Here is a 48,417-nt window from a genome sequence, read left to right as displayed (position 1 = left end):
AGTTAGTTTGTCTAGCATCTAAAATAAAAATTGACGTTTCACGTTGTTTGTTTCGTTCAGTTTTCAAAGAACTACTTCGTCGCTCAGAAGCGACTTTATTAATATAACATTTCGTTATATTTTCGTCAACAACTTTTTTCAAAAAGTTGTTTTTCGTTTGTTTTGCTTGTTACCTTTCGTGGCAACGAATATAAATATACCAGTTTGATTATTAAAATGCAATAGTTTTTCTAATAAAATTTTTAACTTAGTAAAAAAGTATAAAAACAGCACTTTTCTTCTATATAAATATAATTTCTCCTACCATCGACATCTAACGCCCCACGCTCATACTCAAATAAAAAAAGCTTTGGAGAAATCTCCAAAGCTTAGTCTTGTTTATGACGCATAGCAGGGAATAATAGTACATCACGAATAGATGGTGCATTCGTTAATAACATAACAAGACGATCAATACCAATTCCTAGTCCGCCTGTAGGAGGCATACCATACTCAAGAGCTTCGATATAATCATCATCCATCATGTGAGCTTCATCATTACCTTGTTCGCGTTCTTTTAATTGCGCTTCAAAACGTTCTTTCTGATCAATTGGATCATTTAACTCAGTGAATGCATTTGCATGTTCACGTGCAACGATAAATAATTCGAAACGATCTGTGAATCGTGGATCTTCGTCATTCTTTTTCGCAAGTGGCGAAATTTCTACCGGATGACCGTAAATAAATGTTGGTTGGATTAATTTATCTTCTACTTTTTGCTCGAAGAATTCATTAATAATATGACCAACTTCCATTGTATCCTTAATTTCTACATTATGTTCTTTTGCAAGTTCACGCGCTTCTTCTACACTCATCGGATTCCAGAAATCTGCTCCAGAATGTTCTTTAATTGCATCTACCATATGAAGACGTGTCCATTCTGGTTCTAGATTAATTTCATAATCACCATATTGGATTGTTGTTGTACCTAGTACTTGCTTCGCGATATGAGCAACCATATTTTCTGTTAGTTTCATAATATCTTTATAATCAGCATACGCTTCATATAATTCAATCATCGTAAACTCGGGATTATGACGAGTTGATACACCCTCGTTACGGAATACACGGCCGATTTCATAAACTTTTTCTAATCCACCCACAATAAGGCGTTTTAAATGAAGTTCAATTGCGATACGCATATATAATTCCATATCTAATGCATTATGGTGCGTGATGAAAGGACGCGCAGAAGCTCCACCTGCAATTGCATGCATCATAGGTGTTTCCACTTCAAGATAACCATTGTCATCTAAGTATCTTCTCATTTCACGAATGATCTTACTGCGAGTAACGAATGTTTCACGGCTTTCCATACTTGTAATTAAGTCTAAGTAACGTTGACGGTAGCGTTGTTCAACATCTTTTAATCCATGATATTTATCCGGTAATGGACGAAGAGATTTCGTTAATAGCGTAAATCCCGTTGCTTTCACTGAAAGTTCTCCAACGTTCGTTTTGAAAATTTTACCTTCAATACCTACCAAGTCCCCTAAATCTGCTGTTTTAAATAATTCGTACTCTTCATCTCCAACAGCATCTTTACGAACGTAAATTTGAACTTGTCCATGTAAATCTTGAATATGTGCAAATCCAGCTTTTCCTTTACCGCGTTTTGTCATAATACGACCGGCGATAGAAACAGAGATTTCTTTCTCCTCTAATTCTTCTTTAGAGAACTCTCCATATAGGCTTAATAATTCATTTGTTGCATTTGTACGTTCAAATCGTTTACCGAACGGATCGATTCCTTGCTCACGTAAGTTATGTAGCTTTTCACGACGAACAAGCAATTGGTCGTTTAATTCTTCGTGGTTCATGTTATCCATGGTATTGATATCACTCCAGCTCTATTAATTTTTACAATATATACAGTATAGCATTTTCTACTCAACTAGAAAAACTGCCAGCAACTAACTGGCAGTTCTTCTTTCTTTCACGTAATTATAGGAAGTGTATAGAAGAATGTCAATCTTCCCTTCCTATTATTAACCAACGTGAATTGTTTGTTGTTTCGCTTCTACTTCTTCTACAAATGTACCTAATACATTTGCAAGGTCTTCACGCGTATTACAAGCATTGATACCATTACGTACAGTTGCATTACCACGAATGCCCTTTAAATACCAAGCTGCGTGCTTTCTCATCTCTCTTACAGCGACATTTTCATTCTTTAAATCGATCAGACGATCTAGATGCAACATACATACGTCAATTTTCTCACGTACTGTCGGTTCCGGCATTAATTCACCTGTCTCTAAATACTTTACGGTACGATAAATCATCCATGGATCTCCAAGGGCAGCGCGACCAATCATAACACCATCTACACCTATTTCATCAAGCATACGCTTTGCATCTTGTGGCGTTGCGACATCACCATTTCCGATAACCGGGATATTTACAGCTTGCTTTACTTGTTTAATAATATCCCAATCCGCTTTTCCTTCATACATTTGTACTCGTGTGCGCCCATGAACTGCTACCGCTTGTCCACCAGCACGCTCAACAGCTTTCGCATTCTCGATTGCGAAAATATGATCCTCATCCCAACCAATACGCATTTTAACTGTAACTGGTTTTTTTACAGCATCTACAACTGCCGCTACCATTTCATATATTTTATTTGGGTCTAAAAGCCACTTTGCTCCTGCATCACACTTAACGATTTTCGGTACTGGGCACCCCATATTAATATCAATGATGTCCGCTGTCGTATATTGATCTACGTATTTCGCAGCATCTACAAGAGTTTCTTTCTCGCCACCAAAAATTTGTAAACTTAATGGCTTTTCTCTCTCATCGATATATAACATATCTAATGTTCTTTTATTGTTCAGTAGTATTGCCTTATCACTTACCATTTCGGCACAAACTAAGCCCGCACCGAATTCTTTTACTGTCAAACGGAATGCAGAGTTACACACTCCCGCCATCGGTGCTAATACAACCGGATTTTTCATCTCAATATTTGCGATTTTTAACACTCGATTTACTCCTTCCTTCATGGTCACTTTGGCATTAGCTCATCTATCGAGATCTTTAATGCTTTAGCAACTTCCACTACAAAATCTTGGGAAGGCGATCGATTCCCTCTCTCAACTTCACCTAAAACAGATACAGATACCCCTAGTTCTTTTGCAAAACCTTCTTGCGTATAACCTTTTAGTTTTCGAAAAGCACGAATGCGTCTTCCCCATTTTTCTGCTTCCATACCGTTACTCCCTCTCGCCTTTTCATTTCTTCTACTTGTGAACGTGAAATGTTTTGTTTTATATCTTGATTAATCTCTAACAACGGAACGATAACAAAAGCTCTTTCGAACATCCGCGGATGCGGAACAATAAGATTCTCTGCTTCAATATTTTCTTGATTATATAGTAAAATGTCAAGGTCGATAGTCCTAGGTCCCCACCTAATTTCCCTTTTTCTTCCTAGGTCATTTTCTACTTTTTGCGTTACTTTCAATAATTCTTGCGGTGATAAATTGGTAGAAATTTTTATAACTAAATTTAAAAAGCAACTTTGGTCAGTATAGCCAACTGGTTCCGTTTCATATACAGACGAAACATCCTCAACTTTGATATAAGGATTTTTATTTAGAAACTGAATCGCTTCAGTTAAATACGTATAACGCTTTCCAATATTTGAACCTAATGCAATGTAAGCTATATTATTCATGGACGTTCTCTCGTAATTTCTACCGCTACAGCACGATAATGTCCCGGTATTGGCGGATCTGGTTTAATTACCTTTATCGTACATCTTGAAATACTCTCATATTGTTTCAATATATCTGTAGCGATATTTTCAGCAATACTCTCTACAAGCTTATATGTTCTATCTTCAACAACTTTCCTACATAACTCGAAAAGCTCTCCATAATTAACAGAATGCTCTAAGTCATCACTTTCTCCCGCTCGTTTCAAATCCAATTCCACCGTTAAATCCACTTTAAATCTCTGGCCCAATTTATTTTCCTCTGGGAATACACCATGATAACCGTAAAACTCCATATCATGAATATAAATTTTATCCAATTACTTTACCCCCTTACCAATCATTGCATCCATCATCTTAGCCATACGTGCCATTTCCTTCACATCATGAACACGAACAAACTCACAACCCTTTTCGATGCCAAGACAAACGGTAGCCCCCGTTCCCTCAAGACGTTCTTCTACCGGTAAATCTAGCACATGCCCAATAAAGGACTTTCTTGAAGTACCTAAGAGAACTGGATAACCTAGTACGTTTAACTGTTCTAAATTACGCATCGCTTCTAAATTTTGTTCAGGCGTTTTAGCAAAACCGATACCTGGGTCTAAAATGATATTCTCATCTCGCACACCAGCATCTTTAGCAATTTTAATACTGTCATATAAGTCAGCAATCATATCAGCCATTAAATTACGATAATTCATGTTATCGCGATTATGCATTAAGATAATAGGTACATCGTAATGAGCTGCAACTTCAGCGATTTTCGGTTCCGCCTTCGCTCCCCAAACATCATTAATAATATGAGCACCAGCTTCGATTGCTTGTTTTGCAACTTCCGCTTTATATGTGTCGATAGAAATAGGCAATTTCACCTCTTTTGAAACAGCATGAATCATTGGAACAACTCGTTTTATTTCTTCTTCCACTGACACTTTAGCAAAGCCCGGACGAGTAGATTCGCCACCAATATCAATAATATGAGCACCTTCATCTCGCATTTCTTTCGCATGATGCACTGCAGCATCTACCTCGTTGTAACTCCCACCATCAGAAAACGAATCTGGTGTTACATTTAAAATCCCCATAATTAACGTTCTTTCATTTAAGTTCAATGTATATTCGCCGCAGCGTAAATCATAATCCCACTTCAAACTACACATCTCCTCTTCGTAATTCATTTCTGCTCCACAATTTCTCTCTCTGTATTTCATAAAGGTTCATAAATCTTTTTGTAACCATACCTACTTTACCCGGGAAATCTCGTTCCTCTATACGATTAAGCGGAACAATTTCTTGAATCGAGTTTGTTACGAAGACCTCATCGGCTGAAAGTAATTCATCTTTTGTAAAGAAACCTTCCTTTACTTCTATACCCAGCTCTTCAGCAACCTTTATAATAAACGCACGGGTGATACCATTTAAAATCCCTGTTTCGAGCGAAGGTGTATATAAAACATCACCTTTCACAAAAAAGAGATTCGAAACAATACCCTCCGCAACATAACCTGCTTCAGTAAGGAAAATACCTTCCTTATTCACACCATTTCCAATTTCACGTTTTCCCAAAATGTTATTTAAATAATGATGAGACTTCAAGCGAGATGCACCCTCTGGTGTATTTCGAACTTGCTTTAAAACAACCCCTTCTTTTTCTGCTACATCTCCCGGGGCTGCTAAAGGTTTTATAAAAACAATAACAGACGGCTCTTCATACATTTCCGTTTGCAATCCAATTTCATCTATACCCGCTGATACATTAAAACGTACATATGCATGCTCTAATTCATTCATAACGAGTAAATTCTTCAAAATAAGCAGTACTTCATCTTTCGTCATTTTCCATTTTATTTGCAATGTATCCAGCGCATCTATTAAACGATCATAATGATCATCCAATAAGAAAGGATGACCATTATAAATACGAAAAGTCTCAAAAACTCCAAGACCATATAAATAACCATGATCATAAGGAGAAATTCTCGCTTCACTCGATTCTACATACTGGCCATTTACGTAAATTAACATGATGTCACACTTGGACTATATTTACGAATGAAATTCTGCAACAACTCTTTCCCATGAGAAGTCATAATAGATTCCGGATGGAACTGTACACCTTCAATCGGTAATGTTGTATGGCGGAGCGCCATAATTTCCCCTTCTTCTGTCCAAGATGTTACCTCTAAGCAATCAGGTAACGTCTCTTTTTTAACAATAAGGGAATGATAGCGCGTCGCGGTAAACGGATTAGGGATATCCGAAAAAATCGTCTTTTCATCATGATGCATAAGCGATGTTTTCCCATGCATTAACCGCTCTGCGCGGACAACCTCTCCACCAAACACTTGCGCAATGGATTGATGCCCAAGACAAACCCCAAAAATCGGAATCTTTCCGGCATAGTATCGAATAACCTCCATACTAATTCCCGCTTCATTCGGACTACATGGACCTGGCGAAATCATTAAAAAATCTGGTTTCATATTCTCAATATCTGAAATAGTCACTTCATCGTTACGTTTAACAACAAGATCTTGTCCAAGTTCTCCAAGAAACTGTACTAAATTAAATGTAAAAGAATCATAATTATCAATCATTAATATCATTTCTCTCACCTAACCGTTTCTTCGCTACGTTCTTTTGCACGCCATAAAGCAATCGCCTTTTTTAACGACTCTTTATATTCATTTTCCGGATTTGAATCAATTACAATTCCCGCTCCTGCTTGTACATGCGCTTTTCCATCTTTAGCAAGAAGTGTCCTAATCACAATATTCAATTCTGTATCTCCAGAATAACCGATCCAACCGATTGAACCTGTATAAATCCCTCGGCGAACAGGTTCTAATTCTTCAATAATTTCCATCGTACGTATTTTCGGGGCTCCAGTAATTGTCCCCCCAGGGAACACAGCCTTCACTAAATCAAAAGCATCTTTATCTTTTTCCACCTCACCACGCACATTAGAAACAATATGCATAACGTGTGAGTATTTCTCAATTACCATAAATTCATCTACTTCTACAGTGCCATATTTACAAACACGCCCTAAATCATTTCGTTCTAAATCCACAAGCATGACGTGCTCTGCTCTTTCTTTTTCATTCTCAATTAATTCTCTTGCCAACTCTTCATCCTCTTGCTCATTCGCCCCTCTAGATCTCGTTCCAGCAATTGGTCTTGTACTTACTTCAGTTCCTTGTTTCTTAATTAATAACTCCGGCGATCCACTAACAATTTGAAAATCCCCAAGCTCCAAGTAACCCATATATGGAGATGGATTAATTTCGCGAAGACTTGTATAAATTTCTAGTGGATGTGTTTGTAACGTTCTTTCCTGTCTTGTCGACAAGTTTACTTGGAACACATCACCAGCCCCAATATATTCTTGAATACATTCAACAGCCTTCATAAAACTTTCTTCAGTAAAAGCAACTGCTTCACTTTTCTTTTCAGGGCACGCAAACGGTATAGTCACTTCCGGCGCTTCTGTCGCCCAAAGGATCTTACATTCATTTAATCGCTCTTTTGCCTCTTCGTGCTTATCTACATAATGTGTAATAATCCATAATACTTTTTCTTCTTGATCATACACAAACACATCATCAAATAATAAAAAGAATATATCAGGTATATTAATATCATCCTCCGCAAGAGAAGGAAGTTTTTCAATATAACGGATGCAATCATAACTAAAATAACCAATTGCACCACCTTGAAAAGGCGGGTATTCCGGATTATAATCCGTTTTCCATCGCTCCATATATTCCTGCATTAAATCTAATGGGTTTCCTTGCTTTATTGTTTCCTTACCACTTTCACTTATATGTAACGTTTCACCCTTCCCTCGGATTACCGCTACTGGGTTTAACCCCACAATGTTATAACGACCGCCACGCCCACTCTCTAACAAAATATGTTGCGGTTTATCCTTAGAAAGAAATTTATATTGCTTAAAGAAATCTAACTGATATGGAATAGAAAGCGCTAAAGATTTTCTTCGTTGCATATCAACACCCCGTCTTCTTTTATCCCACCCTCTTATATTAACCACTTCAAACTACATTCTTTATGTATATAGAAGAGTTATACTCGAAGGCTAGTGAAAATAAATTAATTATACTACCTCTTATTTTACATGAAGTTTTCTAGTCATTCACTCTTTTCCTATTTCCAATCCAAAAAGAAAAAGCATCCTTTTTCAAGGATGCTTTTTCAATCACATATAATTAAGACTCAAATTGATAAAGTGGTGTACTTAAATAACGTTCACCGTTACTTGGGATAATAACAAGTACCTTTTTCCCTTTACCTAACTTTTTCGCAATTTCTGTTGCTGCATAAATAACTGCTCCAGAAGAGATACCAACTAGAATACCTTCCTCTTTAGCCACTCTTCTTGCATATTCAAATGCTTGCTCCGTTTTCACTTGAACAATTTCATCATATACTTCTACATCCAATGTCTCTGGGATAAATCCCGCCCCAATTCCTTGGATTTTATGTGGACCTGGTTTCCCACCAGATAATACTGGTGAATCCGCAGGTTCTACTGCATAAATTTTAATATCTTTATACGCTTCCTTCAACACTTCACCAGCACCAGTAATTGTTCCACCCGTACCAATACCTGCAATAAACGCATCTAATTGGTCGCCCATTTGTTCAACAATTTCTGGACCCGTTGTTAAACGGTGAATTTCTGGATTCGATTGGTTTTTGAACTGTTGTGGTATAAAGTAACCATTCTCTTTTGCTAATTCAGTCGCTTTACGGATTGCTCCACCCATTCCTTCAGGCCCTGGAGTCAATACTAATTCCGCACCGTAAGCACGTAATAAATTACGACGCTCAATACTCATTGTTTCTGGCATTACTAAAATTGCCTTATATCCTTTAGCAGCCGCTACCATCGCTAAACCAATTCCTGTGTTACCACTTGTCGGCTCAATGATTGTATCGCCTTCTTTTAATAATCCTTTTTTCTCAGCATCTTCAATCATAGCTAATGCGATACGATCTTTAACACTGCTCCCCGGATTCATAAATTCTAATTTTAAGTATATATCTGCGCTGTCTGATTCTACGATGCGGTTCAACTTAACGATCGGCGTTTTCCCGATTAATTCTGAAACTGATTGTGCCACTCGCATTCCTGTCACTCCTAACACCGAGTATTTTTATTGGTTTTATCTATATTTAGATTTTGTCAGAAAATTCCCTGTTTGTCAATGTATTTAGAGGGTGAATTCCCTTATTACAAATTCTCAATTAAATTTGTAATATCTTCTTTAGAGAACTTATATCGCTCATTACAGAAATGACAATGAACTTCTGTTTCTTCTTCTTCTTCACGAACTTGCTCTAACTCCGTTTTACCTAAACTAATTAACACACTCTCGATACGTTCGCGTGAGCATGTGCAATTAAATTGAACATCCATCGTTTCTAATACTTTTACCTTATCTTCTCCAAGGACTGCATACAGTAACTCTTCTGGAGAGAGCCCTTGCTCAATCAATGTTGATACAGGAGGAATCTTCTGTAAACGCTCTTCAATGAATGAAATTGTTTCTTCCTGTGCACCCGGCATAATTTGAAGGATAAATCCACCCGCTGCTAATATGCTATCATCTCCATTTACAAGGACGCCAACACCAACAGAAGAAGGCGTCTGCTCAGAAACTGCAAAATAATACGTGAAGTCTTCTCCTAATTCTCCTGAAACAATTGGAGATTGACCAATAAACGGCTCACGCATACCAATATCTTTAATTACCGTTACAAATCCTTCAGTACCTACCGCTTGATATACACGTAATTTCCCTTGTTCTGTTCCTTCAAAGTCAACATGTGGGTTCGTTACATAACCACGTACATCCCCATTTGCATGAGCATCTACTAAGATAGGACCAATCGGACCATTACCTTCTACCTTAATCGTTAGCTTTTGGTCACCTTTTAACATTGCACCCATCATTGTACCTGCAGTTAAAGAACGACCAAGTGCCGCTGAAGCTGTTCTCCATGTATCATGACGTCTTTGCGCCTCACTTACCGTGTTTGTAGTACGTACACTATACGCACGCACTTCCCCATCAAATGCTAACGCTTTTACTAAATAATCTTTCATACTTATTTATTCACCTTTCTCATGCTGTAAATTTGCATTGCGCTCGTATAACATATACAAACCTTTTAATGTTAAGAATGGATCTACAACATCAATTACATTCGATTCTTCTGAAATTAATTTCGCTAATCCACCTGTTGCAATAACTTTTGGTTCTTGTTTAGCTTCCTCTTTCATGCGCTTAACAATACCTTCCACTTGTCCAACATAACCATAAAGAATACCAGATTGCATCGCACTTACCGTATTCTTCCCAACTACACTGCTTGGTTTTGTAATTTCAATACGAGGAAGTTTTGCCGCTCTACTATATAAAGCCTCTGCCGAAATCATAATTCCCGGTGTAATAACTCCACCCATATAATGCTTTTCTTCGTTAATATAACAATATGTAGTAGCCGTACCAAAATCGACAATAATAAGCGGACTTCCATATAAGTGGATTCCTGCTACTGCATTTACGATTCGATCCGCACCTACTTCACGTGGATTTTCATATTTAATATTTAGCCCCGTTTTTATTCCAGGACCTACTACAAGCGGCTTAATTTTAAAATATTTTTCACACATGCGCTCTAAAGCAAACATAATTGGTGGTACGACTGAAGACACGATAATACCTTTTACATCTTCAAACGAAAGACCCTCATGCTCAAGCAACTGTTTTACAAGCATTCCATATTCATCTTCTGTCTTATGACGATCTGTTTCCATGCGCCAATGTTGACGAAGTTCCCCCTCTTCAAACACGCCCAGTACAGCATTTGTGTTCCCTACATCCAATACAAAAATCATATTCTCACCACTTATCTTATTTAATCTATATTTGTGCAGTATGTATAAAACTTATAAAAACATCATATCACACATACTTATATAATCAGCTTTTCTATCCTCATCATTTTACAAAAAGATTACTCCCTATTTCAATTTTTAATACCAGATTTATTTAAATTCTTTTTCTACTTAGTTCCCCTCTACAAATAAAAAAGGAGTGACTATCGTCACTCCTTCATCTCTTACTTATCTTCTGATTCTTCATCGTCCTTCTTCATGTTGATGTTTACTTTCACATCAGCTGAAGATGTTGGACGTTCTGGCAATCTGCCATAATCACATAAATGATTGATTTGCTCTGCATCTAACGTTTCTACTTCAAGTAACGTTTTCGCAATAAGATCTAGTTTATCACGATTTTCAGTAAGAATTTGTTTTGCACGAGCATAACATTCTTTCATAATCGTTTGCATTTCCACATCGATATCGTGCGCAATTGCATCACTGTAGTTTTGTTCTGAATGGAAGTCTCTTCCTAAGAACACTTGACCACCTTGCGAACTACCAAATTGCATTGGTCCAAGCTTATCACTCATACCAAATTCCGTTACCATACGTCTTGCAATACCAGTCGCACGTTGGAAGTCATTATGAGCACCTGTACTTACCTCACCAAATACAATCTCTTCAGCTACTCGACCACCAAGTAAACCAGTGATTTTATCAAGTAACTCTGGTTTTGTCATGAAGTAACGATCTTCTTTTGGAAGCATTACTGCATATCCACCAGCTTGACCACGAGGGACAATTGTTACTTTATGAACGACATCAGCTTCATCAAGAACAACACCAATTACAGTGTGGCCCGCTTCATGGAAAGCAACAATATTACGTTCTTTTTCAGAGATAACACGACTTTTCTTAGCTGGACCTGCAATAACACGATCCGTCGCTTCATCAATGTCACTCATATCAATTTTCTTCTTATCTTGACGCGCAGCTACTAAAGCAGCTTCGTTTAATAAGTTTTCAAGATCGGCACCAGAGAATCCTGGCGTACGAGTTGCAATTGCTCTTAAGTTGATATTCTCATCAAGCGGTTTATTACGAGCATGTACTTTCAGTACAGCTTCACGGCCATTTACATCTGGGCGATCTACTGTAATTTGACGGTCAAAACGACCTGGACGTAATAATGCTGGGTCAAGAATATCAGGACGGTTTGTCGCAGCGATGATAATAATACCTTCGTTTGCACCGAATCCATCCATTTCAACAAGCAATTGGTTTAACGTTTGCTCACGCTCATCATGGCCACCACCAAGACCTGCGCCACGTTGACGTCCTACTGCATCAATTTCATCAATGAAAATGATACAAGGAGCATTTTTCTTTGCGTTTTCGAATAAATCACGTACACGTGATGCACCGACACCGACGAACATCTCTACGAAATCAGAACCACTGATAGAGAAGAATGGAACGCCTGCCTCACCTGCAACGGCACGTGCTAGTAAAGTTTTACCTGTACCTGGAGGTCCCACTAATAGAACACCCTTCGGAATACGAGCACCAACTTCAGCAAACTTACGAGGATCTTTCAAGAATTCAACTACCTCAACAAGCTCTTGTTTCTCTTCATCCGCTCCAGCAACATCTCTGAAACGAACTTTTTTCTTTTCGTCATTATATAACTTCGCCTTACTTTTCCCGAAGTTCATAACACGGCTACCGCCGCCCTGAGCTTGGTTTAATAAGAAGAAGAATAAAATGAAGATAATGACAAACGGGATGATAGAAGTAAAGAAGGTTACCCAAGCACTTGTTTCTTCTGCTGGTTGATACTTAACTTCAGCACCTTGCGCTTTATCATTAATTTTCTTTTGTAATTCCTCAGTATTTGGTGCATAAGTAACAAATTGTTCTCCCTGGCTAGAGTTATTAAATTGTCCTTTTACTTCAAATACACCATTTTTCGGTTGAAGCTGCACATTACGCACTTCACCTTTTTCTAGTTTAGTAATGAATTTATCGTAGCTAACTGATGTCGTTTTTTGTGTCGAACCATTAAAATAGCTCACGATTCCAATTACTACTAGGAATATCAGTAAATAAAAGATGGTATTACGGAAGATACGATTCATTCCTAACCTCCTCTCACGGCATAAACACTATAGTAAATCGTAACATAGAAAAACTTTCCTATACAATTGTGACGCCTGTATTTAATTAATTTGAGTAAACGCTTGGTTTTAATACTCCTACATAAGGAAGATTACGGTACTGCTCTTTATAATCTAATCCATATCCTACAACAAATTCATGCGGTACAGTAAATCCAACATAATCCGCTTTCAAATCTACCTTACGGCCTGTTGGTTTATCTAATAACGTAACGATTTTTACAGACTTCGCTTTACGATATTTAAATAGGTCTACTAAGTAACTTAGTGTAAGACCGCTATCAATAATATCTTCAACGATTAAAATATCGCGACCTTCTACAGAAGTATCAAGGTCTTTTAAAATTTTCACTTCGCCTGTTGAAACAGTTGAGTGACCGTAACTAGATACAGCCATAAAATCCATTTCAAGATATGTATCTGTTCTCTTTAATAAATCTGCCATAAATGGCATTGCACCCTTTAGTACACCAATGGCAAGAGGTACTGTGTTTTTATAATCCTCTGCAATAATTGCGCCTAATTCGAGCACCTTTTCTTGTATTTGCTCTTCAGAAATTAATACTTTTTCGATATCTTGATTCATCATTTCATTATCCTCCCGGAAGACTCCTTGCTTTTGTAGTGAATAATCATATATTTATCCTTCTTTGCTGCCTCTTTCGAGATAGCAAATGCAGATCGCTTCAACAAGGGTAACCAAATAACATTCCCACTTGCATCACAAACGACCGGCCATTCTTCTCTTTTTTCTCTTGGTACTTTTGCTTCGATAAAAATAGCTTTTATCTTTTTGGTGCCATTCATACCTTGTATTGACATGCGATCTCCATTTTCTCTAGACCGAATACGAAGTGGATATGATATATCATTATACTTAGCAACAAATACTGTTTCATTCATGTCACTTGGTATATCTTCGCTCACCTCTGTTACAAGTTTATCCCCGTTCGATAGCGTAATTGTCCCGGGCACTGATAAATCTTGTAAGAAAGGAGAAACAATTTCTTGTTTAAATCCAAAGCTACACTCCTCGTATGCGCGAACAATTTTCAAATCACCTGGGAAATCAAGTGAACCCGAAGGCTGTGTCCGCTTAAAAAACTCAATCACTTTGTCAATATGTATAGAGGAAAGAGAAGATGGAATCTTATATTCATAAAGATAGTTTAATATTAGTTGAATCCCTCTTCTTTGTAAAGGCATAGACATGGATTCAAAGGCAGGAATTGATAAGCTAATTTGTTTATCACTTTTTTTTGTAATTACTTTATTCATTTTCTCAAAAGCTAATTCCTGCAAATACGCCTCATCCTCTTGCATCTGCATGCTAAATTTTTGGAATTTCTCATGCACTTGTGGGTTTTCTTCTTTCAAATGAGGAAGAACATATTTACGTAATCGATTCCTTGTATATACTTCCTTTTTATTACTTGGATCTATACGAGGAATTATTTTCAGCTTATTACAGTAATCAACAATTTCTTCCTTTGTTACTCCAAGTAACGGCCTAATTAAATATCCATTATGAAAAGGACGCTTCACTGCAATTCCTGCATATCCTTTCGGAGTACTCCCTCGTACAAGACGCATTAAAATCGTCTCTACTTGGTCATCACCATGATGTCCAAGGGCTACATATCTCGCATCATATTTCTTCATTATTCTTTCCAAAAATGCATATCTGCATTCTCTAGCAGCAACCTGTGCATTCATCCCGTATTGCTGTTGATATTGCGACACATTAATCCTTATCGTTTCGCAAATAACTCCCAGTCCTTTACAAAGGTCCTGCACAAACTGTAGGTCCTCATGAGATTCATCACCTCTAAACATGTGATCCACATGCGCCACTACAATTTCAAACTGTTTTGCTGCTCTTTTTTCTAACAAATAATATAGAAGAGCCAAAGAGTCAGGACCACCAGAAACCCCTACAACAATTGTTGAACGTTCCTTTAATACATCATGCTGCTTTACAAAGTCATCTACCTTTTCAACAAATGTATCTTTCAACTTCGTAATCACCTTTCATTAAACAAGAACAGCAACGTTAGTTACCTTGTTTATAATGGTACAACTTTTACAAACATTGTGCAAAAAAAAGATATACAAAAATTACATTTTTATCTTACATCATCCGTATATATTCACAAAAATAATAACATTATCTTTTAAAGCAAAAAAACCTAGGTATTCACCTAGGTTTTTAGAAAGAAAAAGCGATAAAGAAACATCACACTTCAACTTTATTGTGCCTGCATTCCCACAATTGGAATGGTAGCCCACTTCGGCATATTTTTCTTCACCTTCGCCACCACAATAGTCATATCATCATTTATATAACCATCACCAGAGCGAATCACCTCTTCCATGATGATATCAGCAATTTCTTGTGGATCTTCAGTTTGTAACTCTTTAATTTTCCGCTTCATCCATAATTCATGATTCTCCACATGTTGCGCTCCCTCAAAAATTCCATCGCTCATCATAATAAGGATATCACCTGTTTTTAATTGCTCACCCACTACATCAACTTCAACATCCTCAATAATTCCCATTGGCAAATTACTTGCTTCAATTTTCAAAATATTATTTGCGCGTTTAACAAAACTCGGCGTCGATCCAATCTTTAAAAACTTCGCACTCGCATCCCGTAAATCTACCATAGCTAAATCTAACGTCGTAAACATCTCTTCTGTTGTTCTTAAAGAAAGAATAGAGTTAATAGACTTAATTGCTATTTCTTCATCAATGCCTGATTGAAGTATTTTTTGTAATAATTTCACCGTTTCTTTACTCTCCATATGAGCTCTTTGCCCATTTCCCATACCATCACTAATTGCAAGAGCATATTTACCAACACTTAAATCCATCATTGCATAAGAATCACCTGAAACAAAACCACCACCTTTTGCAGCTGTGGCTAAGCCCGTATCAAGAGAATACGTTTTTGCTGAACCAAATGATATTAAGCTATGGCCGTTCGGATAAGAAGATTTTTCTTCATGCTTAACAACAATATTTTCCTTTAGAATATCAGAAAGCATCGGTGCAACTAATTTTTCACACTCTCCGTGTTCATTAGATGCAACTGGAATCAACATTTCAATATCAATGCTTCCTCTATCTAAACAATAAATATCAACATGCTCCACTTCTACACCAAAATCACGAAACGCTTGCAGAATCTGCTCTTCCTGTACTTGATGATTTTCTCGTTCTCTTTGTATCTCCTTAGCAAAATCCTCCATAACTTTTGATACACCTAATAGTTGCTCCGCTACTATTCTACGATTTTCTTTCATTTGTTTTCTTAATTTTTGCCCCTCATAGAAGTGATCTAATTCACCTGCTACTAAATCCGTCACTTTCTTTCCTCTCACACAATGCTTGTCCCATTCACGAACTAACTTCCGATTATGCTGCAACGTCCCCTCTTCCGTTTCACTCATTATTTGTTTCATATAATCGTACGTTTTATCGAAATTAACTACCCAGCATTGGTCCTTTTTAAAGCATGTTTGACATGTTTTTGCAGTAATTGTACTTAAGAACAAATCTGCCTCCGTCTCTTTATCTTCCTCCTCCACATATCCATATACAGAAAAGCTATTAGATAAAGCAGCAAACACATTGGCAAATTGATTGATTTTATTCGCCGTAACATCACGCATCCTTCTTAAATACTGTTGTTGATCTTGCGAATGCTCTTGTGTACCTGGCATGAATTTAGCAATACGATCCATAACAAGTTTCGGTGTTAATAAGAAGAAAGCAATTGCCACACCAGATTCGATTAAAGTTGTCACAATGTTTGTTTGCTTGTCTACATATAGCGTAATCAAGCTTGTCCCAATTAACAAACCTAAACTAACACCTAAGCGTTTCCCTTCTTTTAACAAACCACCAAGTAATCCAGAAAAAGCAAGCAGACTAAGTTGGGACAAACTAGAGACATTTGCTAAGCTTAATATTAACCCAGTGACGACCCCTACTGTAGATCCTGTAGCCGCTCCTGCAATAAACGCAAACACAAGCACTAAATACCTAGTAAAAATATGTTGAATAGAAGCGTCATATACGAACCAATCTGTTGTACCTGTTAAAACGGATGCTAGTAATATAATTAAACAAACAATTTCTTCTGTCTCTAACGCTTGTTGTTTCCCTTTTCTTTCTACTAAAAGCGGGACACTTTGTAAAAATATCATAGTTAATACGAAGCTAAGCCCGGCCTCAATTGTACTAACAAGTAAATCGTACATGGTGACAGTTTGTTGCGCAAAATATACGACAACTAAATGTGCGGTTAATGCGGAGATAAATACTTGGAATGGAACAAGTCCAACAGTTTTACGTGTAAATCGACTAAAGAAGATATTATAAATGAAGAAAGTAAAAATAGATGCAAAGGTAAAGAATAAATTATCTATCGAAACTGAAAGTGCGCCCCCCATTAGAGCCAAGAACGCGAGCGGCATTTTATCCCGCTTCATAACATAAACAGCAGCAAAAAACGGCAGTGCAAACGGTAAAATGTTTGTTAATATATATGCTCGCCCCAAAAGAAAACCAATAACAACAATAATAAATCCCCATCTAAAGAAAACTTGCTCAAACTTCATTCGCAACTTACTCGTCCACTTTACTCCTCCAAGCTGACCCTCATTCATTGCCAATGCACTTGTATTCATAGTATTCCTTCCTGCTTTAGGCATATTTTTAACACCACCTGCATAGTTTAATTACTGTCATTATAAAAGATGATTATTGGGATTTTTGTCAAAACAACAGTTTTCACTTTTATAATCGTTCGACTTTTTATTCGAAATAACTCTACATATATACACAGTATGTATTTTATTTTTAATATTTTAATCGAACATTCAGAAAATATAGGGTGATTTTGTAGAAGTGTTGTATGTCTTAATTCATTTAACAAAAAAAGATCATGCGCATTTGCATGATCTTTTTAGATGACCCGTACGGGATTCGAACCCGTGTTACCGCCGTGAAAGGGCGGTGTCTTAACCACTTGACCAACGGGCCGTTAAATTAAATATAGCGGCGGAGGGGATCGAACCCCCGACCTCACGGGTATGAACCGTACGCTCTAGCCAGCTGAGCTACACCGCCATGTCGTCTTATTTAACGGACAATTAGTATCTTACCTCAGATATAATTTAAAGTCAACACATCTTGAAAACTTTTTTAAAAATATATTTTCACATATAAAAAAGCACCCTGAGCAATCGCCCTGGGCACCTCTCTATATTCTAAGAATTAAACGTTCTTATTATCCGCGACGTGCGCCACGGCCACCACGTTTAGATTCAGTGTTACGCTTTAAAGAAGTTAAACGATCTTCGCTATCCTTTAAGAAACGTGCCATCTTTTGCTCGAATGTTTCTTTTGGAGCGCGGTCGTTACCGCCACCACGGTTATCTCTGTTGAAAGAACGATTACGTTGTGGACGTCCAGAACGTTGTTGATCACCACCGCGTTGGTATTCACCACGTGGACGATCTCCTTCTGTTTTTTCACGCTCTTTCGCTTTTTTAATAGATAGACCGATCTTACCATCTTTTTCAACGTTAATAACTTTTACTTCTACTTGGTCGCCCACTTTTAAGTGATCGTTAATATCTTTCACATAATTATCAGCAACTTCACTAATATGAACAAGACCCGTTAAGCCTTCTGGCAGCTCCACAAAAGCCCCAAAATTTGTAATACCTGTTACTTTACCCTGTAACTTGCTGCCTACCTCGATTGACATAAAAAAAATGCTCCTCCTTAGTGGTTAAAAAGTCAAATTTTACTTTATTATATATAATCCTAAAATATAGTGTCAATAAGACATACTCTACTTAGAAACAGGAAAAATTATCTCCCCTTTTCCAGAGAAGAAATAATCCCTTCTAGCAATCTTTAATACGTACTCTTCATCATTTAACTTTTGAACTTCGTCTTTTAGACTCTTTTCTTTATTCGTTAATGAATCCAGTTCTTTTTTCATGTCCTTAACTTTTGCTTCTTTTGCTTTAATGGAACTGTTTTGTTGATAAAACGTTACACTAATACTCGCAATAATTGTAAAAGCAAAGACAAGAAAAACCGCTAAACGGCGATAAAGTCGCTTCCTGTTCTCATCCGTTTGTATTATATGCTCTTTAACAGGATTTGGACTCTGTTTTTCGATTGTTCTTTGTCTCAGTTCCCTCATTTCCGAGGTCCCCCTAACTTCTTTTTTATACGCTCACATAATTGGAAGATATGTCCCTTCAATTTTGCTATATATTGCAGGAACCCTACATGCTTCATTATAAAAAGTTTAACACGATTAGGGAGAAGTTTCCATATGAGCGAAGCAATAAATCGAACAGGCCAGAAAAAAACTTTCCATATGAAAAGTAATATCCAAACCACCATTTTCCATAACACATGTCCAATTGAAAGCAGTATACGAAATAAGAATAATATAAATGCAATAAATAGCTGCGCTATAATAATAACAGGTTTTATCATGAGTAGCTGTATAATTTGAACAAAAAAGTGTGTTGTTTGCACAAAAATATAGATGAGAAAATTTAACAGTCTCATGTATATTGCTTTCAACATGCTTTGATATGCCGCAAAACCACATAATAATGCTAAAAATACATATATACGTAGTTCAGCTTCATTTACAAGAAGCAATACGTAAAAAACGAATAATGCTTGGACAATCCAAAACAGTATATCATGTATAAATACAAGCCAACGCTTACGTTCTTGACGTTTTAAAAATCGTTGGTATGTATCTAAAGACGCTCCAATCCAAGCACCCATTCCGATCATTGAGAGCATCGTATACAACTGAATTGTTAGACTCATTTAAACAACTTACTAAAGAAGCCTTTAGTTTTCTCCCCTTGATTCTCATCAATATACAACATCTCATGAACTTTCCCTTTAATCGATACAACACCTTTTTCTACATCTAAATTTTTCATTTGCAAATTTTGACCACGAATTGTTAAAAAGCCCATTACGGTCTCAAGTAAAAACTCTTCGCTATCAAAACTCTCTACCTGCTTTACACCGGTAATATCAATTACACGCCTGCCACGCATAATAATATCATGCTCTACAGAAACATTTTGTTGATTAGAAGACATAGGTGAGTAACCATTATTCACGTAAATCCCCCCATACATTTATACTAGCTAATAGTAATGTATGAAGGGATAATCGATTTTAGAACAAGCCTTCTTCAGCCTTTACTTTTTCTTCACGAACTAAGCTATACATATTTGCTGCATCTTCTTTCTTAGTCGTTTCTTTTAATTCATTTATTTTTACAGTTACTATTTTTTGACCAAAACGAATTGTTAATTCATCAGCTACTTTCACATCCGAACTCGCTTTTGCCACTTGACCATTAATGGATATTCTTCCTTGATCAGCTACTTCTTTCGCCAATGTTCTTCTTTTAATTAAACGTGATACTTTTAAAAACTTATCTAGACGCATATTAAATCCCCCTATTAACGCTCTGTTTGTTTTGCCTCTTCCCAGAAAACATCTAACTGCTCTAATGATAAATCTTGCATCTCTTTATTCATTTCAGCTACCTTTGCTTCCATGTATAAAAAACGACTGACGAATTTCTCATTTGTTGAACGTAACGCTTCTTCTGGATCTATTTTATAATGACGAGCTATATTAACAAACGCAAATAGTAAATCGCCAAATTCACTTAACATCTTCGCCTCATCCATGTTTGTAACTTCTTGTTGGAACTCTTGCCATTCTTCTAAGGCTTTCTCTATCATCGGCTGTACATCAACCCAATCGAAGCCAACCTTACCAGCCTTTTTCTGGATTTCATAAGCGCGTAGTAACTGTGGCAAACTTTTTGGAACTCCATTTAAAACAGATTCTTTTACAAATCCTTTTTCTTCTTTTTTAATTTCTTCCCAATTGGCAATTACTTCATCAGCATTATTTACATCCACATTCCCAAATACATGTGGATGACGACGAACCATTTTCTCAGATAAAGTTCGAATAATATCATCTATAGAGAACCAACCTTCGTCCTCTCCGATTTGGGCATGAAGCATAACTTGTAATAATATATCACCCAGTTCTTCTACTAAGTGATCATCATCCTCTTCATCAATTGCTTCTAACACTTCATAAGCTTCCTCAATTAAATACTTCTTTAAAGATTGATGTGTTTGCTTTTTATCCCATGGGCAACCATTCGGTCCACGAAGATCTGCAATAATTTCTCTAAGCACATCAAACTGTTGATACAAGGACGCACGTTCCTGAACTGGTGGTACGTACACACTCGTTAAATTATTCAACTCCGTTTCATGATCTAACATGTACAACGGTACCTTTTTAACTTGTTCAAATGAAGTCCCTGCAGCTGTTACGATATACACTTCATAATCATCTGGCAGCATCTCCATTAATGTTAATTTCACATCAGATGCAACGAATGCATCATATACTTGGCAAAAGATTAAATGTTGACGTAATTCTAATTGCCCTCTTTCAAATGATGTGGCGTCAATTAATTGGAATCCTTCAATCGGATCAATCTTTAGACTTGCAAACATAGGGTCAAGGAAACTTTGTCCACCTTCAATTCGCACTTCAACATTCGCTACTTCGCCTTTTTCCAACAGTAGCTGAACCGTTCTTTCCGCTACAAGCGGGTGCCCTGGGACAGCATAGATAATTTCTGCGCCTTCAGCTTGTTCTAGCAATGTATTCGCAATTGTTTCATATACAATCTCAAATGTATCATGTGCTTCATATACATTGTCAAAAGCAGTATATTGTATACCTTCTTTCTCTAACTCTTCTATAACGGGATGTTCCTTCGTTCTAACAAACATGTGATCTGCTTCTTTTATTTTTCGATATACACCCATCGTTAACTGATCTAATTCACCAGCACCTAATCCTAAAATAGTAATGATTCCACTCACAACCTGCCACCTCTATCCACTCTTCTTCAATGAACCTTCTTTTTTCTCTTTTTTCATAACGGTTCCTATTTCCGCTTTTGTAAATACACGTAATTTTAAAATGAAAAACATATATGCCAATCCACCGATGGCTACACCTAACAATGCCTCAAGTGTTGCAACACCTCTATGACTTGTATCAATTACTAATCCAGACATTTGCAATACACGCATAAACATTATTAATACAAATCCCATTCCAATACCACTAATAACTACACCTAACATATTCCTTTTGTCGATAAGCGATTCGGATACAGCTCGCATAAGTAATACACTATTTAGTATAGAAATTACAATTAATGCAACTAGCGTTGCAATTGCAGCTCCCTTCACACTAAAATACGGCATTAATATATAATTTAAAGCTAACTTTAAACAACCGCCACATATAACGAATATTGCTGGTTTTAATGTTTGTCCTAACCCTTGCAAAATAGAAGCAGTTGTAATCGACAATGAACTAAATAAAATAGATAAAGATAAAATGGATAAAACATCTGACCCATCACTATTTTCAAACAACATAATATTCGTAGGCTGGATAATACAAGTTAATCCAATGGCCGCTGCAAATCCGATAACAAATGTTATTTTCATCGCTAACCTTACCTTTTCTCGAATAAAGGTAAGATCTCCTCTTTCCTTCGCTGCTGTAATAATTGGAATAAGCGACAACGAGAAGGAAGTTGTCACGACAGTACCTAATTGCATAAGCGGGATACTTCTGTCATAAACACCTTTTAACACCTTTGCGCTTTCAGCCGGCTCTCCAGCTCCAATAAGTAAAGAATAGAAAGAAACAGAATCAGCCATTTGTATAAAAATAAGCACTAAGTTACTAACACAAATCGCTAACCCCTGCCAAAACAGGATTTTAATAATCTTCTTTTTCCCCTTAATCCTCTTTACACTTTTGAAGAATATAGAACGAAAGTCATGACGCATATAAAGTACAAGTACGATAATCCCAATCAGTCCACCCGCGATTGAACCTAGCATAGCACCTGCACCAACTGTATATAAATCAAATTCGTGAGCAATTAGGAATAGAGATAAAAATACAATAATAGAAACACGAATCGTTTGTTCTATCACTTGCGAAACAGCTGTTGGCATCATATTATTGAACCCCTGGAAATATCCTCTTGCTACAGATAAAAATGGCATCAATATGAATGAAAAGGAAATAACACGTAATAACTTATCTAAGTGTATATCGCCTATAGCTGTCGCAATTGCTTCGGCACCAAAGAACAATGTAAAAAATCCTATGAAACCAATCCCTAATAAAAACCAAAAAGATACACAAATAATTTCTTCTGCTTCTTGTTTTTTCCCTCGTTCTAATCGTTCCGCAACCATTTTTGAAATTATAATGGGGAACCCATAAGTAGCTAAAATTAAACAAAATCCATAAAACGGATAAATTTGTTGGTAAATATAAAAACCAATATCACCCGCTATATTTTGATATGGAATACGGTAAAAAGCGCTTAATACCTTTGTAACAAAACTTGCGATTGTTAATATAATAGCCCCACGCCAAAAGGCTTGATACTTCTTCGATTCCATACAAAAAACTCCTTTTTCTATTCTCACCCCTCGTATTATATCATAAAGAAAAGGACAAGCTTCCTTACCTACACGAGTAAGAATACGTTCGTGCAACGCCAGAAATATTCAATGAAAAAAGGTAGCAAAGCGCTACCTTCATTCAATATACATATATCTCCAAATATTTAATTTCTCAAGAAGAAATATCATAATTAGGAAAGATTGCTACTTCTAAAATTATACACCTTTACTGTTCCATTTGTTTCGCTAAGAAACTGGCAGCAGTATTGACCGCTTTGTGCTCTATTTCGCTTATAATCGCTTCTTTTGAAAAAATAATGACAGCCCCAATTGGGTCTCCATTTGCAACAATCGGTCCAACTGTATAAGAATGAACCTTTTCTGTTACACCATCAATAATGGAAATATCACTTTCGTCCGTCATAATAACAGACTTTCTTTCTTCCATCGTTTTTTCAATTAGATCGCCAACGCTTTTATTTAAGTATTCTTTTTTTGATACGCCTGATACCGCGATAATAGAATCTCTATCGCATACAAGCACATTATGTCCTAAGCTATCATATAAAGCTTCTGCATATTCTTTTGCAAAATCACCTAGTTCACTAATTGGAGAATATTTCTTCAAAATTACTTCTCCATCGCGATCAACAAATATTTCTAATGGGTCCCCTTCTCGAATACGTAAAGTTCTACGAATTTCCTTTGGGATTACTACCCTACCTAAATCATCAATTCGACGTACGATTCCAGTTGCTTTCATTCTAATGCTGCCTCACTTTCTACTGATGATGAAAGTGGTGAATTTACCTGTTCATGTAAAAATCACCAACTGTTAGACATAGTATTTTACACATTAGTTCTTCTATGCACGCCGAATTGCATTTTTTTATCTTATATTAGGCATTTATGACTTCTTTTTTCACATCTGGTAGACCTTTTAATAAATTTTCAGCAATTGTTAACCACTTCGATGTCTCTAAGCCATTTGTTTTCATGACGATTTTCAATTGTGATCCTTCCATTCCTAGACCGATCATTCGTCCAAAACTATTTCCGAGCATGAATAATTTTCCGCCATCAATATTTTGACTCGCTTGTTCTGAGAACAGAATTGTTACTTCAAATTTATTTTGCTTAATTAATTCAATTTGTTCTTTCATTGCCAATACTTTAATATTTGCAATTTGCAATAAGTAACCAACTTCTTGCGGGTAATCACCAAATCTATCTATCATCTCTTCCTGCAACTCTTCAATATCTTCAATCGCAGAAACGCCTCTAAATTGTTTATACATCATAATTTTTTGTTTACTATCCGAAATATAAGCATCTGGTAAATATGCATCTACTTCTAAATCAATTTCAACATTAACTGTATTTTCGACTCCGTCTGTTCCTCTACGCTGTTCAATTGCATCTTTTAACATTTGAGAATATAAATCAAATCCGACAGAATCAATAAATCCATGTTGTTCGGCTCCTAACAAGTTACCTGCACCACGAATTGATAAATCTCGCATCGCAATTTTGAAACCGGAACCAAGCTCTGTGAACTCCTTAATGGCTTGCAGACGCTTCTCCGCAACTTCTGATAACACTTTATCCCGTTTGTATGCAAAGTAAGCATATGCAACGCGATTAGAACGTCCAACACGCCCACGTAGCTGATACAACTGCGATAATCCCATACGATCTGCATCAAATACAATTAATGTATTTACATTTGGAATATCTACACCCGTCTCAATAATCGTTGTACTTACAAGAACATCATGCTGTCCTTCTAAAAACGATAGCATAACAGACTCTAATTCACTCTCGTTCATTTTCCCGTGTGCATAAGTTACACGCGCATCTGGAACTAACATCGAAATTTCATCTGCTTTTCGTTCAATATCCTCCACACGATTATATAGGAAGTAAACTTGCCCACCTCTTGCAAGCTCGCGTTCTATCGCTTCTCGCATTAACGCTGGATTATACTCTACTACATATGTTTGAACTGGGAAACGATTTTCCGGCGGCGTCTCAATAACAGATAAATCACGCACACCAAGCATAGACATATGAAGCGTACGTGGAATCGGAGTTGCTGTTAATGTTAATACGTCAACATTTGCTTTTAATTGTTTAATTTTTTCTTTATGCGTTACGCCAAATCTTTGTTCTTCATCAATAATGAGAAGACCTAAATCTTTATAAGTAACATCTTTAGATAAAATACGATGCGTTCCGATTACAATATCTACCGTGCCATCTTTTAAACCTTTAATTGTTTCATTTTGCTGCTTTCTCGTACGGAATCTACTTAATAATCCTATATTGATTGGATAATCTTGAAAACGCTCTCGAATTGTTTCATAGTGTTGTTGTGCAAGGATTGTTGTCGGTACTAAAATTGCAACTTGTTTTTCATCCATAATTGCTTTAAACGCCGCACGAATAGCTACTTCCGTCTTTCCATATCCTACATCACCACAAAGAAGCCTATCCATTGGACGTCCGCGTTCCATATCCTTTTTAATCTCTTCAATAGAACGTAATTGATCCTCTGTCTCTTGATACGGGAAAGACGACTCAAATTCTTGTTGTTCTGCCGTATCTGGTGTATATGCATAACCCTTTGAAGCTTCGCGCTCAGCATATAGTTTAATTAGGTCATCCGCAATGTCTTGTACAGATTTTTCAACTTTCGTTTTGACCTTCTTCCAATCATTTCCGCCCAGTTTATAAACTTTCGGATCCTTACCTTCAGATCCTACATATTTTTGCACTTGGTCAATCTGTTCAATTGGAACGTATAACTTATCATTACCTTGATATTTAATGTTTAGATAATCTTTATGAACACCGTTAATCTCTAATGTCTCAATACCTAAGAATTTACCTATACCATGATTTACATGAACTACATAATCCCCAACTTTTAATTCCGAATAACTTTTAATACGTTCAGCATTCGATAACTTTTGCTTACGTTGTGATTTTTTAACTTTCTTATGAAAAAGCTCTTTTTCAGTAATGACAACAAGCTTTTGCATCGGCATTTCAAATCCTGCATGTAAATCACCTACAGCAATTTGTAACCTTCCAGGCAACAATATATCTGTGCCCTCTACAATATCTGCCTCAATATCATAATCACTTAAAATATGTTGTAGTTTTTTCACACGTTCATCATCTGTACCTAGTACAACAGTCGTAAAATGCCCTTCGTTCCATCTATCAATTTCAGTTTTCAACAACTGCATCTGCCCATGGAAATCTTGCATTGTTTTACATGTCACATTCACAATGTTTTGCGGATGTGTATGTGCTATATGACGTAAGAATAACGTTAAATATACAAAACTTCTTTTTTTATGATGAAGAAATTCTTCAAACGAATGAGAGAAAGTTAAATCTTGAATAATTGTTCCCTCACCAAGAAGGGATATATACCATTCCGCCTCTTCTGTTTCAAGATGTGATGCTGTTTCTTGAATACGTGAAATCTCATCTAAAATCACAACACCATCTTCTGGTAAATAATCTATCAGACTAGCAGGTTCGTTATAGAAAATAGATAAATATTTAAACATCTGTTCTATACTTTGCCCGTTTTTTAACATCTCAATTTCATGACTTACCGTCTCAAGCACTGTAGTCTTCAACTTATCATCGGAAAGTTTTTGCATCGTCTTAGTCAGACCTTCTTCAAGATGCTTAATTCCCGATTTCAATTCTTCCTGCGAAAATAAAAACTCTGTTGCTGGACCAAATCTAACACTTTCTTTTTTATCTTGAGAGCGCTGTTCATCCACATCAAATAATCGAATAGAATCAACCTCTGTATCGAAAAATTCAATACGAAATGGTAGCTCTTCAGTTAGTGGATAAATATCTAATATTCCCCCGCGTAAACTAAATTCTCCAGGAGCTTCTACCATAGACTTACGCTCATAACCGATATGATGTAAAGTATGCAAGAATGTATCTAAATCAATCTCTTGCCCTAGATTGATTTCGATTTGCCTTTGCTTCCACAACTCTTTCATTGGTAAAAATCTGCGTAGTCCTGCAACTGGTGCTACAATAATCCCATGTTCTCCTGCAGCTAAGCGATTTAACACTTCAATACGTTGCGCCTTCAATTCTGGGCTTGCAACACCAAGTTCTGATGCTATCAATTCATTTACTGGATATAGCCATACATCCTTTTCACCAAGTAACGCCACTAAATCTTCATGTACTTTTTGCGCTTGATATAAATTATGCGTCACAATAAGTTGTGATTTTTTTGTTTTTTTATATAAGGCCGCCATTAATAACGAACGAGAAGAGGTTGCCATACCTGATACAAGTTGCTCTTTTAAACCATCTTCTAATCCATTAATGACCGATTGGATCTCTTCATTTTTATAAAATTGCTCTAATAAACCTATCATTTTCAAAACCCCTCTCAACATAAAGAGCAAGCCACTATATTTTATGCAAATATTTTGGAAAAAGAAAACAGAAAAATGCTTTGGACATGCCAAAGCGACAACATTTTATTGCAGAAATTTTTCATATTCATAATACTCAGGATAAGATGCGAGCGTTTCTTGACACAATTCACAAATCGTTTTTATATATATATTTCCATTCTCATGAAAATGAATCATCTCTACTACTTCTTGCTCTGTTAGTTGAAATAAAACGTCGCTATATACTTTTTCTGCGGTAACGGAGCCTACATTACTCCCGCAATGTCTGCAATAATAATACCCTTCCATACTAGCCTCCTAAAAATCCAATTACTGCTAGTATGGGTAAAAACAAAATAAAATATTCCCAATCGTACCCTTAACTATTGAAAGTATTCATGATTTGAAGAAAAGGCTTATTTAACCATTCTTCACATGCATCTGCTGCTTTTTCAATAGAATGATTTACATCAGGAATCTCTTCCGATGTAAAACGTCCTAATACGTAATCTACTACCTTCATTCCATTTTTCGGACGATCGATTCCCATGCGGATACGTTGAAACTCTTGTGTTCCTAAATGTAAAATTGTTGATTTCACACCATTATGTCCACCAGCACTGCCTTTCATACGAAGACGTAATTTACCTACAGGAATGTCTAAATCATCGTACAGAACAACGAAGTCCTCTACATCAATTTTATAGTAATCCATTAGCGGACGAATACTTTCCCCAGATAAATTCATATATGTAAGTGGCTTTAATAAGATTACTTTTTCTCCATTAACAAACCCTGCACCAAATACTCCTTTAAACTTTTGTTCATTCAAAGAAATATTCCAACGCTTTGCAAGTTCATCAATCGCCATAAATCCAATATTATGCCTTGTTAATTCATATTCTCTACCCGGGTTCCCAAGTCCTACTATCAATTTCATTCTTGTACCACTACTTTCTTTTTTCGATACGAAAAGACGTAACCAATCTTGGTTACGTCTCATTCTATCCAATTAATTGAATAATACACTTACAGATTCTTCTTCGTATACACGAATGATTGCTTCTCCGATTAGTGGAGCAACTGAAAGTTCGTGTACTTTGTCGATTTTCTTCTCTTCTGGTAATACGATAGAGTTCGTTACAACTAACTCTTTAATATTTGAGTTTTGGATACGCTCAATTGCTGGACCAGATAATACTGGGTGTGTACAGCAAGCATATACTTCAGAAGCACCGTTCTCAACAAGAGCGTTTGCTGCTAATGTAATTGTACCAGCTGTATCAATGATGTCATCAATTAAAATTGCCGTTTTACCTTCAATATTACCGATAATGTTCATTACCTCAGATACGTTCGGACGAGGACGACGCTTATCAATAATAGCGATTGGTGCTTTTAGGCGATCTGCCATTTTTCTAGCACGAGTTACTCCACCGTGGTCAGGTGACACGATTACGATATCTTTAAGACCTTTTGTTTCAAAGTAATCTGAAAGAATCGGTACACCCATTAGGTGGTCGATTGGGATATCAAAGAACCCTTGAATTTGTGGAGCATGTAAATCTAGAGTGATTACACGAGTTGCACCTGCTGTTTCAAGCAAGTTTGCTACAAGTTTCGATGTAATTGGTTCACGAGAACGCGCTTTACGGTCTTGACGCGCATAACCATAGTAAGGAATAACAATATTAATTGTTTTTGCAGATGCACGCTTTAATGCATCGATCATAATAAGTAATTCCATGATATGTTCGTTTACTGGGAAGCTTGTAGATTGAATAATGAATACATCGCAACCACGGATACTTTCTTCAATGTTAATTTGAACTTCTCCATCACTAAAACGATCAACAGAACATTTTCCTAGTCCTACTCCAATGTGCTTTGCAATTTGCTCAGCAAGTTCCTTATTAGAGTTTAAAGAGAATACTTTCAAATTAGAATTTAGATATTGAGTCGACATCTAGATTAACCCTCCACATTATGATTTTTTCTTATTCAGCAATTGATCAACATAGTCTTCTTTGTTAACTTGACGTGCACGTGCTACAGATAATGCTTTTGATGGAACATTCTCTGTAATTGTAGAGCCTGCTGCCACATAAGCACCATCTTCAACTGTTACAGGAGCAACAAGGTTTGAATTACATCCAATAAATACCCCGTTACCAATTACAGTTTTGAATTTATTCTTACCGTCATAGTTCACCGTAATTGAACCACAACCAAGATTCACGTCTTCTCCAACTTGTGCATCCCCGATATAACTTAAGTGTGAAGCTTTACTTCTATTACCAAAAACAGTTTTTTTGATTTCCACGAAGTTTCCAACGCGTACTTCATCTCCAATAACTGAATCTGGGCGAATATGTGCAAATGGGCCAACCGATACTTCTGTACCAAGCTTACTATCATGTACAGTAGATTGACGAATTGTCGTACGATCTCCAATTTCACTATCGCGAATTACTGTATGCGGTCCAATTTCACAATCAGAACCAATTACAGTGTTACCCTCAATAATTGTTCCTGGATGAAGAACTGTATCACTACCGATAATTGCATCAGCAGAAATATACGTGTTACTTGGATCAATAATAGTAACACCATTTACCATGTTCTTTCGGTTGATACGGTTTTTCATAATAATTTCCGCTTGCGATAGAGCGACTCTGTCGTTAACACCTAACGTTTCATCGAAGTGCTCTGTTTGATAAGCTGATACAATATGACCTTCATTTTTTAAAATCTCAATAACATCTGGCAGGTAATATTCACCTTGTACGTTATCGTTTGAAACTTTAGAAAGTGAAGCAAATAAAGCTTTATTATCAAAACAATACGTACCTGTATTGATTTCTTTAATAGCTAATTCTTTCTCATTTGCATCCTTATGCTCAACAATCTTTTCAACATGACCATTCTCATTACGAACGATACGACCATATCCAGCAGGTTCTTCTATGTAAGCTGTTAACACCGTTGCCATTGCCCCTGCTTCTTTATGTTGCTGAAGTAATGCTTCCATCGTTTCAGCAGTTATTAGCGGCGTATCACCACAAATAACTAAAGTTGTTCCTTCTTCGTTTGCAAGTACACTTGCAGCTTGATCTACAGCATGCGCTGTACCAAGTTGTTCTGCTTGTAATGCAAACTCACTTACGTTTCCTAGCTGTTCTTGTACCATTTCAGCACCATGTCCTACAACAGTTACAAGTTTCTGCAATCCTAATTGAGATACTTGATCGACAACATGTTGTACCATCGGTTTTCCACATACAGGATGAAGCACCTTGTATAGCTTAGACTTCATACGTGTGCCTTTACCCGCAGCTAGAATCACTGCAAATCTGTTTGACATATAGACCCTCCATCGCAACCTATTTATCCATTAACGATATTATCCTAAATCATCATATATTTCAAGAAACACATTTTAACTATTAAATTTTACCATAATTCTTATAAGATGTTTTACTCTTTAGTATCTTTTTTAAGAAATAAGCTATACTATTTAAAATGATTTTGAAAAAATTAGAAGTTTTATCTCTTCGCTTCATTGAACTTAGAATTTTCAGAACAAATGATATATATAATCACAAAAAAACAAACCCCTGTAAATGCTTACAGGAGTTTGTTGCAAAATTATAGGGCTTTCTTTAAAAAGTCCTTTTCATTCGAATTTTACGAAGCACCCGCTTCTTCAAACTCAACCTCTTCTAACTCGCCTAAACGATGATACTCTGTTAAAACCGCATCTTGAATTTTAGAGCGTGTACCAGAATTAATTGGATGTGCAATGTCACGGAACTCTCCATCTGGAGTACGTTTACTTGGCATTGCTACAAATAATCCATTATTACCATCAATTACACGAATATCATGAACAACAAATTCATGGTCTAGAGTAATAGAGGCAATTGCTCTCATGCGGCCTTCTGTGTTTACGCGGCGTAATCTTACGTCAGTCACTTCCATCTTGTGTTCACCACCCTTTTCTAAATAAGCGATATATTTGTATAAATTCCACAAAATTTCTATTTTCCCTTTAATTTTTTAAAAATTTTTAAGATAAAAATTTTTATTGTAATTGAATATAGAGATTATTGGAGGTTATCGCTTACAAAGAATTACTTAACTAGGGCAATTACTTCGATTTCAACTGAAACATCTTTCGGTAATTTTGCTACTTGTACACAAGAACGAGCTGGCTTATGAGCAGAGAAATACGATCCATATACTTCATTAACAGCATTAAAATCATCCATATCTTTTAAGAATACTGTTGTTTTTACTACCGTATCAAATGAAGCACCTGCTTCTTCTAATACTGCTTGTAAATTTTGAAATACTTGCTCTGTTTGTACTGTTACGTCTCCTGCTACAAGCTCTCCACTTGCAGTTAACGGAATTTGTCCTGAACTGTAAAACATATTATTTACAATAATCCCTTGTGAATACGGTCCAATTGCTTGTGGTGCATTGTTTGTTTGAATAACTTTCATACTTTTCACCCTTTTATTATTTATTTTTACTCTTTAAAAATAGTGCACGAAAAGCAGTTTGTCCATCTATTTTATAATTTATAAATAGAATAAAAAAAGATAAAGCTATTTGCTTTATCTTTTTACTCAGCCTCTACGAGCCCTTCATCAAATGGTGCCAGTGAATAATTTCCCTTTTCCACTTGAATCGCTTTTTCTTTCACATCAACTTCTGATAGACGAATCAATGATACAAAGTTATTAATTAGTCTTTCTTCAATATCCGTAGACTCTACTAATACACCAATACCAACAAGATTAGCCTTAAACTCTTCTAACATACTCATCATACCTTGAATTGTTCCGCCAGCTTTCATGAAGTCATCAATAATTAAAACATTTGATCCTTCTGGAAGGCTACGCTTTGCTAACGTCATTGTTTGAATTCGCTTAGAAGAACCTGATACATAGTTAATACTAACAGTGGGTCCTTCTGTTACCTTATTATCTTTTCTTGCAATCACTACCGGTACATCTAAATAGTTCGCCACTGCATATGCAAGTGGAATCCCCTTCGTTGCCACCGTCATAACTGCATCAATTGGTTGCCTAGCAAAAACAGAAGCAAACAAACGACCTGCGCCATTAATATGACGAGGATTACTTAAAAGATCTGTCATATATAAGTAACCACCAGGCAAAATACGATCTGGATTTTCAAATAAGCTACACAGCTCACCAATAATTAGATCTGCCTCTTCTTCACTTATATATGGTATATATTTCACTCCTCCTGCTGCTCCTGGTATCGTTTGCAATGTGCCGACCCCTTGTTGTTCAAACGTTTGCTTAATAATAACTAAATCTTCACTAATAGAAGACTTAGCTGATTGATACCTTTCAGCAAAAAAAGTGAGAGAAACTAGCTGACGAGGGTTTTGTAACAAATAATAAGTCATATCGACTAATCTTGTACTTCGTCTAATTTTCATACTCTCACCTCAAATCACGAATATTCTAAACAAATCATAACGTATTATACGTCTTTATTCAAGCGTTTCTCGCTCTCCTAATAAACGTACTGCGTATACTTGTTCACAAAATCCTTTTAATCCGTTATATATACGATGCATTCGCGAATCATGGTGCACCAGACCAAATACGGTTGGACCACTTCCACTCATTAATACAGCATCTGCCCCAAATCGCTTCATCTGTGCCTTAATACGTGCAACTTCAGGATGCATCGCAAACGTTACATCTTCTAAAACGTTACCAACAGTATCACAAATCCCTTTGTAGTCTCCAGCATTTATGACATCCACCATTTTATCTACATTTGGATGTGTAACGCGATTTAACTTTAAATTTCCATATACATCAGCAGTAGATACACCAATATGGGGTTTTGCTAAAATAACCCAACAAGAAGGTGGAGTTTTTATGTGCTCAATCTGTTCTCCTCTTCCAGTGGCAATTGCTGTCCCACCATATACGCAAAACGATACATCTGACCCAATTTCTGCGCCAAGCTCTGCTAACTGATCAATTGTAAGCCCTAAATTCCATAATTTATTAAGACCACGTAATGTCGCTGCTGCATCACTACTTCCACCCGCTAATCCAGCTGCTACTGGAATCGTTTTTTCAATAGTAATAGATACACCTTTTTTCACATTAAACTTCTCTTTTAATAATTTCGCTGCTTGATAAGCCAGATTTCTTTGGTCGTCTGGGACATACCGATTATGGGATAAAATTTCAATACGGTCTTCTGCTAATTCCATTAGTTCTAAACGATCCGCTAAATCAATTGTTGTCATAATCATTTTCACTTCATGATATCCGTCTTGTCTTTTTCCCAGTACATCTAACGACAGATTAATCTTTGCTGGTGCTTTCACTAGTAGCTTCAATCTATTCACCCACTCTATGTACTCAATCTTTTATCGTTTATTTTACCATAAATTTATAGTAAGACGATGACACTTCCCTAATTATAACGAAAAGCATTCAGAATGAAACTACTTATGTAAAATGATGGCACCTTTTATAGTACAAAAAGCCGAGGAATCACTCCTCGGCTACCGTAGCATAGAAAGTATCTTACAACTACTGGTTTTGTTTCATTAATTGCTGTTCTGCAATTTCTATAGCACGTTTCACCATGTTACCAGCATCTTTCGCACGAATTCCGCCCCATCCTTCTTTCTGAACAACATCATAAAAGCCTAGCTCTTTTGCAAGCTCTTCTTTAAATTGATTTGACATGACACCTCTTCGTCTACTCAATGCAGAGTCCCTCCTTATTTTGCTACGGTATAATTAGTATGCAAAATAATATAGCTTTTCATTTGTGGGAATATATGTAACGATACATGAATTATAAAATCACTTCATTATGAGGTTCACCATAAAATGTTAACTCTACTGTCTCTGTTAAAACATCCGCATAGCTATACGATACACGTTGCAACGCATCTTCTTGTTGATCCAGTTGTACAACAAAAACAGAACGGTACGTTTCTGCAAGTACACCTGATTGTTCTACAGTTTTTCTTCTCCCACTGTTCGCCTTTAACATCAGTCTCTGTCCAAGATGGTGATCTAATTCGCTTTTAATTTCATCTAAACGTTTTGACATATACTTCGTTACACCTCGCTGTAATTTAGATTGAACACTTAAAACACGATATATCTATCCCAATTATTAACCGCAACTCACAGACAATATCATTATAAAAGCATCATGCGTTCGAATAGATAGAAGAAATACTATATTGTAAAAGTATCATTATGTAGTCTGTGCGTTCTTGTCTCTTTTTATCCAAACTGATTTAAATCCTCTCCATACAAAAAAGCAAGATACATATGTACCTTGCTTATTCTTCATAATGTTGAAAAGGTAATCCAGTTCGTAAAATCCCCCTTGTCTCAATCCCGCCAAGTCCCTTTTCACCAGTAATTGTATTACGTACAACATCCCATACATTAACCCTTTCCATAAATGACGTAAAACTAATTTTACCAACCACATATACAGGGTCTAGTGCGTGAATATTAATTCTAGATGGGGAACTAGCAAAATTAGCGCCTGCTCGAATTAATGCTTCAAAGTGTGATTGACATGCCCCAGCAAAAATAACGAGTTGATCCAATGATGGATATTTTTTTCTCACTTCTCGAACAGCCTGTACAAAATGCCTTGAATGCCTGTATGCTGCTAAATCTCCCTTTACACCTTTTGATTTTGTATACGCATCGTGCCCTGTAATAACTAAAATGTCCGGGCGAAAATGGTCTATTAAATCTACTACCTTTTCATGCATCTCCGTCTCTTTACAATGAATACCTTGTACAGGAACACCAATTTTATTATATAAATCTAGACACTTGCGCAAATATAACGGGTCTCCATCTATGTGCAATACACGCCCTGGCATTTGAAAATAATTCACTTCACTTGTATATCCACCAGTTGAAGTGTGTTCATGCCTTTGTTTCATTAATACGTAATCTTGTTGAAACAAACGATACGTGCGCTCCATTGTTTCTTGCTCACGCTTCGCTCTCTTTTTATGTTCTCGTTGATCTATACTAATTAAATCTTCAAGTGGCGCATCTGCCACTAATCTAATTTCCTCTCCAAACAATATAGCTATCTCGCCTTTTATTTCTATAATACGAAAAAGGATATCCCTATTATGAGAATATCGTTCCACTAATTCTCCAACATGTAAAACCATTCTCCTACCTCCAAACTCGTTAGGCCATCTTACCTGTTTTTAAAGTATGAATTTAGGAGGAGAATGGTGACAAAAGGGACAGTTCAAATTGAACTGTCCCTTTTGTACTCTTATGATAACTTATGAAGAACTAATGCATTACTTAATGTCGCAAACTCTTCGATAGATAACGTTTCTCCTCTTCGTTTTGGATCAATTCCTACCTCTGTTAAAATCCGATCCAACAGCTCTTTATCTTTCGGGAAACCATTTAAATTATTTGATAAATTATTCATTAAAGTTTTACGACGCTGCGCAAAACTTGCTCGTACTACTTCAAAGAAGAATGTCTCATCTGTTACTTCTACCACTGGTTTAGGACGCTTTAGGAGGCGAATAATTGCAGAATCAACATTTGGTTGTGGCACAAACACTGTACGCGGTACAGTCATAACTGTTTCTACCTCTGTATAATACTGAATAGCAATGGATAAAGAACCATACTCTTTCGTTCCAGGTTTAGCCGCTAAACGATCCCCAACTTCTTTTTGCATCATAACAACGAATCCACGAACCGGTAATTTCTCTTCCAGCAATTTAAATAAAATTGGCGTTGTAATATAGTATGGTAAGTTAGCTACTACCATTACATCTTGCCCTTCTTCAAATTGCTCACTAAACACCTCATGTACATCTGCCTTTAGTACATCTTTATTGATAACTGTAACGTTGCCATATGGAGCTAACGTCTCATCTAAAATCGGTAATAACCTTTGATCAATTTCAAAAGCCACCACTTTTTTAGCACGCTTCGCTAATTGTTCTGTTAATGCACCGATACCTGGTCCAATTTCAATTGCACCACTTTCTGAACCAATTTCAGCGTGATCAACGATACGATTTAATACATTCGTATCAATTAAAAAATTTTGGCCTAAACTTTTTTTGAATGAAAATCCATACTTCTCAACAATGTCTTTCGTACGATTTGGCGTTGCGATATCCTTCATTTTCTTTCCTCCTGTATGACTTGCTTATAAGCTTCTGCAAATGATTCTTTTGAAACTTGAAACATTTGTAAACGTTTATGTAACTGTTTTGCATTTGTATAACCAATCTTTAATAGCTTACCCATTCTTTCTCTGCGACTCTTTGCCATTTCTCCGCCCACTAAACCTGCATCGACTAAATCGCTCCAACTGATTTCACTTGTGTAAGCTTCCATTTCTTCATGTATATTCTCTAAAGCACGGCGAATTGATTCATTAGAAGCATGTTCAATTCCGACACCTTTTTTCCTCTTAGCAAGTGCTTCTTCCTTCGGTAAAAAAGCATGTTTACATCCAGGCACCTTATCAGAAATAATTTTTCGAATACGCTCTCCAGGATAATCCGGATCTGTGAAAATAATAACGCCTCGTTTTTGCAGCGCTAATTTAACTTGTTCAATAACATGATCACCGATTGCTGAACCGTTCGTTTCAATTGTATCCGCATCAACAGCACGCTTAATCGCAACTGTATCATCTTTACCTTCTACAACGATAATCTCTTTAATTTTCATGCTTGCCTCCACACTCGTTTCGTCTCTACTTAGTAAAACAAAAAACTGACGACTTTTCCATTATTATTTTCCCCATTCTTACATTTTAAAAAATAGAATGTCCAAAACTTTGTTCTCTCTCCTTATTGTAACACTTACTCATTCGCCCTTATCTTCTCTGTCACTCTTGCTATTTTTTTGCAAAAACAAAAAAAGAATGGGTCCCCCCACTCTTTTATTCAACACCAAATAAAGCTTTTGCATTTTTTGTTGTTATTTCCGCTACTTCTTCATAAGAAATTCCTTTTAAGTTTGCAATTTCTTCTGCTACGAGTTTTACATAACTCGGTTCATTTCGTTTTCCTCGAAATGGATGTGGTGTTAAATACGGACAATCCGTCTCTATTAACAATTTCTCTAATGGAATCTCCGTAGCAACTTCTTTCGGTTTCTTAGCGTTTTTAAATGTAACTGGTCCACCTAACGAAATTAAAAAGTTCATATCAACACATCGCTCTGCTACCTCTACACTGCCGCTAAAGCAATGCATAATGCCTCCTACTTCAGCTGCATTCTCTTCTTCTAGAATATCAACAATATCTTGGGTTGCATCGCGGTTATGTATAATAATCGGCAATTTTACTTTTTTCGCTAATGCAATTTGTTTACGGAATACTTCTTTCTGTATTTCTTTTGGAGACTTATCCCAATGGTAATCTAAGCCCATTTCTCCAAGTGCAACGACTTTAGGATGAGAAGCAAGTTCTTCTAACCAAGCTAAATGCTCTTCTGTCATGTCGATTGCATCAACTGGGTGCCATCCAACCGCGGCATAAATAAAATCATAGGCTTCAGCTAATTCAATCGCCTTTTTTATCGTTACTTCATCAAAACCAACAACAACTGTATAAGTAACCCCCGCTTCTTTCATTCGGGCAATAACTTCTTGCAAGTCTTCTTCAAATTGCTCTGCATTCAAATGTGAATGTGTATCAAACAACATAATACAAAACTCCTTTTATATTGAAATCCAATTTATTCTACGCAAATAAGCTCTTCTATAACTTAACGATAACAATACTACAATCTTAATGCAAAAATTGAGAGTGTAAAAAGAAAAAAGACGCTTCACACATGTTACACGTGAAACATCTCTTTTCTTGTCTTAATTACTTAATTTTTGTACCATTCGGTAGATTTTGGTCAATTGATGCTAATGACAATACGCCATTCTCTTCACCCGCTAAAATCATACCTTGTGATAATTCACCGCGTAATTTTACAGGTTTTAAGTTTGTTACACAAATAACCTTTTTACCTTTTAGGTCTTCTGGCGAATAGAATTTTGCAATTCCAGAGACAACTTGACGCTTTTCTGTGCCTAAGTCTAGTTGGATTTTTAACAACTTATCTGCCTTTTTCACAGGTTCAGCAGATAGTACTTCAGCTACGCGTAATTCTACTTTAAAGAAATCATCAATTGTAATTTCTTCTGCCTTCGGTTCTTCTTGTTTTTTCTCTTCTACTTTAGGAGCAGAGGCTTTCATTTGTTCTTTAATGTACTCTACCTCTACTTCCATTTCTAAACGAGGGAAAATTGGGTTTCCTTTTTCTACTTTTGTTCCAGCTGGAATACAGCCGATTGTAGATAGGCTTTCCCAAGATTTCTGCGCTTCATCAGTAAGGCCAAGCTGAGCAAACATCTTGTTTGGTGCTACTGTTAAGAATGGCATAAGCATAATACCTGTTTGACGAAGTACTTCTGCTAAGTGAGCCATTACAGAAGCTAACTTTTCACGATCATTCTCATCTTTCGCTAATACCCATGGTTGTGTTTCATCAATATATTTATTCGTACGGCTAACCAATTGCCAAATTGAGCTTAGAGCTACAGAGAATTCCATATTCTCCATTGCTTCTTCCACTTTTTTCAATGTATCTTTTGCAAACGTCACTAACGTTTCATCAAACTCCGTTACATTTGCTTTAAATGCAGGGATTTCTCCGTTAAAGTACTTATCAATCATAGCTACTGTACGATTTAATAAGTTACCTAAGTCATTTGCTAAATCGAAATTAATACGCTCCACAAATCCTTCTGGTGTAAATACGCCATCAGATCCAAATGGAACTTCACGAAGTAAGTAATAACGTAATGCATCTAATCCATAACGATCGATTAATGTAACTGGATCTACTACGTTTCCTTTTGACTTACTCATCTTTCCATCCTTCATTAAAATCCAACCGTGAGCAAAGACTTTTTTCGGAAGAGGTAAATCTAATGCCATTAAAATGATTGGCCAATAAATTGTATGGAAACGAACAATTTCTTTTCCAACTAAATGCACATCTGCTGGCCAGAACTTCTTATACATCTCTTCATTTTCTGTTCCATAACCTAATGCTGTAATGTAGTTAGATAATGCGTCAACCCATACGTAAATAACGTGTTTCGGATTACCTGGAACACGAACGCCCCAGTCAAATGAAGTACGAGAAACTGCTAAATCTTCTAATCCTGGTTTAATAAAGTTATTAATCATTTCATTCTTACGAGACTCTGGCTGAATGAAATGTGGATTATCTTCGTAGAATTTTAATAATCTGTCAACATATTTACCCATTCTAAAGAAATACGATTCTTCACGAACAAGTTCTACATCATGACCACTATCTGGACTTTTTCCTCCAACTACTTTGTCACCTTCCATAATTGGATCTACTAATTGATGCTCCGTATAGAATGTCTCATCTTGTACAGAATACCAACCTTCATATTCATCAAGATAAATATCACCTTGATCTACTAGTTGCTTGAAGATTTTTTCAACAACATCTTTATGACGATCTTCCGTTGTACGAATAAAATCATCATAAGAGATATCCATTTTCTCCCAAAGCTCTTTAATTCCTGCAACGATGTTATCCACATATGCTTGTGGTGTAACGTTTAATTCTTCTGCTTTCTTTTGGATCTTCTGTCCATGCTCATCAGTTCCTGTTAAATAATGAACATTATATCCTTGCATACGCTTATATCGTGCCATCGCATCTCCTGCTACTGTTGTATAAGCATGTCCAATGTGTAATTTTCCACTTGGATAATAAATTGGGGTAGTAATATAAAAGGATTTGTTTTCCTCTGTCATTGTTTTGGACCTCCCGGATAACCTCATATGTATTTATAAATAGTATATCAAAAACTTATATATAAAGTGAAACTTTAATCTGTCGGGGTTTTGTTCCCTCCCGCGGATTATTAGCCCGCACCAATTGGGCTTTTACGCGCAGCCCGACTCCCACTTAACTTCTTTGCTCCGGCCGAACTTTAAATTTAGAATCTTATTGCTTGTTAATGCGTGATAAAAACGAGTTAATGATTAGTATATTTATCATCTATTACTCATATTTCAAAAAAATATACAATCTCTACTTACAATTTAAAAATTTTTCTGAAAATAAAGTGAAATAATAGTAGAAATTACTCCCATTCTATTATATATAAGAAGTAAGAAATCTATAAATCTTTTTAAAAAATATAGAATTAAAGAATTGACGGAAATGTAAATGATTGGTATCATATGTCCATAGGGTATTTTGTCGAAAAATGACGAATCTAAAAATAGACTCGAAACTTATAAACTATTTCTTTAGGAGGAAAAGAATTATGAAATCTACTGGTATCGTTCGTAAAGTTGATGAATTAGGTCGTGTAGTAATTCCAATCGAATTACGCCGTACTTTAGGTATTGCAGAAAAGGATGCTCTTGAAATCTACGTTGATGACGAGAAAATCATCTTAAAAAAATATAAGCCAAACATGACTTGCCAAGTAACAGGTGAAGTATCTGATGGTAACCTATCTTTAGCTGAAGGTAAAATTATCTTAAGCAAAGAAGGCGCTGAGCAAATCTTAAACGAACTTCAAGATTATATCGAAACAGCAAAATAAGCTTCTCAATTATGAGAAGCTTATTTTTTATCGACATGATAGATTTGATATACGTCGCGTTTCGACAAATCTCGATCTTTAGCGACTGTTTTTATCGCCTCTTTTGAATTCATACCTTTTTCGTTTATATAATGTTCAATATGATCATATACCGAAATAGATTCCCACCATTGTTCTTCTGGGGCAGGTTCTTCCGTTGAACCAGCTACTAAAATACAAAACTCGCCACGAACTTCGTTTTGTTTCGTCCACTCAATTGCTTCCTCGACTGTTCCACGAATAAATTCCTCAAATTTTTTCGTTAACTCTCGACATAATACAATTTCTCTATTTCCCAACACTTCTTGCATCGAGATTAAAGTATCATCCAGGCGGTGAGGCGCTTCATAAAACATCATTGTAGTTTGTACATAACGAAGCTTCTCTAACTCCATTTTTCTTTCTTTTTTATTTCTTTGTAAAAATCCATAGAAATAAAACTGTTTTGTTTCAAGGCCTGACGCAATTAACGCTGTAAGGGCTGCATTTGCCCCAGGAAGCGGGATAACATGATACTGTTCCGCTACAGCCTCTACAACAATATCGTAACCTGGATCGGAAATACACGGCATACCAGCATCACTAACAAGTGCTACAGTCTTTCCTTCGTCTAACTTCTCTAATATTTTCTTCCCACTTACTTCCTTATTATGCTCATGGTAACTCATAACAGGTGTTTCAATTTCGAAATAATTACAAAGTTTTTTCGTTTGTCTCGTATCTTCAGCAGCAATTAAATCAGCTTCTTTTAAAATTCGGATTGCACGAAATGTCATATCTTCTAAATTCCCAATAGGAGTTGGTACTAAATATAAAACTCCCTTTTCATTTTGTTGAAAGCTTTTTTGTTGCCACATAGCGTTCTCCTTTTTGCATATATTCTTCTTTTTGTTTTCTATTTAATTGCTTAAAATGATACTCTGCTTGCATAGCTGTACGCTTATCTTCATGAAACTCTACATATTTTAAAACAACAGGAAGTCTAGCACGCGTATACCTAGCTCCCTTTCCACTATTATGTGTCTGAATCCGCTTCTCTATATGATTTGTATATCCAGCATAATAACTTCCGTCAGAGCACTCTACTACATAAAAACAATGCTTATTCTTCTCCATATAAAATTGAACGAATCTCCTTTGTATATTCATTATTTTCTTCATACACAAAAAGAGGTGGCAATATTTTTAAATCTGCGTTTCCGTCCTTAATTCCTTCAATTAACAACGTATTCGCTTCTTTCCCTGCCTTGGGATAAACAAATCGTACACGCTTTGGTTCAATTTTGTATTTACGCATTAATGTAACAATATCTAGTAAACGACCTGGACGATGTACAAATGCTACTTTCCCGCCTTGCTTTACTAGCTGACTACTTGCACATACAACATCCTCTAATGTACACATAATTTCATGACGAGCTATCGCTAAATGTTCATTTATATTTTTCTCAGACGTTGCAGGTGTTTGAAAATAAGGCGGATTACATGTGACAACATCATATTGATGACGTCCGAGTGTCTCCGGCATATCTTTCAAATCCCCGTGTATTAAGTGAATTCTTTCCTCCAACTTATTGTATTGAACACTTCTTATTCCCATATCATATAAGCGTTCTTGAATCTCCACACCAGTAATATTCCCTTTCGTTCTTGTACTTAATAGAAGGGGTACAACTGCATTACCTGTACACAAATCAAGTAAATTACCTTTTTGAATTGGTACCCAAGCAAAGTCTGCAAGTAAAACAGCGTCTAATGAGAAATTAAATACTGATGGGCTTTGTACGATCTTCATATCTTGCGCTAATAAGTAATCTAAACGTTCGTCTTCATATAATTTCATATATTACTCCTTTTCTTACCCTTAACCTACCCTATTTCATCTTCTACTAATAAAAAACATATTTGATTCTACTCTCATGTATAAAAAATTACCTTTCCAATTATTATTGGAAAGGTAATTTCACTTTTTATTTAAAAATGACAGGCAGAATAAACAATCTCCCTCTTTACGTACACTTCCATAATGCAGATTACAAATATGAAAACCTTCTTGATATAGTCTTGCTAAATTATCATAGCCTTCACCAATATCAGCTGTCTTCGGCTTCACTTCTTTACGTTTTTGAGTTTTTTGTTTTTCTTTAATCTGCACTTCTTCAAAACGGTGTCGCAAATTTTCATTTTCCATTTTTATATGTTGGTTTTCTTCCAACAACTCTGCAAGATGTTGTTTTAATTCTCCCAACTGTTTGTATAAATGTCCAATTTGCTCCTCCATACTAGAAACCGATGCAAAAATATCTTTTTTCTCCACAAGCACCCACCTCATTAATCTGTGGTTTGACTCGAAACGACCCCTTTATTCACTAACTCATCTAACGTATATTCTACTATCCGTTCCTTGTCTACTAGTTCCACTTGAATTAATCTTTCTAAAATATTTAATCCGATAACACGGCCAGTACCATGCGGGGTTTGTATACGTTGATCTAAATCAGGAAGTTGTTCCTTTGCTGCCTCATATTCATCATTCTCATATTTTAAGCAACACATTAAACGACCACATAAACCAGAGATTTTTGCAGGATTTAATGATAAATTTTGATCCTTTGCCATCTTAATAGATACCGGTTCAAAATCACCTAAAAAAGTAGAACAACAAAGCATACGACCACACGGACCAATACCACCAAGCATCTTCGCTTCATCACGAACACCAATTTGTCTTAGTTCAATTCTTGTCCTAAAAATTGCCGCTAAGTCCTTCACCAGTTCGCGGAAATCAATCCGACCATCCGCAGTAAAGTAGAAAATAATCTTATTGCGATCGAACGTATACTCTACATCTACAAGTTTCATATCAAGATTATGCTCTACTACCTTTTGCTGACAAACTTGATATGCTTCTTTCGCAGCATGTTTGTTCTCTTCAACAATAGTACGATCATTTTCATTTGCAATACGAATAACCTTTTTTAGCGGTAATACAACGTCGTTCTCATCAACTTGCTTTTTGGTAATAACTACTTTTCCGTACTCAATACCCCTTACAGTTTCTACAATTACAAACTCATTTTCAGAGATATCAAACTGATTCGGATCAAAGTAATATACCTTTCCGGCCTTCTTAAAGCGAACACCTACTACATCATACAAAACGGTCATCCCTCCTGCAACCGCAACACTAACTGTTCGAACACAAGCTGCGCATTTACATTAGCGTTGATTCTATTTTTTGCCTCTAATATATTAAAGAGAGCTGATACAATGCGCTTCTGAGCATAGGAGAAAGATTCAAACATCTCTTTCTGCTCACGAAAAACAAGACGATCTTCTTCTCCAAGTTGAACATATAATAAATCCTTATAAATAAGGAGTAACATATCTAAACCTTGCTGTAATTGTTCTTTCTCTCCAAAGTGCTTTCCCCATTTTTCTTGTACAAAAAAAATAGAGGCTTTATCTTTTTCGAGCGCTTCACATAATTTTATCACTAAAGCTCGTGCTTGTGCAAACCATTCATCATTACATAAAGCTAAAGCTTCATCAAAACTATTTGTGAGTTGTGCAGCAAGTGTCGATAAAGATGCCGTAATACCTTCATCCTGTAATCTTCTAATTAAAGATTCCGTAGGTAATGGTCTAAATGTAACAACTTGACAGCGAGATAAAATCGTATTTAAAATTTGATGACTTTGTTCAGTAAGTAAAATAGCTGTTGTATCACTACTTGGTTCTTCTAAAAATTTCAAGAGTGTATTCGCCGCATTTGCTGTCATACGGTCTGCGTGCTCAATAATATATACTTTTTTATTTGCTTCTAATCCTGTTTTTGAAAACTCTTCTTGTAAATCATGAATTTGTTGCTTCTTAATAGATAATCCGTCTGGTTTTACAATATGTAAGTTTGGGTGGTTACCTGAATCAATTCGCTTACAATTTGTACATACATGACAAGGCTCTACCCCATTCCGCTGAGAACAGAGGAAACTCTTTGCCATTTGAATTGCCGTCGCAAACTTTCCTGTACCTTTCCCTCCCTCTAACAAGTAAGCGTGGGATATACGCTCTTTTGCGATGCTATTCATCAACATTTTTACACCGATGGGTTGTATAGCAGAAAGCTGCTCCCACGTCTTCATCATAATGCATACCTCACTTATTTCATTCTTTCCTTCTATTATAACAATTTATCTTCTATAACCTGAATAACTTCTTCTATAAGTTTTTCCATTGGTTGATCAGCATTTACCAATACAATACGATCCGAGAAACGTTCTACAACTTGTAAATATCCTTCACGCACACGTTTATGGAAAGAGATATCTTCCATATCTAACCGATTCACTTCACGTCCTGCATCTTTTGCAATTCGAGCTAAGCCAATCTCTGGCTCAATATCTAAGTAAATTGTTAAACTAGGCATACAGTCCTCTGTTGCGAAACGATTTATTTCAAATACTTTATCCATACCTAATCCTCTTGCATATCCTTGATACGCTAAAGAGCTATCTATAAAACGATCACATAATACAAGGTAATCCTCATTAAGTGCCGGCATAACTTTTTCTACTAAATGCTGTCTACGTGCAGCAGCATATAACAGTGCCTCTGTACGTGCTTCCATCATCGTATATTCTTGTTTATGCAAAATCGTTCTAATATCCTCAGAAATTGCAATACCACCTGGTTCTCTCGTCGCCATTACTTTTTGTTCCTTTTGTTCAAAATATGGCAATAAACTTTGAATTAACGTTGTTTTACCCGAACCTTCTGGACCTTCAATTGTTACAAATAATCCCTTCATTCTAAAACCTACTTTCTATATCATACACTTTCATATATTTCGTGCTGCCTTGAAAACGAGCGCCTGCTTTTTCTAAATACATAATTTGCTCTTTATGTTCTGAAGTAATTCTTTCCCCATACATAATCAATGGAATACCAGGTGGATACGGAATTACCATTTCAGCCGCTACCATTCCAACTGCTTCTTCTACAAATACTACTTTTGTTTCGTATTCTTCCAGTTGTTTATATGTATACGGTAAAGGAGAAATTTCTCCTTTATAAGTATAACGAATAGATTCCGTCTTGTCTTTTATCTCATAATATTGCAATGCCACTCGGATCATCTCTATAGCCTTCATATATGTCTTATTTACTTGCAAAGGCAAAATAAATAGGACATTATATGGATCTGCCATTTCTGTATATATACCGACCTTTTCAAATACAGACTGTAATTCGTATCCTGATAATTGACAACGCGTCTGTACGGTAACCTTTAGCTCGTCTTGTAATGGATATTGTAAAATAGCTATTTGTGGAATAGCACTCAATTCTTCTTTAAATTCCCGTAAAAACTCGACAATTTCATCATGTCCCTTTTCTTTTATACGTGCTATCGTAAAGCGTGCAACATCAAGAGAAGTCATAATTGGATACGATGGACTACTAGATTGTAGCATACTTAAATAAGTGGAAACTTTTTCTTCTTTCACTAAGCGACTATTTATATGTAAATAGGACCCCATCGTCATTGCGGGTAATGTTTTATGCGCAGAATGAACTACAATATCTGCACCATATGCTAACGCTGACTTTGGAAATTCCCCACCTAAACAAAAATGAGCTCCATGTGCTTCATCTACTAACACAGGAATTTTATGTGCATGTGCATAAGCGATGCTTGCCTCTAAATCCATACCCATACCATAATAATTAGGATGCGTTAAAATGAGTGCTTTCGCATTCGGATATTTTTCAATTGCTTCCTTAATAATCTCATCATGAATTCCCACTGGTACGTTATAAGCCTCATCAATCCATGGATCTAAAAAAATAGGATTTGCTCCCGCTAACTTTAAACCATTAATAATTGATTTATGACAATTTCTTTGTACAAGAACAATATCATGTTCCCCACAACAAGACAAAATCATTGCTAGATTCCCAACTGTTGAACCATTAATTAAAAAATAACTTTTGTTCACTCCATATACATCAGCTAATAATTGTTGTGCCTCATCTATACATTCAAACGGACTATGTAAATCATCTAATCCTGACAACTCAGTTACATCGATAGATAGTATATCTTTAAACTCTCCTACTGCCTCCTGAGGGAAGTTTAAACCATTTTTATGACCTGGGACATGAAAGGATAACGGCCTTCTTTCTTTAAACTCTATTAATGCTTCATATAAAGGTATGCGATTTTGATTCATCTATATCTCTTCCTTATTATTTCATTCTTTATCTATTATACAGAACAAAAAAAATAATAGGCATATGCCTATTTAAAAATATGATACTTCTAATTTCCGAAGCTGTTTTAAATAATATATATACTTCGGATCATTTGTTTCCGTATTCACCATGTCCTTTTCACATTCATAACATATTAAATTATTATAAACATATATCCCTTCTTTTCTTTCTGTCTCACAAACAATACAAACTTCGTTTTGTGATTTCATATCTTTCCCTCCCTATTTAAATGGACATATTTTATACTTCTATTCCTTAACAATTTACAGAAAAATATACATCCATCTCTTATATAATATGATTCATCCTTGGGCAACGTGTTTGTATTACCATTACTTCTTTTTTGCATACTGTTTGAAAACACAAAAAAACACAAGTCAAAAGACTTGTGTTTTTAGCTGCTTGGCGACGTCCTACTCTCACAGGGACAAGGTCCCAACTACCATCGGCGCTAGAGAGCTTAACTTCCGTGTTCG

At 36.2% G+C, this 48,417-nt stretch carries 50 protein-coding genes, 2 tRNA genes and 1 rRNA gene; 1 reads left to right on the top strand and 52 read right to left on the bottom strand.

Annotated features, from left to right (window positions below):
* Positions 1-368 precede the first annotated feature (368 nt).
* The 42 genes from lysS to metG form a co-directional block, all read right to left on the bottom strand.
* Positions 369-1,868: a lysine--tRNA ligase gene (lysS, locus tag AC2CGR_RS27720; RefSeq protein ID WP_000369677.1), complete on the bottom strand. Its 1,500-nt coding sequence runs from the start codon at positions 1,866-1,868 to the stop codon at positions 369-371.
* A gap of 159 nt (positions 1,869-2,027) precedes the next feature.
* Complete coding sequence (dusB, locus tag AC2CGR_RS27715; protein WP_000912268.1) at positions 2,028-3,026, bottom strand: tRNA dihydrouridine synthase DusB; 999 nt, start codon at positions 3,024-3,026, stop codon at positions 2,028-2,030.
* Positions 3,027-3,049: 23 nt separating this feature from the next.
* Positions 3,050-3,253, bottom strand: coding sequence for a helix-turn-helix domain-containing protein (locus AC2CGR_RS27710; protein WP_000387026.1), 204 nt, complete (start codon positions 3,251-3,253; stop codon positions 3,050-3,052).
* The gene (gene folK / locus AC2CGR_RS27705; protein ID WP_087966722.1) at positions 3,205-3,720 is read right to left on the bottom strand and encodes a 2-amino-4-hydroxy-6-hydroxymethyldihydropteridine diphosphokinase; all 516 of its coding nucleotides are present in this window, start codon (positions 3,718-3,720) and stop codon (positions 3,205-3,207) included. Before folK ends, AC2CGR_RS27710 begins: the two co-directional genes overlap by 49 nt.
* Entirely contained in the window at positions 3,717-4,079 is a 363-nt protein-coding gene (folB, locus tag AC2CGR_RS27700; RefSeq protein WP_000358063.1) for a dihydroneopterin aldolase, read from the bottom strand. Before folB ends, folK begins: the two co-directional genes overlap by 4 nt.
* On the bottom strand, positions 4,080-4,940 hold the full coding sequence (gene folP / locus AC2CGR_RS27695; protein WP_131101233.1) for a dihydropteroate synthase: 861 nt from the start codon (positions 4,938-4,940) through the stop codon (positions 4,080-4,082).
* Entirely contained in the window at positions 4,915-5,787 is an 873-nt protein-coding gene (gene pabC, locus AC2CGR_RS27690) for an aminodeoxychorismate lyase (protein ID WP_087966726.1), read from the bottom strand. The genes folP and pabC overlap by 26 nt, the downstream gene beginning before the upstream one ends.
* Entirely contained in the window at positions 5,781-6,368 is a 588-nt protein-coding gene (pabA, locus tag AC2CGR_RS27685; protein ID WP_270184608.1) for an aminodeoxychorismate/anthranilate synthase component II, read from the bottom strand. The genes pabC and pabA overlap by 7 nt, the downstream gene beginning before the upstream one ends.
* Positions 6,369-6,373: 5 nt before the next feature.
* Positions 6,374-7,771, bottom strand: a complete 1,398-nt coding sequence (gene pabB, locus AC2CGR_RS27680; protein ID WP_484481373.1) for an aminodeoxychorismate synthase component I — start codon at positions 7,769-7,771, stop codon at positions 6,374-6,376.
* 220 nt (positions 7,772-7,991) lie between these two features.
* A complete protein-coding gene (cysK, locus tag AC2CGR_RS27675; protein ID WP_001261701.1) occupies positions 7,992-8,915 on the bottom strand; it encodes a cysteine synthase A in 924 nt (307 codons plus the stop codon).
* Positions 8,916-9,019: 104 nt separating this feature from the next.
* Entirely contained in the window at positions 9,020-9,895 is an 876-nt protein-coding gene (gene hslO, locus AC2CGR_RS27670) for a redox-regulated molecular chaperone HslO (RefSeq protein WP_000656366.1), read from the bottom strand.
* A 6-nt stretch (positions 9,896-9,901) separates the two neighbouring features.
* Positions 9,902-10,690 carry a type III pantothenate kinase gene (locus AC2CGR_RS27665; RefSeq protein WP_000578367.1) on the bottom strand — a complete coding sequence of 263 codons (789 nt, stop codon included), beginning with the start codon at positions 10,688-10,690 and terminating at the stop codon, positions 9,902-9,904.
* 224 nt (positions 10,691-10,914) lie between these two features.
* Entirely contained in the window at positions 10,915-12,816 is a 1,902-nt protein-coding gene (gene ftsH / locus AC2CGR_RS27660; protein ID WP_029439106.1) for an ATP-dependent zinc metalloprotease FtsH, read from the bottom strand.
* Between the two features lie 85 nt (positions 12,817-12,901).
* Positions 12,902-13,444, bottom strand: a complete 543-nt coding sequence (hpt, locus tag AC2CGR_RS27655) for a hypoxanthine phosphoribosyltransferase (RefSeq protein WP_000981838.1) — start codon at positions 13,442-13,444, stop codon at positions 12,902-12,904.
* Positions 13,441-14,871: a tRNA lysidine(34) synthetase TilS gene (tilS, locus tag AC2CGR_RS27650; RefSeq protein WP_087966731.1), complete on the bottom strand. Its 1,431-nt coding sequence runs from the start codon at positions 14,869-14,871 to the stop codon at positions 13,441-13,443. The genes hpt and tilS overlap by 4 nt, the downstream gene beginning before the upstream one ends.
* Positions 14,872-15,104: 233 nt before the next feature.
* Entirely contained in the window at positions 15,105-17,576 is a 2,472-nt protein-coding gene (gene spoIIE, locus AC2CGR_RS27645; RefSeq protein ID WP_001123535.1) for a stage II sporulation protein E, read from the bottom strand.
* A gap of 259 nt (positions 17,577-17,835) precedes the next feature.
* A tRNA-Glu gene (locus tag AC2CGR_RS27640) sits at positions 17,836-17,907 on the bottom strand.
* Between the two features lie 13 nt (positions 17,908-17,920).
* A tRNA-Met gene (locus AC2CGR_RS27635) sits at positions 17,921-17,994 on the bottom strand.
* A 160-nt stretch (positions 17,995-18,154) separates the two neighbouring features.
* A complete protein-coding gene (locus AC2CGR_RS27630; RefSeq protein WP_000021452.1) occupies positions 18,155-18,637 on the bottom strand; it encodes a S1 domain-containing RNA-binding protein in 483 nt (160 codons plus the stop codon).
* An 87-nt stretch (positions 18,638-18,724) separates the two neighbouring features.
* On the bottom strand, positions 18,725-19,084 hold the full coding sequence (gene divIC, locus AC2CGR_RS27625) for a cell division protein DivIC (RefSeq protein ID WP_001208736.1): 360 nt from the start codon (positions 19,082-19,084) through the stop codon (positions 18,725-18,727).
* Complete coding sequence (gene yabQ / locus AC2CGR_RS27620) at positions 19,081-19,734, bottom strand: spore cortex biosynthesis protein YabQ (RefSeq protein WP_484481372.1); 654 nt, start codon at positions 19,732-19,734, stop codon at positions 19,081-19,083. Before yabQ ends, divIC begins: the two co-directional genes overlap by 4 nt.
* A complete protein-coding gene (yabP, locus tag AC2CGR_RS27615) occupies positions 19,731-20,039 on the bottom strand; it encodes a sporulation protein YabP (RefSeq protein WP_001059101.1) in 309 nt (102 codons plus the stop codon). The genes yabQ and yabP overlap by 4 nt, the downstream gene beginning before the upstream one ends.
* A 58-nt stretch (positions 20,040-20,097) precedes the next feature.
* Entirely contained in the window at positions 20,098-20,373 is a 276-nt protein-coding gene (locus AC2CGR_RS27610) for an RNA-binding S4 domain-containing protein (protein ID WP_001234876.1), read from the bottom strand.
* Positions 20,374-20,387: 14 nt separating this feature from the next.
* Entirely contained in the window at positions 20,388-21,848 is a 1,461-nt protein-coding gene (gene yabN / locus AC2CGR_RS27605) for a bifunctional methyltransferase/pyrophosphohydrolase YabN (protein WP_087966735.1), read from the bottom strand.
* Between the two features lie 12 nt (positions 21,849-21,860).
* Positions 21,861-23,462, bottom strand: coding sequence for a putative polysaccharide biosynthesis protein (locus AC2CGR_RS27600; RefSeq protein ID WP_087966737.1), 1,602 nt, complete (start codon positions 23,460-23,462; stop codon positions 21,861-21,863).
* A 229-nt stretch (positions 23,463-23,691) separates the two neighbouring features.
* Positions 23,692-24,228, bottom strand: coding sequence for a stage V sporulation protein T (gene spoVT / locus AC2CGR_RS27595; RefSeq protein ID WP_000648306.1), 537 nt, complete (start codon positions 24,226-24,228; stop codon positions 23,692-23,694).
* 136 nt (positions 24,229-24,364) lie between these two features.
* Positions 24,365-27,895: a transcription-repair coupling factor gene (gene mfd / locus AC2CGR_RS27590; RefSeq protein ID WP_000579713.1), complete on the bottom strand. Its 3,531-nt coding sequence runs from the start codon at positions 27,893-27,895 to the stop codon at positions 24,365-24,367.
* A gap of 105 nt (positions 27,896-28,000) precedes the next feature.
* Positions 28,001-28,225 (bottom strand): anti-sigma-F factor Fin, encoded by a 225-nt coding sequence (locus AC2CGR_RS27585; RefSeq protein ID WP_000399440.1) that lies wholly within the window; start codon positions 28,223-28,225, stop codon positions 28,001-28,003.
* 70 nt (positions 28,226-28,295) lie between these two features.
* Positions 28,296-28,856 (bottom strand): aminoacyl-tRNA hydrolase, encoded by a 561-nt coding sequence (pth, locus tag AC2CGR_RS27580; RefSeq protein WP_087966753.1) that lies wholly within the window; start codon positions 28,854-28,856, stop codon positions 28,296-28,298.
* A gap of 72 nt (positions 28,857-28,928) precedes the next feature.
* The gene (locus AC2CGR_RS27575; protein ID WP_000107420.1) at positions 28,929-29,882 is read right to left on the bottom strand and encodes a ribose-phosphate diphosphokinase; all 954 of its coding nucleotides are present in this window, start codon (positions 29,880-29,882) and stop codon (positions 28,929-28,931) included.
* Positions 29,883-29,900: 18 nt separating this feature from the next.
* Complete coding sequence (gene glmU, locus AC2CGR_RS27570) at positions 29,901-31,280, bottom strand: bifunctional UDP-N-acetylglucosamine diphosphorylase/glucosamine-1-phosphate N-acetyltransferase GlmU (RefSeq protein ID WP_000071036.1); 1,380 nt, start codon at positions 31,278-31,280, stop codon at positions 29,901-29,903.
* A gap of 323 nt (positions 31,281-31,603) precedes the next feature.
* Positions 31,604-31,897: a septation regulator SpoVG gene (spoVG, locus tag AC2CGR_RS27565; RefSeq protein WP_000454041.1), complete on the bottom strand. Its 294-nt coding sequence runs from the start codon at positions 31,895-31,897 to the stop codon at positions 31,604-31,606.
* Between the two features lie 152 nt (positions 31,898-32,049).
* Positions 32,050-32,424: a RidA family protein gene (locus AC2CGR_RS27560; RefSeq protein WP_087966739.1), complete on the bottom strand. Its 375-nt coding sequence runs from the start codon at positions 32,422-32,424 to the stop codon at positions 32,050-32,052.
* A 122-nt stretch (positions 32,425-32,546) separates the two neighbouring features.
* Positions 32,547-33,395, bottom strand: coding sequence for a pur operon repressor (gene purR, locus AC2CGR_RS27555; RefSeq protein ID WP_000702471.1), 849 nt, complete (start codon positions 33,393-33,395; stop codon positions 32,547-32,549).
* 54 nt (positions 33,396-33,449) lie between these two features.
* Positions 33,450-34,319: a 4-(cytidine 5'-diphospho)-2-C-methyl-D-erythritol kinase gene (gene ispE, locus AC2CGR_RS27550; protein WP_000772094.1), complete on the bottom strand. Its 870-nt coding sequence runs from the start codon at positions 34,317-34,319 to the stop codon at positions 33,450-33,452.
* Between the two features lie 196 nt (positions 34,320-34,515).
* Positions 34,516-34,695: an acid-soluble spore protein SspF gene (gene sspF, locus AC2CGR_RS27545; protein WP_001985066.1), complete on the bottom strand. Its 180-nt coding sequence runs from the start codon at positions 34,693-34,695 to the stop codon at positions 34,516-34,518.
* A gap of 91 nt (positions 34,696-34,786) precedes the next feature.
* Positions 34,787-35,047: a biofilm formation stimulator Veg gene (gene veg / locus AC2CGR_RS27540; RefSeq protein ID WP_000044349.1), complete on the bottom strand. Its 261-nt coding sequence runs from the start codon at positions 35,045-35,047 to the stop codon at positions 34,787-34,789.
* A gap of 238 nt (positions 35,048-35,285) precedes the next feature.
* Positions 35,286-36,149: a sporulation peptidase YabG gene (yabG, locus tag AC2CGR_RS27535; RefSeq protein ID WP_087966741.1), complete on the bottom strand. Its 864-nt coding sequence runs from the start codon at positions 36,147-36,149 to the stop codon at positions 35,286-35,288.
* A 110-nt stretch (positions 36,150-36,259) separates the two neighbouring features.
* Positions 36,260-37,138, bottom strand: coding sequence for a 16S rRNA (adenine(1518)-N(6)/adenine(1519)-N(6))-dimethyltransferase RsmA (gene rsmA / locus AC2CGR_RS27530; protein WP_000651552.1), 879 nt, complete (start codon positions 37,136-37,138; stop codon positions 36,260-36,262).
* Positions 37,135-37,692: a ribonuclease M5 gene (rnmV, locus tag AC2CGR_RS27525; RefSeq protein ID WP_000692830.1), complete on the bottom strand. Its 558-nt coding sequence runs from the start codon at positions 37,690-37,692 to the stop codon at positions 37,135-37,137. The genes rsmA and rnmV overlap by 4 nt, the downstream gene beginning before the upstream one ends.
* Before the next feature lie 214 nt (positions 37,693-37,906).
* Positions 37,907-38,674 carry a TatD family hydrolase gene (locus AC2CGR_RS27520; protein ID WP_029439099.1) on the bottom strand — a complete coding sequence of 256 codons (768 nt, stop codon included), beginning with the start codon at positions 38,672-38,674 and terminating at the stop codon, positions 37,907-37,909.
* Positions 38,675-38,840: 166 nt separating this feature from the next.
* The gene (metG, locus tag AC2CGR_RS27515; RefSeq protein ID WP_484481371.1) at positions 38,841-40,823 is read right to left on the bottom strand and encodes a methionine--tRNA ligase; all 1,983 of its coding nucleotides are present in this window, start codon (positions 40,821-40,823) and stop codon (positions 38,841-38,843) included.
* Between the two features lie 518 nt (positions 40,824-41,341).
* On the opposite strand from metG, the gene abrB reads away from it, so the two are divergent.
* Positions 41,342-41,626, top strand: coding sequence for a transition state genes transcriptional regulator AbrB (gene abrB / locus AC2CGR_RS27510; protein WP_000843036.1), 285 nt, complete (start codon positions 41,342-41,344; stop codon positions 41,624-41,626).
* 20 nt (positions 41,627-41,646) lie between these two features.
* Here the strand turns inward: abrB and rsmI are convergent, their stop codons facing one another.
* The 10 genes from rsmI to rrf form a co-directional block, all read right to left on the bottom strand.
* Positions 41,647-42,522, bottom strand: a complete 876-nt coding sequence (gene rsmI / locus AC2CGR_RS27505) for a 16S rRNA (cytidine(1402)-2'-O)-methyltransferase (RefSeq protein ID WP_029439097.1) — start codon at positions 42,520-42,522, stop codon at positions 41,647-41,649.
* Entirely contained in the window at positions 42,491-42,781 is a 291-nt protein-coding gene (locus tag AC2CGR_RS27500; protein WP_029439096.1) for a GIY-YIG nuclease family protein, read from the bottom strand. Before AC2CGR_RS27500 ends, rsmI begins: the two co-directional genes overlap by 32 nt.
* Positions 42,768-43,508: a tRNA1(Val) (adenine(37)-N6)-methyltransferase gene (locus tag AC2CGR_RS27495; RefSeq protein ID WP_087966747.1), complete on the bottom strand. Its 741-nt coding sequence runs from the start codon at positions 43,506-43,508 to the stop codon at positions 42,768-42,770. Before AC2CGR_RS27495 ends, AC2CGR_RS27500 begins: the two co-directional genes overlap by 14 nt.
* A gap of 120 nt (positions 43,509-43,628) precedes the next feature.
* Entirely contained in the window at positions 43,629-43,982 is a 354-nt protein-coding gene (yabA, locus tag AC2CGR_RS27490; RefSeq protein WP_000412055.1) for a DNA replication initiation control protein YabA, read from the bottom strand.
* 14 nt (positions 43,983-43,996) lie between these two features.
* Entirely contained in the window at positions 43,997-44,824 is an 828-nt protein-coding gene (locus tag AC2CGR_RS27485) for a PSP1 domain-containing protein (RefSeq protein WP_000272429.1), read from the bottom strand.
* Between the two features lie 5 nt (positions 44,825-44,829).
* On the bottom strand, positions 44,830-45,813 hold the full coding sequence (gene holB, locus AC2CGR_RS27480) for a DNA polymerase III subunit delta' (protein WP_000978579.1): 984 nt from the start codon (positions 45,811-45,813) through the stop codon (positions 44,830-44,832).
* Positions 45,814-45,848: 35 nt separating this feature from the next.
* On the bottom strand, positions 45,849-46,475 hold the full coding sequence (gene tmk / locus AC2CGR_RS27475; protein ID WP_087966748.1) for a dTMP kinase: 627 nt from the start codon (positions 46,473-46,475) through the stop codon (positions 45,849-45,851).
* A gap of 1 nt (position 46,476) precedes the next feature.
* A complete protein-coding gene (locus tag AC2CGR_RS27470) occupies positions 46,477-47,898 on the bottom strand; it encodes an aminotransferase class I/II-fold pyridoxal phosphate-dependent enzyme (protein WP_087966750.1) in 1,422 nt (473 codons plus the stop codon).
* A gap of 72 nt (positions 47,899-47,970) precedes the next feature.
* Positions 47,971-48,150: a sigma factor G inhibitor Gin gene (locus AC2CGR_RS27465; RefSeq protein WP_000842028.1), complete on the bottom strand. Its 180-nt coding sequence runs from the start codon at positions 48,148-48,150 to the stop codon at positions 47,971-47,973.
* Between the two features lie 191 nt (positions 48,151-48,341).
* A 5S ribosomal RNA gene (rrf, locus tag AC2CGR_RS27460) occupies positions 48,342-48,417 on the bottom strand; the annotation flags it as partial.

The sequence above is a fragment of the Bacillus sp. LSHTCR4 genome (assembly GCF_057197025.1).
Note: the sequence above shows the minus strand (reverse complement) of the source record. Positions and strands in the feature narration are given on the sequence as shown.

Bases quoted from the DNA above. Each gene is read 5' to 3' on its own strand.
- lysS (WP_000369677.1), bottom strand. From the start codon at position 1,868: ATGGATAACATGAACCACGAAGAATTAAACGACCAATTGCTTGTTCGT.
- AC2CGR_RS27710 (WP_000387026.1), bottom strand. From the start codon at position 3,253: ATGGAAGCAGAAAAATGGGGAAGACGCATTCGTGCTTTTCGAAAACTA.
- folK (WP_087966722.1), bottom strand. From the start codon at position 3,720: ATGAATAATATAGCTTACATTGCATTAGGTTCAAATATTGGAAAGCGT.
- folP (WP_131101233.1), bottom strand. From the start codon at position 4,940: ATGAATTACGAAGAGGAGATGTGTAGTTTGAAGTGGGATTATGATTTA.
- pabC (WP_087966726.1), bottom strand. From the start codon at position 5,787: ATGTTAATTTACGTAAATGGCCAGTATGTAGAATCGAGTGAAGCGAGA.
- pabA (WP_270184608.1), bottom strand. From the start codon at position 6,368: ATGATATTAATGATTGATAATTATGATTCTTTTACATTTAATTTAGTA.
- pabB (WP_484481373.1), bottom strand. From the start codon at position 7,771: ATGCAACGAAGAAAATCTTTAGCGCTTTCTATTCCATATCAGTTAGAT.
- cysK (WP_001261701.1), bottom strand. From the start codon at position 8,915: ATGCGAGTGGCACAATCAGTTTCAGAATTAATCGGGAAAACGCCGATC.
- hslO (WP_000656366.1), bottom strand. From the start codon at position 9,895: ATGAAAGATTATTTAGTAAAAGCGTTAGCATTTGATGGGGAAGTGCGT.
- AC2CGR_RS27665 (WP_000578367.1), bottom strand. From the start codon at position 10,690: ATGATTTTTGTATTGGATGTAGGGAACACAAATGCTGTACTGGGCGTG.
- ftsH (WP_029439106.1), bottom strand. From the start codon at position 12,816: ATGAATCGTATCTTCCGTAATACCATCTTTTATTTACTGATATTCCTA.
- hpt (WP_000981838.1), bottom strand. From the start codon at position 13,444: ATGATGAATCAAGATATCGAAAAAGTATTAATTTCTGAAGAGCAAATA.
- spoIIE (WP_001123535.1), bottom strand. From the start codon at position 17,576: ATGCCTAAAGCAGGAAGGAATACTATGAATACAAGTGCATTGGCAATG.
- AC2CGR_RS27630 (WP_000021452.1), bottom strand. From the start codon at position 18,637: ATGTCAATCGAGGTAGGCAGCAAGTTACAGGGTAAAGTAACAGGTATT.
- divIC (WP_001208736.1), bottom strand. From the start codon at position 19,084: ATGAGGGAACTGAGACAAAGAACAATCGAAAAACAGAGTCCAAATCCT.
- yabQ (WP_484481372.1), bottom strand. From the start codon at position 19,734: ATGAGTCTAACAATTCAGTTGTATACGATGCTCTCAATGATCGGAATG.
- AC2CGR_RS27610 (WP_001234876.1), bottom strand. From the start codon at position 20,373: ATGCGTCTAGATAAGTTTTTAAAAGTATCACGTTTAATTAAAAGAAGA.
- AC2CGR_RS27600 (WP_087966737.1), bottom strand. From the start codon at position 23,462: ATGGAATCGAAGAAGTATCAAGCCTTTTGGCGTGGGGCTATTATATTA.
- spoVT (WP_000648306.1), bottom strand. From the start codon at position 24,228: ATGAAAGCAACTGGAATCGTACGTCGAATTGATGATTTAGGTAGGGTA.
- mfd (WP_000579713.1), bottom strand. From the start codon at position 27,895: ATGATAGGTTTATTAGAGCAATTTTATAAAAATGAAGAGATCCAATCG.
- AC2CGR_RS27585 (WP_000399440.1), bottom strand. From the start codon at position 28,225: ATGGAAGGGTATTATTATTGCAGACATTGCGGGAGTAATGTAGGCTCC.
- pth (WP_087966753.1), bottom strand. From the start codon at position 28,856: ATGAAATTGATAGTAGGACTTGGGAACCCGGGTAGAGAATATGAATTA.
- AC2CGR_RS27575 (WP_000107420.1), bottom strand. From the start codon at position 29,882: ATGTCGACTCAATATCTAAATTCTAATTTGAAAGTATTCTCTTTAAAC.
- glmU (WP_000071036.1), bottom strand. From the start codon at position 31,280: ATGTCAAACAGATTTGCAGTGATTCTAGCTGCGGGTAAAGGCACACGT.
- spoVG (WP_000454041.1), bottom strand. From the start codon at position 31,897: ATGGAAGTGACTGACGTAAGATTACGCCGCGTAAACACAGAAGGCCGC.
- AC2CGR_RS27560 (WP_087966739.1), bottom strand. From the start codon at position 32,424: ATGAAAGTTATTCAAACAAACAATGCACCACAAGCAATTGGACCGTAT.
- purR (WP_000702471.1), bottom strand. From the start codon at position 33,395: ATGAAAATTAGACGAAGTACAAGATTAGTCGATATGACTTATTATTTG.
- veg (WP_000044349.1), bottom strand. From the start codon at position 35,047: ATGTCAAAACGTTTAGATGAAATTAAAAGCGAATTAGATCACCATCTT.
- yabG (WP_087966741.1), bottom strand. From the start codon at position 36,149: ATGGTTTTACATGTTGGAGAATTAGTGGAACGATATTCTCATAATAGG.
- rsmA (WP_000651552.1), bottom strand. From the start codon at position 37,138: ATGAAGGATATCGCAACGCCAAATCGTACGAAAGACATTGTTGAGAAG.
- rnmV (WP_000692830.1), bottom strand. From the start codon at position 37,692: ATGAAAATTAAAGAGATTATCGTTGTAGAAGGTAAAGATGATACAGTT.
- AC2CGR_RS27520 (WP_029439099.1), bottom strand. From the start codon at position 38,674: ATGTTGTTTGATACACATTCACATTTGAATGCAGAGCAATTTGAAGAA.
- metG (WP_484481371.1), bottom strand. From the start codon at position 40,823: ATGACAGAGGAAAACAAATCCTTTTATATTACTACCCCAATTTATTAT.
- abrB (WP_000843036.1), top strand. From the start codon at position 41,342: ATGAAATCTACTGGTATCGTTCGTAAAGTTGATGAATTAGGTCGTGTA.
- rsmI (WP_029439097.1), bottom strand. From the start codon at position 42,522: ATGTGGCAACAAAAAAGCTTTCAACAAAATGAAAAGGGAGTTTTATAT.
- AC2CGR_RS27500 (WP_029439096.1), bottom strand. From the start codon at position 42,781: ATGGAGAAGAATAAGCATTGTTTTTATGTAGTAGAGTGCTCTGACGGA.
- AC2CGR_RS27495 (WP_087966747.1), bottom strand. From the start codon at position 43,508: ATGAAATTATATGAAGACGAACGTTTAGATTACTTATTAGCGCAAGAT.
- holB (WP_000978579.1), bottom strand. From the start codon at position 45,813: ATGATGAAGACGTGGGAGCAGCTTTCTGCTATACAACCCATCGGTGTA.
- tmk (WP_087966748.1), bottom strand. From the start codon at position 46,475: ATGAAGGGATTATTTGTAACAATTGAAGGTCCAGAAGGTTCGGGTAAA.
- AC2CGR_RS27470 (WP_087966750.1), bottom strand. From the start codon at position 47,898: ATGAATCAAAATCGCATACCTTTATATGAAGCATTAATAGAGTTTAAA.
- AC2CGR_RS27465 (WP_000842028.1), bottom strand. From the start codon at position 48,150: ATGAAATCACAAAACGAAGTTTGTATTGTTTGTGAGACAGAAAGAAAA.